This window comes from Aquidulcibacter paucihalophilus, assembly GCA_030285985.1.
In the GTDB taxonomy this organism is placed as follows: Bacteria; Pseudomonadota; Alphaproteobacteria; order Caulobacterales; family Caulobacteraceae; genus Brevundimonas.
Window position 1 is genome coordinate 1,380,905 of the sequence record CP127384.1, and the last position, 57,671, is coordinate 1,438,575.

Annotated in this window: 48 protein-coding genes (2 of these 48 running past the window's edge); 37 read left to right on the forward strand and 11 right to left on the reverse strand. The window is 68.1% G+C overall.

The annotated features are described in order from the left end of the window. From KB221_06815 to KB221_06920, 22 genes are all read left to right on the forward strand, one after another. Positions 1–369, forward strand: partial view of an NADH-quinone oxidoreductase subunit J gene (locus KB221_06815; GenBank protein WIY70724.1) — the 3' portion only. Its footprint begins 258 nt before the window's first position; only the last 369 of its 627 coding nucleotides appear in the window; the start codon falls outside the window, past its left edge; its stop codon occupies positions 367–369. Then, positions 369–677 (forward strand): NADH-quinone oxidoreductase subunit NuoK, encoded by a 309-nt coding sequence (nuoK, locus tag KB221_06820; protein ID WIY70725.1) that lies wholly within the window; start codon positions 369–371, stop codon positions 675–677. The genes KB221_06815 and nuoK overlap by 1 nt, the downstream gene beginning before the upstream one ends. Positions 678–679: 2 nt before the next feature. Then, positions 680–2,761: an NADH-quinone oxidoreductase subunit L gene (gene nuoL / locus KB221_06825; protein WIY70726.1), complete on the forward strand. Its 2,082-nt coding sequence runs from the start codon at positions 680–682 to the stop codon at positions 2,759–2,761. Positions 2,762–2,772: 11 nt separating this feature from the next. After that, entirely contained in the window at positions 2,773–4,251 is a 1,479-nt protein-coding gene (locus KB221_06830) for an NADH-quinone oxidoreductase subunit M (protein ID WIY70882.1), read from the forward strand. Positions 4,252–4,258: 7 nt separating this feature from the next. Beyond that, positions 4,259–5,704 carry an NADH-quinone oxidoreductase subunit NuoN gene (gene nuoN / locus KB221_06835; protein ID WIY70727.1) on the forward strand — a complete coding sequence of 482 codons (1,446 nt, stop codon included), beginning with the start codon at positions 4,259–4,261 and terminating at the stop codon, positions 5,702–5,704. A 6-nt stretch (positions 5,705–5,710) separates the two neighbouring features. After that, positions 5,711–6,460, forward strand: a complete 750-nt coding sequence (locus KB221_06840; GenBank protein ID WIY70728.1) for a biotin--[acetyl-CoA-carboxylase] ligase — start codon at positions 5,711–5,713, stop codon at positions 6,458–6,460. Further along, positions 6,457–7,239 carry a type III pantothenate kinase gene (locus KB221_06845; GenBank protein ID WIY70729.1) on the forward strand — a complete coding sequence of 261 codons (783 nt, stop codon included), beginning with the start codon at positions 6,457–6,459 and terminating at the stop codon, positions 7,237–7,239. The genes KB221_06840 and KB221_06845 overlap by 4 nt, the downstream gene beginning before the upstream one ends. Then, a complete protein-coding gene (locus KB221_06850; protein WIY70730.1) occupies positions 7,236–8,909 on the forward strand; it encodes a ribonuclease J in 1,674 nt (557 codons plus the stop codon). Before KB221_06845 ends, KB221_06850 begins: the two co-directional genes overlap by 4 nt. A 74-nt stretch (positions 8,910–8,983) precedes the next feature. After that, positions 8,984–9,724: a UMP kinase gene (pyrH, locus tag KB221_06855; GenBank protein WIY70731.1), complete on the forward strand. Its 741-nt coding sequence runs from the start codon at positions 8,984–8,986 to the stop codon at positions 9,722–9,724. 35 nt (positions 9,725–9,759) lie between these two features. Continuing rightward, positions 9,760–10,317, forward strand: a complete 558-nt coding sequence (gene frr / locus KB221_06860; protein ID WIY70732.1) for a ribosome recycling factor — start codon at positions 9,760–9,762, stop codon at positions 10,315–10,317. Between the two features lie 30 nt (positions 10,318–10,347). Continuing rightward, positions 10,348–11,115, forward strand: coding sequence for a polyprenyl diphosphate synthase (gene uppS / locus KB221_06865; GenBank protein ID WIY70733.1), 768 nt, complete (start codon positions 10,348–10,350; stop codon positions 11,113–11,115). Further along, the gene (locus KB221_06870; GenBank protein WIY70734.1) at positions 11,115–11,930 is read left to right on the forward strand and encodes a phosphatidate cytidylyltransferase; all 816 of its coding nucleotides are present in this window, start codon (positions 11,115–11,117) and stop codon (positions 11,928–11,930) included. The genes uppS and KB221_06870 overlap by 1 nt, the downstream gene beginning before the upstream one ends. Further along, the gene (gene dxr, locus KB221_06875; protein WIY70735.1) at positions 11,927–13,123 is read left to right on the forward strand and encodes a 1-deoxy-D-xylulose-5-phosphate reductoisomerase; all 1,197 of its coding nucleotides are present in this window, start codon (positions 11,927–11,929) and stop codon (positions 13,121–13,123) included. Before KB221_06870 ends, dxr begins: the two co-directional genes overlap by 4 nt. A 23-nt stretch (positions 13,124–13,146) precedes the next feature. After that, the gene (locus KB221_06880; GenBank protein ID WIY70736.1) at positions 13,147–14,361 is read left to right on the forward strand and encodes a M50 family metallopeptidase; all 1,215 of its coding nucleotides are present in this window, start codon (positions 13,147–13,149) and stop codon (positions 14,359–14,361) included. A 32-nt stretch (positions 14,362–14,393) separates the two neighbouring features. Further along, the gene (bamA, locus tag KB221_06885) at positions 14,394–16,844 is read left to right on the forward strand and encodes an outer membrane protein assembly factor BamA (protein WIY70737.1); all 2,451 of its coding nucleotides are present in this window, start codon (positions 14,394–14,396) and stop codon (positions 16,842–16,844) included. A 33-nt stretch (positions 16,845–16,877) separates the two neighbouring features. Continuing rightward, the gene (locus KB221_06890) at positions 16,878–17,456 is read left to right on the forward strand and encodes an OmpH family outer membrane protein (protein ID WIY70738.1); all 579 of its coding nucleotides are present in this window, start codon (positions 16,878–16,880) and stop codon (positions 17,454–17,456) included. A 7-nt stretch (positions 17,457–17,463) separates the two neighbouring features. Then, on the forward strand, positions 17,464–18,465 hold the full coding sequence (gene lpxD / locus KB221_06895) for a UDP-3-O-(3-hydroxymyristoyl)glucosamine N-acyltransferase (protein ID WIY70739.1): 1,002 nt from the start codon (positions 17,464–17,466) through the stop codon (positions 18,463–18,465). A gap of 25 nt (positions 18,466–18,490) precedes the next feature. Further along, positions 18,491–18,958: a 3-hydroxyacyl-ACP dehydratase FabZ gene (gene fabZ, locus KB221_06900; protein ID WIY70740.1), complete on the forward strand. Its 468-nt coding sequence runs from the start codon at positions 18,491–18,493 to the stop codon at positions 18,956–18,958. After that, on the forward strand, positions 18,955–19,743 hold the full coding sequence (gene lpxA, locus KB221_06905) for an acyl-ACP--UDP-N-acetylglucosamine O-acyltransferase (GenBank protein ID WIY70741.1): 789 nt from the start codon (positions 18,955–18,957) through the stop codon (positions 19,741–19,743). Before fabZ ends, lpxA begins: the two co-directional genes overlap by 4 nt. A gap of 13 nt (positions 19,744–19,756) precedes the next feature. After that, positions 19,757–20,599: a UDP-2,3-diacylglucosamine diphosphatase LpxI gene (gene lpxI, locus KB221_06910; GenBank protein ID WIY70742.1), complete on the forward strand. Its 843-nt coding sequence runs from the start codon at positions 19,757–19,759 to the stop codon at positions 20,597–20,599. After that, complete coding sequence (lpxB, locus tag KB221_06915; GenBank protein ID WIY70743.1) at positions 20,596–21,768, forward strand: lipid-A-disaccharide synthase; 1,173 nt, start codon at positions 20,596–20,598, stop codon at positions 21,766–21,768. The genes lpxI and lpxB overlap by 4 nt, the downstream gene beginning before the upstream one ends. Positions 21,769–21,817: 49 nt before the next feature. Continuing rightward, the gene (locus tag KB221_06920; GenBank protein ID WIY70744.1) at positions 21,818–23,182 is read left to right on the forward strand and encodes a hypothetical protein; all 1,365 of its coding nucleotides are present in this window, start codon (positions 21,818–21,820) and stop codon (positions 23,180–23,182) included. A 70-nt stretch (positions 23,183–23,252) separates the two neighbouring features. Here the strand turns inward: KB221_06920 and gltA are convergent, their stop codons facing one another. Beyond that, positions 23,253–24,554 (reverse strand): citrate synthase, encoded by a 1,302-nt coding sequence (gene gltA, locus KB221_06925; GenBank protein ID WIY70745.1) that lies wholly within the window; start codon positions 24,552–24,554, stop codon positions 23,253–23,255. Positions 24,555–24,619: 65 nt separating this feature from the next. Further along, positions 24,620–26,038: a glutamate--tRNA ligase gene (gene gltX / locus KB221_06930; GenBank protein WIY70746.1), complete on the reverse strand. Its 1,419-nt coding sequence runs from the start codon at positions 26,036–26,038 to the stop codon at positions 24,620–24,622. Here gltX and KB221_06935 point away from each other — a divergent pair. Next, positions 26,037–28,205, forward strand: coding sequence for a ComEC/Rec2 family competence protein (locus KB221_06935; GenBank protein ID WIY70747.1), 2,169 nt, complete (start codon positions 26,037–26,039; stop codon positions 28,203–28,205). The genes gltX and KB221_06935 overlap by 2 nt on opposite strands. Here the strand turns inward: KB221_06935 and lexA are convergent. Further along, positions 28,186–28,878: a transcriptional repressor LexA gene (lexA, locus tag KB221_06940; GenBank protein WIY70748.1), complete on the reverse strand. Its 693-nt coding sequence runs from the start codon at positions 28,876–28,878 to the stop codon at positions 28,186–28,188. The genes KB221_06935 and lexA overlap by 20 nt on opposite strands. Positions 28,879–29,044: 166 nt before the next feature. On the opposite strand from lexA, the gene KB221_06945 reads away from it, so the two are divergent. Continuing rightward, positions 29,045–29,539 carry a DUF805 domain-containing protein gene (locus tag KB221_06945; protein ID WIY70749.1) on the forward strand — a complete coding sequence of 165 codons (495 nt, stop codon included), beginning with the start codon at positions 29,045–29,047 and terminating at the stop codon, positions 29,537–29,539. Here KB221_06945 and trpC read toward each other — a convergent pair. Genes trpC through KB221_06960 form a run of 3 tightly spaced genes read right to left on the reverse strand, consistent with a single transcriptional unit; the run spans position 29,536 to position 31,950 of the window. Further along, positions 29,536–30,327 (reverse strand): indole-3-glycerol phosphate synthase TrpC, encoded by a 792-nt coding sequence (gene trpC / locus KB221_06950; protein WIY70750.1) that lies wholly within the window; start codon positions 30,325–30,327, stop codon positions 29,536–29,538. The two genes, KB221_06945 and trpC, sit on opposite strands and share 4 nt — an antisense overlap. Beyond that, entirely contained in the window at positions 30,324–31,358 is a 1,035-nt protein-coding gene (gene trpD, locus KB221_06955; protein WIY70751.1) for an anthranilate phosphoribosyltransferase, read from the reverse strand. Before trpD ends, trpC begins: the two co-directional genes overlap by 4 nt. Position 31,359: 1 nt before the next feature. Continuing rightward, positions 31,360–31,950 (reverse strand): aminodeoxychorismate/anthranilate synthase component II, encoded by a 591-nt coding sequence (locus KB221_06960; protein WIY70752.1) that lies wholly within the window; start codon positions 31,948–31,950, stop codon positions 31,360–31,362. A gap of 103 nt (positions 31,951–32,053) precedes the next feature. Between KB221_06960 and KB221_06965 the strand changes: the two genes are divergently transcribed. Then, the gene (locus KB221_06965) at positions 32,054–32,239 is read left to right on the forward strand and encodes a peptidoglycan-binding protein (protein WIY70753.1); all 186 of its coding nucleotides are present in this window, start codon (positions 32,054–32,056) and stop codon (positions 32,237–32,239) included. 9 nt (positions 32,240–32,248) lie between these two features. On the opposite strand, the gene trpE is transcribed toward KB221_06965, so the two are convergent. Together trpE and KB221_06975 are read right to left on the reverse strand one after the other, a co-directional pair. Next, positions 32,249–33,760: an anthranilate synthase component I gene (gene trpE, locus KB221_06970; protein ID WIY70754.1), complete on the reverse strand. Its 1,512-nt coding sequence runs from the start codon at positions 33,758–33,760 to the stop codon at positions 32,249–32,251. Further along, the gene (locus tag KB221_06975; protein ID WIY70755.1) at positions 33,757–35,685 is read right to left on the reverse strand and encodes a peptidylprolyl isomerase; all 1,929 of its coding nucleotides are present in this window, start codon (positions 35,683–35,685) and stop codon (positions 33,757–33,759) included. Before KB221_06975 ends, trpE begins: the two co-directional genes overlap by 4 nt. Before the next feature lie 211 nt (positions 35,686–35,896). On the opposite strand from KB221_06975, the gene tpiA reads away from it, so the two are divergent. The 9 genes from tpiA to KB221_07020 all read left to right on the forward strand — a co-directional run bounded on the left by tpiA (position 35,897) and on the right by KB221_07020 (position 50,103). After that, the gene (gene tpiA, locus KB221_06980; protein ID WIY70756.1) at positions 35,897–36,643 is read left to right on the forward strand and encodes a triose-phosphate isomerase; all 747 of its coding nucleotides are present in this window, start codon (positions 35,897–35,899) and stop codon (positions 36,641–36,643) included. Positions 36,644–36,726: 83 nt separating this feature from the next. Next, the gene (secG, locus tag KB221_06985; GenBank protein WIY70757.1) at positions 36,727–37,143 is read left to right on the forward strand and encodes a preprotein translocase subunit SecG; all 417 of its coding nucleotides are present in this window, start codon (positions 36,727–36,729) and stop codon (positions 37,141–37,143) included. 89 nt (positions 37,144–37,232) lie between these two features. Further along, complete coding sequence (locus KB221_06990) at positions 37,233–38,885, forward strand: CTP synthase (protein WIY70758.1); 1,653 nt, start codon at positions 37,233–37,235, stop codon at positions 38,883–38,885. Positions 38,886–39,270: 385 nt separating this feature from the next. Further along, positions 39,271–39,873, forward strand: coding sequence for a type II secretion system minor pseudopilin GspJ (gene gspJ / locus KB221_06995; protein ID WIY70759.1), 603 nt, complete (start codon positions 39,271–39,273; stop codon positions 39,871–39,873). Beyond that, positions 39,870–40,856 carry a type II secretion system minor pseudopilin GspK gene (gspK, locus tag KB221_07000; GenBank protein ID WIY70760.1) on the forward strand — a complete coding sequence of 329 codons (987 nt, stop codon included), beginning with the start codon at positions 39,870–39,872 and terminating at the stop codon, positions 40,854–40,856. Before gspJ ends, gspK begins: the two co-directional genes overlap by 4 nt. Before the next feature lie 137 nt (positions 40,857–40,993). Continuing rightward, the gene (locus tag KB221_07005; GenBank protein ID WIY70761.1) at positions 40,994–42,370 is read left to right on the forward strand and encodes a multiheme c-type cytochrome; all 1,377 of its coding nucleotides are present in this window, start codon (positions 40,994–40,996) and stop codon (positions 42,368–42,370) included. Beyond that, a complete protein-coding gene (locus KB221_07010) occupies positions 42,367–44,337 on the forward strand; it encodes a heme-binding protein (GenBank protein WIY70762.1) in 1,971 nt (656 codons plus the stop codon). Before KB221_07005 ends, KB221_07010 begins: the two co-directional genes overlap by 4 nt. Continuing rightward, positions 44,334–46,169, forward strand: a complete 1,836-nt coding sequence (locus tag KB221_07015; protein ID WIY70763.1) for a hypothetical protein — start codon at positions 44,334–44,336, stop codon at positions 46,167–46,169. The genes KB221_07010 and KB221_07015 overlap by 4 nt, the downstream gene beginning before the upstream one ends. A 7-nt stretch (positions 46,170–46,176) precedes the next feature. Further along, complete coding sequence (locus tag KB221_07020) at positions 46,177–50,103, forward strand: hypothetical protein (GenBank protein WIY70764.1); 3,927 nt, start codon at positions 46,177–46,179, stop codon at positions 50,101–50,103. A gap of 8 nt (positions 50,104–50,111) precedes the next feature. Here KB221_07020 and KB221_07025 read toward each other — a convergent pair whose 3' ends face one another. Further along, positions 50,112–50,981, reverse strand: a complete 870-nt coding sequence (locus KB221_07025) for a phosphodiesterase (protein WIY70765.1) — start codon at positions 50,979–50,981, stop codon at positions 50,112–50,114. Positions 50,982–51,014: 33 nt separating this feature from the next. Beyond that, positions 51,015–53,300 carry an adenylate/guanylate cyclase domain-containing protein gene (locus KB221_07030; GenBank protein ID WIY70766.1) on the reverse strand — a complete coding sequence of 762 codons (2,286 nt, stop codon included), beginning with the start codon at positions 53,298–53,300 and terminating at the stop codon, positions 51,015–51,017. Positions 53,301–53,476: 176 nt separating this feature from the next. Here KB221_07030 and KB221_07035 point away from each other — a divergent pair, with 176 nt between their 5' ends. The 3 genes from KB221_07035 to gdhA are packed head-to-tail and all read left to right on the forward strand — an operon-like array spanning position 53,477 to position 57,077. Then, entirely contained in the window at positions 53,477–54,769 is a 1,293-nt protein-coding gene (locus KB221_07035; protein WIY70767.1) for a tetratricopeptide repeat protein, read from the forward strand. Between the two features lie 11 nt (positions 54,770–54,780). Next, complete coding sequence (locus KB221_07040; protein WIY70768.1) at positions 54,781–55,698, forward strand: FecR family protein; 918 nt, start codon at positions 54,781–54,783, stop codon at positions 55,696–55,698. Between the two features lie 20 nt (positions 55,699–55,718). Then, positions 55,719–57,077 carry an NADP-specific glutamate dehydrogenase gene (gdhA, locus tag KB221_07045; GenBank protein ID WIY70769.1) on the forward strand — a complete coding sequence of 453 codons (1,359 nt, stop codon included), beginning with the start codon at positions 55,719–55,721 and terminating at the stop codon, positions 57,075–57,077. Here gdhA and KB221_07050 read toward each other — a convergent pair. Further along, positions 57,062–57,671, reverse strand: partial view of a hypothetical protein gene (locus KB221_07050; protein WIY70770.1) — the 3' end only. 1,247 nt of this gene lie beyond the right edge of the window; only the last 610 of its 1,857 coding nucleotides appear in the window; its start codon lies off the right edge, out of view; it ends in the stop codon at positions 57,062–57,064. The genes gdhA and KB221_07050 overlap by 16 nt on opposite strands.

A 57,671-nucleotide genomic window follows, 5' to 3' on the forward strand; every position in this document is an offset into this window, starting at 1 on the left:
TATGCCCGCTATCTGCCGCTGGCGGCCATCGTCGCGGGGATACTGCTGGCCGAGATGATCATGATCTCGCTGGCCGTGGTCAGCGGCGGTGCCGCCGCCGATGCGGCCGGGCCGGTCGCGGCCACGCCGGACATGACCAATGTCGAGGCTATCGGGCGTGTTCTGTACACGGACTATGTCTACATCTTCCAGGCGGCGGGGATCGTGCTGCTGATCGCCATGATCGGCGCCATCGTCCTGACCCTGCGCCACAAGCCCAACATCAAGCGCCAGAACGTCGCCCGCCAGGTCGGCCGTGACGCGAAGACGGCCATGGAGGTCAAGTCCGTGACCACCGGCGCCGGCGTGACTCCCGAGGATCTGGTCTGATGGAAATCACCCTGCAGCACTATCTGGCGGTGGCCGCCATCCTCTTCACCATCGGTGTCTTCGGCATCTTCGTGAACCGCAAGAACGTCATCATCATCCTGATGTCGATCGAGCTGATCCTGCTGGCCGTGAACATCAATTTCGTCGCCTTCTCGGCCTACCTCAACGACGTGCAGGGGCAGATCATGGCCATGTTCGTCCTGACCGTGGCCGCGGCCGAGGCCGCCGTCGGCCTGGCCATTCTGGTGACCTTCTTCCGCAACCGCGGCGACATCGCGGTTGACGACGCCTCCGTGATGAAGGGCTGACCGTGGATCTCGTTCTTCTCGTCACCCTCGGCGTCTTCGCTCCGCTGCTCGGCGCGGCCATCGTCGGCCTGAGCGGCCGGCGGCTTGGCGACCTGGTGTCCAAATCGATCACCACGGGCCTGTTGTTCTTCTCGTGCGCCGTGGCCTGGATCGTGTTCAGCCAATGGACCTGGGGCGGGCTTGAGGCCTTCACGGTCGAGCTGTTCCCCTTCATCAACGTCGGCGATTTCCAGTCGGTCTGGTCAATCCGCATCGACGCCCTTTCGGCGGTCATGCTGGTCGTGGTCACCAGCGTGTCCTCGCTCGTCCACCTCTATTCTTGGGGGTATATGGCCGAGGATCCCGACAAGCCGCGGTTCTTCGCCTACCTCTCCCTGTTCACCTTCGCCATGCTGGCGCTGGTCACCGCCGCCGACTTCATGCAGCTGTTCTTCGGCTGGGAAGGGGTGGGGCTGGCGTCCTATCTGCTGATCGGCTTCTGGTACAAGAAGTCGACCGCCAGCGCCGCCGCCATCAAGGCCTTCGTGGTCAACCGGGTCGGCGACTTCGGCTTCGCCCTGGGCATCCTGACCGTGTTCTGGATGTTCGGCACGATCCAGTTCGCCGAACTGTTCCCGATGATCGCCGCCAAGGCCGGAACGGGCTGGGTCTTCCTCGGCCATAACTGGTCAGCGCTCGACCTCGCGGGTGCCCTGCTGTTCGTCGGTGCCATGGGCAAGTCGGCCCAGTTCTTCCTGCACACCTGGCTGCCCGACGCCATGGAGGGCCCGACCCCGGTGTCGGCCCTGATCCACGCAGCCACCATGGTCACCGCGGGCGTCTACATGGTCTGCCTGCTGTCGCCGATCTATGAGTACGCCCCGGTCGCCTCGGCCATCATCGCCCTGACCGGCGCGGTCACCGCCCTGTTCGCGGCGACGGTCGGTCTGGCCCAGAACGACATCAAGCGGGTCATCGCCTATTCGACCTGTTCGCAGCTCGGCTACATGTTCTTCGCGGCGGGCGTCGGCGCCTATCAGGCGGCCATGTTCCACCTGTTCACCCACGCCTTCTTCAAGGCCCTGCTGTTCCTCGGTGCCGGCTCAGTGATCCACGGCATGCATCACGAGCAGGACATGCGGAAGATGGGCGGGCTGTGGAAGCTGCTGCCGGTCACCTATGCGGTGATGACCATCGGCACCATCGCCATCACCGGCCTGGGCATTCCCGGCGTCGGCGGTCTGGCGGGCTTCTATTCCAAGGACTCCATCATCGAGAGCGCCTTCGCCTCGTTCACCAGCGGCCATTCGGCCATGGGCCTGTTCGCCTTCTTCGTCGGCATTCTCGCGGCCGGCCTGACCGCCTACTACTCCTGGCGTCTGGTGTTCATGACCTTCCACAACACGCCGGTGTGGAAGGACGCGCATCACGATGATCACGCCCACGACGACCACGCCTCGCACGCCCAGCTGGAAACCCATGCCGAGCCGATCGCGGACGATCATGCGCATGACGACCACGCCCACCACGGCCCGCTGAAGCCGCATGAGAGCCCGCTTGTGATGCTGGTTCCGCTGCTGCTGCTCTCGGTCGGTGCCATTGCCGCCGGCTTCGTCTTCGCGCCCTGGTTCATCGGGGATCACGAGCATGGCTTCTGGCGCGGCGCGATCTTCGTGGCCGAGACCAACCACGTCCTGCACGAGAGCCACTCCGTGCCGACCTGGGTGAAGTGGTCGCCGCTGATCCTGACGCTGATCGGGACGTTCGCCGCCTTCTGGCTCTATGTGATGAAGGAAGGCATGGCGCGCCGCATGGCCGACCGGGGCGGCGTCGTGCACGCCTTCCTCTACAACAAATGGTATTTCGACGAGCTGTATGACGTCGTGTTCGTGAAGGGCGCGCGGGCGGTCGGTGACCTGTTCTGGAAGGTCGGCGACGTGAAGATCATCGACGGGGGCGGGCCCAACGGCATGGCCTGGCTGTCGCGGAAATTCGCGGGCGGTCTCGCCCGGTTCCAGTCCGGCTATGTCTATTTCTACGCCTTCGTGATGTTGCTCGGTCTCGCCGGCTTCCTCGCCTTCGCCATCTATACGTGGGGAGCCTGATCTTGCCCCAGATCCCCTATATTCTCAGCGTCGTCACCTTCCTGCCGCTGGTCGGCGCGGGCCTGATCCTGCTGGCGCGGCTGCTCAACAAGTCCGGTGCGGACAGCGCGGCGCGCTGGATCGCCCTGGCGACCACGCTCGTTACCCTGGGCGTCTCGGCCGTGCTCGTCGCGACCTTCGATCCGTCCAGCGCCGCCTATCAGTTCGTCGAGCGGTTCGTCTGGTTCGTGGGCGCCGAATACCACATGGGCGTGGACGGGATTTCGATCCTGTTCGTCCTGCTCACGGCCTTCCTGATGCCGATCTGCATCCTCGCCAGCTGGAACACGATCAAGGACCGGGTGGTCGACTACATGATCGCCTTCCTGGTGCTGGAGACGCTGGTCATCGGGGTGTTCACCTCGCTGGACCTGTTCCTGTTCTACATCTTCTTCGAAGGCACCCTGGTGCCGATGTTCATCATCATCGGCGTGTGGGGCGGGGCGAACCGGATCTACGCCTCGTACAAATTCTTCCTCTACACACTGCTGGGGTCGGTGCTGATGCTGCTGGCCATGCTGTGGATGGCGGCCGAGACCGGCACCACCAGCATTCCGGCGCTCAAGGAATACGCCTTCTCCGCCGAGGCGCAGCCGCTGCTCTGGCTGGCCTTCTTCGCCTCGTTCGCGGTCAAGATGCCGATGTGGCCCGTGCACACCTGGTTGCCCGACGCCCACGTTCAGGCACCGACGGCGGGCTCGGTCATACTGGCCGGCATCCTGCTGAAGCTGGGCGGCTACGGCTTCCTGCTGTTCAACCTGCCCATGTTCCCGCAGGCGTCGCAGATGTTCGCGCCGCTGGTCTTCACCCTCTCGGTGATCGCCATCGTCTACACCTCGCTGGTCGCCTTCCGTCAGACGGACATGAAGAAGCTGATCGCCTATTCGTCCGTGGCCCACATGGGCTTCGTCACCATGGGCATCTTCGCCGGCAACGATCAGGGCGTGCAGGGCGCGGTCTTCCAGATGCTGAGCCACGGCCTGATCTCGGGCGCGCTCTTCCTCTGCGTCGGCGTGGTCTATGACCGGATGCACACCCGCGAGATCGCCCTGTACGGCGGTCTGACCGCGCGCATGCCCTGGTTCGCGGCGATCTTCATGCTGTTCACCATGGCCAACGTCGGCCTGCCGGGCACCTCGGGTTTCATCGGCGAGATCCTGACCATGGTCGGCATCTATGAGGTCTCGACCTGGACGGCGCTGTTCGCCGCCTCGGGCGTGATCTTCTCGGCGGTCTATGCGCTGACGCTGTACCGGAACGTCATGTTCGGCGAGATCACCAATCCGGCGATGAAGGCCATCACCGACGTCGACAAGCGCGAACTGCTGATCTTCGCCCCGCTGATCATCGGCACCCTGTGGCTGGGCGTTCAGCCCGGTCTGGTGCTGGATTACACCGCCGCCTCGGTCGAGGCCCTGACGACTGCCTATCGCGCCGCGATCGGCGGGTGAGACGATGATGCCTGACCTGATCTCCGCCCTTCACCTCTCGGCCCCGGAAGCGACCCTCGCGGTCGGCGGACTGGTGCTGCTGATGCTCGGCGCCTTCATGGGCGAGAAGAGCGTGCGTCTGATCTCGGCCCTGTCGGTCGGGTTGCTCGTCGCCGCGACGGCCGTGACCGTGACCGGTCCGCTGGGGCAGGCCTTCAACGGTGCCTATGTGGCCGATCCGCTGGCCGTCTACGGCAAGGCCCTGATCTTCCTGTCCAGCGCCGTGGCCATCGTGCTGGGCGACGGCTGGATGCGCCGCGCAAGGATCGCGAAATTCGAATATCCGGTCCTGATCGTGCTGGCCTCGGCCGGCATGGGGATGATGGCCTCGTCCGGGGACCTGATCTCCCTCTATGTCGGGATCGAACTGCATTCGCTGGCCCTCTATGTGCTGGCCGCCTACCACCGCGATGACCTGAAGGCCTCCGAGGCGGGGCTGAAGTATTTCGTGCTGGGTGCCCTGTCGTCCGGCCTGCTGCTGTACGGTGCCAGCCTGATTTACGGCTTCACCGGCTCGATGCGGTTTGACGAGATCGCCGCCTACGCCGCTGCGAACCAATCGACGGGTCTGATCTTCGGCCTGGTCTTCCTGATCTGCGGCCTGGCCTTCAAGGTCTCGGCCGCGCCGTTCCACATGTGGACGCCGGACGTCTACGAGGGCGCGCCGACGCCGGTCGTGGCCCTGTTCGCCACCGCCCCCAAGGTCGCGGCCATGGTGCTGATCGCCCGCACGCTGGAAGGCGCTTTCGCCGGCTCGCACGATCAGTGGGCCCAGGTGCTGATCCTGATCTCGCTGATCTCGTTCGCGGTCGGGGCCTTCGGTGGCCTGGTGCAGAAGGACCTGCAGCGGCTGTTGGCCTATTCGTCGATCGCCAACATCGGCTACGCCCTGCTGGGTATCGCCGCCGGGACCACGGCGGGCGTGCAGGCCATGCTGGTGTTCATGACCCTGTATGTCATCGACCAGTTCGGCTTCTTCGCCATCCTGCTATCGCTGTCGCGGGGCGGGAAGCCGATCCGCAAGATCGCCGATCTGGCGGGCCTGCGGAAGGACAAGCCGGTGACGGCCATCGCCCTGACCGTGCTGTCGCTGTCGGTGCTGGGCATGCCGCCGCTGGCGGGCTTCTGGGCCAAATTCTATGTCTTCGGCGCCGCCGCCGATGCCGGCTACTGGATGGTCGGTGCGGCCGGTCTGGTGGCCTCGGTCGTGGCCGGCTTCTACTATCTGCGCATCATCAAACTGATGTGGTTCGATCCGACGCCCGAGGGCGTGGGGCCGACGGATGCGTCGCCGGTCGAGGCACGGACCATCGCCTGGGCCTCGGCGGCCTTCTCCTTCCCGCTGGTGATCGTGGCCATCGGCTGGATCGACCATTTCGCCGGCATCGCTGCGACCGGTTTCGGAGCCGGGTAGGGGCGGATGCCCGCCGCGCCCATCCTGCTGCTCGACCAGACCGACTCGACCAATGCGGACGCCCGCCGGCGCGCGGACGCCGGCGAGACCGGCCCGTTGTGGATCGTCGCCCGGCGTCAGACCGAGGGCCGGGGACGGCGTGGGCGGCAATGGGAAAGCCAGGACGGCAACCTGTTTTCCACCCTGTTGCAATTGACCCGAAAATCGCCCGCCGAAGCGGCGCAGGTGACGTTCGTGGCCGCCCTGGCGATCGCGGATCTGCTGGATGCGTATGCGCCGCCGTCGCTGGTGACGATCAAATGGCCGAATGACGTGATGCTGGCCGGTCAGAAGGCCTCGGGCGTGCTTGTTGAGTCCGGGGCGCATGAGAGTGGCGGCCTGTGGCTGGCGGTCGGCATCGGCGTGAACCTGGCCCACGCGCCGGAGGGGACAGAGCGGCCGGCGACGGCGCTGGTCCACCATCTCCGTGGAGACGTGACGGCACCGCCGACGGTCGAGGCCGCGGCCGCGATGCTGGCCGGGGCCTTTAATGTCTGGATGACGCGCTGGGAGACGCTGGGGTTCGAGCCGATCCTCGATGCCTGGCGGGCGCGGACGGCCGGGCTGGACGGGCCGGCGGTGGCGCGGCTGGGCCGCGAGACGGTCGAGGGCATCGCCGAGGGCGTGGCGCCCGACGGCGCGCTGAAATTGAGGCTGGCGGACGGGAGCCTGCGGCTGATCTCCGCCGGCGACGTCTTCTTCGGGGAGGCTGCGTGATGCTTCTGGCGATCGAGCAGGGCAATACGAACACACTGTTCGCGGTCCATGACGGCAGCGACTGGATCGCCCAGTGGCGCACGGCCACGGAAAGCAGCCGTACGGCGGACGAGTATGCCGTCTGGCTGAGCCAGCTTCTGGCCATGCACGGGCTGGCGATCAGCCAACTCGATGGCTGCATCATCTCCAGCGTGGTGCCGCAGTCGATCTTCAACCTGCGCAACCTGTCGCGCCGCTATCTGTCGGTCGAGCCGCTGGTCATCGGCGACAATGTCGAGCTGGGCATGACCGCGCGGATCACCAAGCCGAGCGAGGCGGGAGCCGACCGGCTGGTCAACGCCATCGGGGCGCATCTGGTCTATCCGGGCGATCTGATCGTGATCGACAGCGGCACGGCTACGACCTTCGACGTCATCGCCGCCGATGGAGCCTTCGAGGGCGGTGCTATCGCCCCCGGCATCAATCTGAGCCTGCAGGCCCTGCATGAGGCGGCGGCCATGCTGCCGCGCATCGCCATCCAGCGGCCGGAGCAGGTGATCGGCAAGGACACCGTCTCCAATATGCAGTCCGGCGTCTTCTGGGGCTATGTCGCCCTGATCGAGGGCATGGTCGCGCGCATCAAGGCGGAGTGGGGAAAACCCATGACCGTGATTGGAACGGGCGGCGTGGCCAGCCTGTTTGAAGGCGCAACAACATCAATCGACCGGTTCGATCCGGACCTGACTATCCGCGGCCTCCTCGAAATCTGGCGGCGGAACACCCATCTAAAGGACGCATGAAAAAGAAAACCAACGACGAACTCGTCTTCCTGCCGCTGGGCGGCTCGGGCGAGATCGGGATGAATCTGAATCTGTACGGCTATGGCCCCGAAGCGAACCGCGAGTGGCTCGTGGTCGATGTGGGCGTGACCTTCGGCGACCTGTCGACGCCCGGCGTCGATGTGATCGTGCCCGACCCCGCCTTCCTTGAAGGCGAGACCATCCGCGGCATCGTCCTGACCCACGCGCACGAGGACCATATCGGTGCCCTCGGCTGGCTGTGGTCGCGCATGAAGGCCCCGCTGTACGCCACGCCGTTCACCGCCTTCCTGATCCGCGAGAAGCTGCGCGAGGCGGGCATCCTGGACCAGGTCAAGCTGATCGAGGTGCCGCTGGGTGGGACCATCGACCTGGGGCCGTTCCAGGTGACGATGGTGACCATGACCCATTCGATCGCCGAGCCGAACGGTCTGGCGATCAAGACGCCTCTGGGCACGGTGCTGCACACGGGCGACTGGAAGATCGACGACGATCCGATCATCGGCGAGGTCACCGACTCCGCCGCCATCAGCCGCCTCGGCGACGAGGGCGTGCTGGCGATGGTGTGCGACTCCACCAATGTCTTCGTCGAGGGATCGGCGGGGTCAGAGGGCGGGGTCCGCAACGCCCTGATCGAGCTGATCGGCGGGCTGAAGGGCCGGATCGCGGTCGGGTGCTTCGCCTCGAACGTCGCGCGCATGGACAGCGTCATCCGCGCCGCCGAGGCCGCCGGACGACGCGTGTCGCTGGCCGGACGGTCGATGCACCGCATCACCTCCGCAGCCAAACACGTCGGCATGCTGAACGACGTCAAGCCGTTCCTGACCGACGAAGAGGCCCGCGTCTGGCCGGCCGACCAGATCCTGTATCTGTGCACCGGCAGCCAGGGCGAGGCCCGCGCGGCCCTGTCGCGGGTGGCCGAGGGCACCCACCCCTACATCAAGCTCAGCAAGGGCGATCACTGCATCTTCTCGTCGCGGGTCATCCCCGGCAATGAGCTGTCGATCGGCCGGCTGCAGGACAAGCTCGCCGACCGTGGGGTGCGGCTCTACACCGAGCGCGACCACCCCGGCATCCACGTCTCCGGCCACCCGTGCCGTGAGGAACTGCGCCAGATGTACGCCTGGGCGCGGCCGAAGATCGCCGTGCCGACCCACGGCATGCGCCGCCACCTGGCCGAGCACGCGAATCTCGCGAAGGACGTGGGCGTCGCCGAGACGGTAACCCCCCGCAACGGCGACATGGTGCGTCTGGCCCCCGGGCCCGCCGCGATCATCGACGAGGTCCCCAACGGCCGGCTCTATGTCGACGGCGGCCGTCTGGTCACGGAACAGGGCGAGGCCCTGCACGAGCGTCGCCACGCCTCGACCAATGGCGTGCTGATCGTCAGCTTCGCCATGGACAAGCGCGGCAAGATTGTCAGCGACATCGACGTCCGGGCCATCGGCCTGCCGGGCGATGCGGAATCGCCTTTGGGCGACGCGCTGGACGATCTGGCGGAGCGCGCCGAACAGGCGGTGATGAAGCTGAAGGGCGCGGCGCTGGAGGATGAAATGGTCATCGAACAGGCCGTCTCACGCGCGCTGAAGAAGGCCAGCCAGCAGATCTGGGACCGCCGGCCAATCGTCGAGACCATCATTCTGCGGCTGTGACTTAGGCAGTCAGGCCTTTGAACCGAAGGCGGGGCTTCCTATAAGAAGCCGAATCCCCCGCCCAAGGTCCCGCCATGCCCGACGCCCCGCCCGAGTTCCTGTACAAACGCGTCCTGCTGAAGGTGTCGGGCGAGGTGCTGATGGGCGACCAGTCCTATGGCATCGACATGAAGACCGTCGCGGGCGTCGCCCAGGCGGTGGCCGACGTTGCGCGCGAGGGCGTCGAGATCTGCCTGGTTATCGGCGGCGGCAATATCTTCCGCGGGCTGAGCAAGGCCGCGGGCGACATGGAGCGGGCCACGGCCGACTATATGGGCATGCTCGCCACGGTGATGAACGCCCTGGCCATGCAGGCGGCGCTGGAGAAGATCGGCGTCCAGACCCGGGTGCAGAGCGCCCTGACCATGAATGCGGTGGCCGAGCCCTATGTGCGCCGTCGCGCCCTGCGTCATCTCGAAAAGGGTCGGGTGGTGATCTTCGCCGCCGGCGTGGGCGCGCCCTTCTTCACGACCGACTCGGGCGCGGCTCTGCGGGCCGCGGAAATGGGCTGCGACGCGCTGCTGAAGGGCACCAGTGTGGACGGCGTCTATACGGCCGATCCCAAGAAGGATGCGACCGCCACCCGCTACGAGACCCTGACCTATCACGATGTGCTGGCCAAGGACCTGAAGGTCATGGACGCCTCGGCCATCGCCCTGATGCGTGACTCGGGCATTCCGATCGTGGTGTTCTCGATCCGCGAGAACAATTCGCTGCGCCGGACGCTGACGGGGGAGGGGACCTTTACGGTCATCTCTTCCAAGCCAGCCGCCTGAGCCGCCAAAGACAAGAAAACGCGAGAGAAACGACCATGGCCAAGCCCGATCTCAAGACCTACCGCGACCGCATGGACAAGTCCGTGTCCGCCCTGAAAGAAGAGTTCAACGGCCTGCGCACCGGCCGCGCCAACGTCGGCCTGCTGGATCCCGTGCAGGTGCAGGCCTATGGCTCGAACGCGCCCCTGAACTCGGTCGCCGCCATCAGCGTGCCCGAGCCGCGGATGATCTCGGTCAACGTCTGGGACAAGTCGATGGTCGGCCCGGTCGAGAAGGCCATCCGCGCCGCTGGCCTGGGTCTGAACCCGATCGTCGATGGCCAGACCCTGCGCATCCCCGTGCCGCCGCTGACCGAGGAGCGCCGCAAGGACCTCGCCAAGCTGGCCGGCAAATACACCGAGCAGCAGAAGATCGCCGTCCGCAACGTCCGCCGCGACGCCAATGAGGATCTCAAGAAGGCCGAGAAGGCCGGCGAGATCAGCCAGGACGAACAGAAGAAGATGGAGACCGAGGTCCAGAAGGACACGGACGCGGCCATCAAGCGCATCGACGAGGCCTTGAGGGCCAAGGAAGTTGAGATCATGCAGGTTTGACGGCGCGAATTGCCGTAGGATACGCCCCGCATGCTCGCCGAGCCCTTTCATTCCGCGCCGACTGACGGCCCGCGACACGTCGCCCTGATCATGGACGGCAATGGACGCTGGGCCGAGGCGCGTGGACTGCCGCGCGCCATGGGCCACCGCGAGGGCGTGCAGGCGCTGAAGCGCACGGTCGAGGCCGCACCCCGGTTCGGCATCCGCTGCCTGACCGTGTTCGGCTTTTCGACCGAGAACTGGAGCCGGCCGGCGGATGAGGTGTCCGACCTGATGGGCCTTGTCCGATCCTATGTCTCCAGCGACCTGAAACGGCTGGAGCGGGCGGGCGTTCGGGTCCGGGTGCTGGGGCGTCGCGCGGGCCTGCCCGCCGACATCGTCGCCATCATCGAGCGGGCCGAGGCGAGCACGGCGCACAATGAGAAATTCCTGCTCCAGGTCGCCTTCAACTATGGCGGCCGGGCCGACATCGTCGATGCAGCGCGGCGGCATGTCGAGGCCGTGCTGGCCGGACAGGCGACGGGGCCGCTGGACGAGGAGACCCTGGGCCAGGGCCTGTCGACCGCGGGCGCCCCGCCGGTCGATGTCATCGTCCGCACCTCCGGCGAGCAGCGGCTGTCGAACTTCCTCCTGTGGGAGGCCGCCTATGCCGAGCTGGTCTATCAGGACATCCTCTGGCCCGACTACGGAGCCGAGGGTCTGGCGGACGTAACCGAACAATACCGCAATCGGGATCGCCGCTTCGGCGGCCGGACGGCGCCCTCCGAAGCGGCCACGCCCGCCCTCGCGGCCGGCTGATGGCGGTCAGGGTCCGCGACATCGTTCTCAGGGCGGCATCCGCGATCGTGCTGGCACCCGCCGCGGTGCTGGCCATCTGGGCCGGCGGTCTGTGGTTCCTCGCCCTCATGCTGCTGGCCTGCGCCCTGCTGGCCGTCGAATGGGCGATGATGAGCGCGGCCAGGGCCTGGCGGGTGATGGCGGGGGCTGTGGCCTTCGGCCTCGTCGCCGGCGTCGTGGCGGCGCACGCCGGGCAGTTGTCCCTCGCCCTCGTGATGCTGGTCTTCGGTGCTGTGTCGGCGGGCCTGTTCGCGCGCAACCGCGGGCAGGAGGCGCTGGATGCCGCCTACGGGGTTCTGTACCTCGGCTGGCCGGCGGTGCTCCTGATCTGGCTGCGCGACGTCGACACGGCCAGCGGACTGGCCTGGACGGTCTCGGCCTTCCTCATCGCCTGGGCGTCCGACATCATGGCCTATCTGGTCGGCAGCCTGGTCGGCGGGCCCAAGCTGTGGCCGCGCTTTTCGCCCAACAAGACCTGGTCCGGCTTCATCGGGGGCCTTGCCGCAGGAACCGCCGCGGGCGCGGCGCTAGGCGCCTTCCTCGACATGGGCCTCGGCCCGTACTGGGGCGCGGCCCTGGGGCTGGCGGCGGCGCTGGCGACCATGGCCGGCGACCTCTGGGAGTCGGCCTTGAAGCGGCGTTATGGCGTCAAGGACGCCGGCAAGCTGATCCCGGGCCACGGCGGCCTGCTCGACCGGGTGGACGGGCTGATGTTCGCGGTCGTGGTGGTGGCCTGCGGGCGGCTCATCGTCGGCCTGACGGGCGGCACCGCATGATCCGGCGGCGGGTGACGGTGCTGGGCGCGACCGGCTCGGTCGGCTGTTCGACACTGGATCTGATGGATCAGGCCGAGACGGCCGGCACCGGTGCTTTCGAGGTCGAGGCCCTGACCGGCGGTGCCAATATCGCGCGGCTGGCCGAGCAGGCCCGGCGCTGGAAGCCAAAACTGGCGGTCACCGCCGATCCGGCCCGACTGGACGAACTGCGGGCGGCGCTGGCCGGAACGGGCGTGGAGGCCGCCGCCGGTGATCAGGCGGTCATCGACGCCGCGGCCCGGCCCGTCGACTGGATCATGGCCGCCATTGTCGGGGCGGCGGGCCTGCGCTCGGCCTGGGCGGCCGCGGCGACCGGCGCGACCCTGGCCCTGGCCAACAAGGAAAGTCTGGTCTGCTGCGGCCCTGCGCTGATCGAGCGGGTCAAGCGGTCGGGCGGCCGGCTGTTGCCGGTGGATTCCGAACACTCCGCCATTCACCAGGTCTTTCCCCATGAAGCGCCGGACCGTGTCGCGAGGCTGGTCCTGACAGCGTCGGGCGGCCCGTTCCGCAAGACGCCGCTCGAGGCGCTGAAGTCGATCACACCGGAACAGGCCGTCGCCCATCCGAACTGGAGCATGGGGGCCAAGATCTCGGTCGACAGCGCGACCATGGCCAACAAGGGGCTGGAGGCGATCGAGGCGGCCTATCTGTTCGACATGCCGGCCGAGCGTATCGGCGTGGTGGTGCACCCCGAATCCATCATCCACAGCATGGTGGAGTATGTCGACGGCTCGACCCTGGCCCAGATGGGGCCGCCGGATATGAAGACTCCGATCGCCTATGCGCTGGCCTGGCCGGACCGGATCGCCTGGAACGCCCCGCGTCTGGACCTCGCCGCCCTGGGCCAACTGACATTCGAGGCCCCGGACGACGAGCGGTTCCCGGCCCTGAAACTCGCGCGACAGGCGTTACAGGCGGGCGGCGCCGCGCCCATCGTGTTCAATGCGGCGAACGAGGTTGCGGCCCTGGCCTTCCTTGACCGTCGACTGGGCTTTCTCAATATTGCCGCAGTCGTCGCCGACACCTTGTCGCGCGTGACGGCCAAGGGGGTAGATTCCGGTTCCGAAAGCGCCTGCGACGCGGCCCTGGCCGTGGATGCGCAGGCTCGACGGGTGGCGGAATCGATCATCCACGGCATCGCGGCAGCGGCCTGAATGGCGAAGGGACCGATTACGGTATGACGGGCTTCCTCGGTCAGGTGCTGCTCTACAGCGTACCCTTCCTGCTGGTACTGACCTTTATCGTCACCATCCACGAGCTCGGCCATTTTCTGGTGGCCCGCGGCTTCGGCGTGAAGATTGACCGGTTCTCCATCGGCTTCGGCAAGACCATCGTCGCCCGCACCGACATACACGGCACGGAGTGGCGGCTCGCCTGGCTGCCGCTGGGCGGCTACGTCAAATTCTCGGGCGATCTGGACGCCTCCAGCGTGCCGGACCAGGCGGGGCTGGCGGAACTGAAGCAGCGGGTCATCGCCGAGAACGGTCCGGGCGCTGAGCGGGACTATTTCCATTTCAAGCCGATCTGGCAGCGCGCCCTGATCGTTGCGGCGGGGCCGGCGGCCAATTTCATGCTGGCGCTGGTGCTTTTCACCATCCTGTTCAGCGTGATCGGCGAGCGGATCGCGGCGCCGCGGGTGGCGGCCGTCGCGCCCGGCAGCCCGGCTGCCGAGGCGGGCTTCCTGCCCCGTGACAAGATCCTGGCGATCAACGACCGGGCGATCCAGGACCAGTCCGAGGTCACCCAGACGGTGATGATGAGCGCGGGCGATCCCCTGCGCTTCACGATCGATCGCGCCGGCCAGCGGGTCGAACTCGTGGCGACGCCGCGGCGGGTGATCCAGGAAGACGAGCTGTCCGGTCGGGTGCGCGTCGCCCAGGTCGGCCTCGCGCTTCTGCCCTTGCAGGAGGACTACCGGTTCCGCCGTCTGAACCCGTTCGAGGCGACCGGGAAGGGCGCGGAGATGATCGGGACGACGGTCGCGACGACCGGGACCTACATCGGCCGCATCTTCACGGGCAAGGAATCAGGCGATCTGCTGAGCGGACCGATCGGAATCGCGCGGGCCGCCGGCGGGGCCACCCGTCAGGCTGTGACTGCCGATCCGGACCCCGGTTATATCGCCGCGAACCTCGCCCTGATGTTTCTTCAGTTCGCCGCCATAGTTTCGATCGGAATTGGCATTGTAAATCTGTTGCCGATTCCGGTTCTGGATGGGGGACATCTGCTGTTCTACGCTTATGAAGCTGTGGCCCGCAGGCCAGTCCCCGCTCGCGTTCAGGAGGTCGGTTATCGTGTCGGTCTTGCTTTGCTGGTTGGATTGATGTTGTTCGCGACTTGGAACGACCTGCAGAAGCTGAGCCTGTTCAAATTCCTCGGCGGGTTCGCATGACGAGCCGACGCCAGCCCCCGATGGTTTCCCGTATGATCCGACAAGATGCGTCCGCCCTTCGTTTTGCCAGGGCCCTGAGCCCCAGCCTGCTGACCCTTGCGGTCGCTGCGGGGCTGGCCGGTCCCGCCATGGCTCAAAGCCAGGCTCCGGTGGCCCCCGTGGTCCAGCCGGTCCCGGTAGAGGTCGGCCCTCCGGCCCCCGCGCAGGCCGCGCCGGCGCAGGACCAACGGCTCACGATCAACCGCATCCTCGTGCGCGGCAACCAGCGCATCGACCAGACGACGGTCCTGTCCTATCTGCCGATCCAGCCCGGCGATGTGGTCGATCCGGCGGTTCTGGACGTCGCCGTCCGCACCCTGACCCGGACCCAGCTGTTCGCGGACGTTCAACTGGGCGTCCAGCCGAACGGCGACCTCGTGGTCGAGATCGTCGAGAACCCGATCATCAACCAGGTCGTGTTCGAGGGGAATGGCGCGGTCAGCGAGGACAAGCTGCGCGAGGAAGTCACCCTGAAGCCGCGCGGCATCTACACGCGCGCGCGCATCCAGGAAGACGTCGGCAAGATCGTCGAGCTTTACCGTCTGTCGGGCCGTATCTCCGCCACTGTGACGCCGAAGATCGTTCAGCTGGACCAGAACCGCGTCGACGTGGTGTTCGAGATCAACGAAGGTCCTGAGACCGGCGTGCGCGCCATCACCTTCCTCGGCAACAGCGCCTATTCCGACAGCGATCTGCGCGAGGTCATGGTGACGGAACAGTCGGCCTGGTACCGGCTGTTCACGACCAACGACAACTACGACCCGAACCGTCTGGATTACGACCGGGAGCAGCTGCGGAAATTCTACACCAACCGCGGCTATTACGATTTCCGGGTCCTGTCGGCGATTTCGGAGCTGGCACCGGACGACAGCTCGTTCGGCATCACCCTGACGGTGGACGAGGGCGACCGCTATAATTTCGGCACCGTCGACGTGGTCACCGAGAATGACCGGTTGAACCCCGACTTCCTCAAGCTGCTGCTGCCGATCCGCACCGGCGATCTGTACGAGAGCGACAAGATCGAGTCGGCGGTGGACGCCCTGACGTTCGCGGCGGGTTCGGCCGGCTATGCCTTCGTCGAGATCGAGCCGACCTATCGTGCCAATCCCGAGACCGACACCGTCGACGTCACCTTCAACGTCAAGGAAGGCCAGCGGGTTTACGTCGACCGGATCAACGTCATCGGCAACACCCGCACGCTGGACAACGTCATCCGCCGCGAGATGATGCTGACCGAAGGCGACGCCTTCAACCGCACCCTGCTGGAGCGGTCGCGCAACAATCTGCGGGCCCTGGGCTTCTTCAAGGATGTCACCGTCGAGGAGGCCCGCGGCACCGCGGCGGACCGTTCGGTGGTCAATGTCACCGTCACGGAACAACCGACCGGTGAGCTTTCCGTCGGTGCCGGCTTCAGCTCCGTCGACTCCTTCGTCGTCAACCTGGGCATCACCGAGCGCAACTTCCGCGGCCGGGGCCAGAACGTCGTCGCCCGCGTGGAATGGGGCTCGCTGCGTCAGCAGATCGACTTCCGCTTCACCGAGCCCAAATTCCTCGGTCGTGACCTGCGCGCCGGCTTCGACGCCTTCCACTCGCGCTACGACCTCAGCGAATATTCCTCGTACGACTACCGCTCGACCGGTGCCGGTCTGCGCCTGTCGTATCCGCTGAACGGCTACACCCTGCTGAGCACCCGCTACTTCCTGAAGAGCGACGAGATCATCGTTCCGGACGGCTATTGCAGCGGCAGCGGCCGTCAGGGCGCCAGCGCGCTTTGCGACCAGGTCGGTTCGTTCCTGAACTCTTCGGCCGGCTACACCCTGCTGGTCGACCGCCGGAACGATCCGGTCCGCCCGACCCGCGGCTGGACCGGCACCCTGCGCCAGGACTTCGCCGGTGTCGGCGGCGATGTGAACTACATCAAGACCGAGGCGGACGTGTCGGCCTATTGGGGCCTCACCCCGTCGTGGATCGTCACCGCCACGGCGTCGGTCGGCTATATCGCCGGCTGGGGCGGCGATCCGATCCGGATCAACGACCGCTTCTTCAAGGGCGGTAACAGCTTCCGCGGCTTCGAGACCGCCGGCATCGGTCCGCGCGACCTGACCCCCGGCACCAACAACGATGCCCTCGGCGGCAATTTCTACGCCATCGGTACGCTCGAGATGACCGTCCCGAACGGCCTGCCGGAGGAGTACGGCATCCGCACCTCGGTGTTCGCCGACGTTGGCACCCTGGGCGTCCTTGATGACCGCTACACGACCAACAGCAGCGGTCTGCCCAATGCCAATATCGTAGACGAACTGGCCCTCAGGGCCTCCGCCGGCGTCAGCATCCACTGGCGTTCGCCGATGGGCCCGATCCGCTTCGACCTGAGCCAGATCATCGGCCAGGAAGACTACGACAAAACAGAAACGTTCCGCTTCTCGACCTCCACACAGTTCTAGCGCGGGCGATTTTTTCCGCATCAAAGGTTCAAGATGAAACTGTTCGCAATCGGCGCATTCGCTCTCGCGTCCCTGGCTGCCGGCTCCGCCGCCGCCCAGGCCCAGTCTCCGACCAACCCCGGCCCGGTCCTGCCCGGCGTGTGTGTCTTCCACAACGATCGTCTGCTGGCGCAGTCGACGGCTGGTCAGTCCATCCAGACCGGCATGCAGCGTCTGGTGACTGAAGTTCAGGGCGAACTCGCCCCCTACGGTGCCAGCCTGCAGTCCGAGGCCCAGGCCCTGCAGCAGGGCGGCCAGGCGGCCGACCCGGACGGCTCGCGCATGCGCGCCTGGCAGGCCCGCGCCCAGGAGGCCCAGCAGCTGGAGCAGCGCCGTCAGGCGGAGCTGCAGTACACCCAGCAGATGCAGATCCGGGCGATCGCCCAGTCCGCCGACCCGATCCTGGTCGCCGTCTATCAGGAGCGTGGCTGCGGTCTGCTGCTGGACCGTTCGGCGGTCTACATTTTCAACCCGGCGATGGACGTGACCGACGTCGTCATCCAGCGCCTGAACACGGCCCTGCCGTCGGTTTCCTTCAACCGTCTCGAAGTGCCGGCCCAACTGCAGCAGTAGGCCGGCCATGCCTGATCCGCGTTTCTTCGACAGCCTGCCGGCGCTGACCGTCGCAGAGCTGGCCGGGCGGATCGGTGGCGAAGTCATGCGGGGCGGAGACCAGCAGGTCTCCGCCGTCGCGCCCCTCGGGTCTGCCGGGCCCGGCGATGTTGCTTTTATGGCAAGTCGAAAATTCGTCGCCGCGCTCGGCCAGACCGCGGCCGGCTGCGTGATCCTGCCTGCCGCCGCGGTTGAGGTGGCCCCTCCTGGCGCGGCTCTGATCGTCTCTGATGAGCCTCAGGCGGCCTGGGCGCGGGCTTCGATGTCCTTGCACCGTCCCGTCTCCATGTCTGAGGCCGACCGCACCGAGGCGGCCGAGGACGCTACGGTCGTCTTTGGGCCGGGCGTCGTCATCGGCACCGGGGCGCGCATCGGCCGGGGCACGCGCATTGGTGCCAACAGCGTCATAGGGCCCGGCGTCCAGATCGGTCGCGACTGCGTCATCGGCTACAATGTCAGCGTCGGGTTCGCCCTGATCGGCGACTGCGTGAGCCTGATGTCCGGCGTCCGGATCGGCGAGGCGGGGTTCGGCGCGGCGCAGTCAAAGGCCGGGCCGGTCGACGTGCCGCAACTGGGTCGCGTGATCCTGCAGGACGGTGTCACGGTCGGTGCCAATTCCTGCATCGACCGGGGGGCCTATGAGGACACGGTCGTCGGCGAGAACACCAAGATCGATAATCTGGTGATGATCGCCCACAACTGCGTCATCGGCCGCAACTGCCTGCTGGCCGCCCATACGGGGATCTCGGGATCCTGTATCGTGGGCGACAATGTCATCTTCGGCGGCAAGGCCGGCATCGGCGACCACCTGAAGATCGGCGAAGGGGCCCGGGTGGCGGGCGGAGCCGGGGTTCTGGCTGATATACCGCCGGGGGAGACCTGGTCGGGCTATCCCGCCAAACCGATCCGACAGTCCTTGCGCGAAGCGGTCTGGCTCGCCAAACAGGCGTCAGGAAAGGCGCGTTCCTAGCGCCGACGGCGAGGAAGGCCGCAGGATGAGTGACGACGGCAAGATCGACTACGCCGAGGTGATGCGCAGGCTGCCGCACCGCTACCCCTTCCTGCTGGTCGACAAGGCTGAGGACTTCGTCCCCAACACCTCGATCACCGGCATCAAGAACGTCACCCACAACGAGCCCTATTTTCCGGGGCATTTCCCGATTGATCCGGTCATGCCCGGCGTGATGATCATCGAGGCCATGGCCCAGACCGGGGCCCTGCTGATGTCCAAGTCGATGGATGTCCAGGTCGAGGGCAAGGTGATCATGTTCATGTCCATCGACGGCGTCCGCTTCCGCAAGCCGGCCCGGCCGGGTGATCAGCTGCACATGAAGGTCATCGTGACCAAGATCCGCGGCGACATCTTCAAATTCCGCGGCGAGACCTTCATCGACGGCAAGCTGGCGTCCGAGGCGGAGTTCGCGGCGATGATGGTCACCGTCGACAAGGCGGCCGTATCGTGAACCGCATCCATCCGACAGCCCTCGTCGACGCGGGTGCCGTTCTGGCGGACGGGGTCGAGATCGGGCCGTGGTGCGTGGTCGGGCCGGGCGTATCCCTGGCCGAGGACGTGCGCCTGGTCAGCCACGTGGTGGTGCAGCAGGACACGTCCATCGAGGCGCGCACGATCGTCCACCCCTTCTGCGTGATCGGCGGTGACCCGCAACACGGCGGGTACAAGGGCGAGCCGGTGCGCCTCGAGATCGGCAGCGACAACGTGATTCGCGAGCACTGCACCTTCAACCGCGGCACGCCGGGCGACCGCAAGCTGACGACGGTGGGCTCGAACGGTCTGTTCATGACGGGTGCCCATGTCGGCCATGACGTGATCGTGGGAGACCGGGTGACGATGGCCAACCACGCCACCCTCGGGGGCCATTCCCGCGTGGGCGACCGGGTCTTCCTGGGCGGGCTCTGCGCCGTGCACCAGTTTGGTCGCGTGGGGCAGGGCGCGATCGTCGGCGGGTTGGCGGCGGTGACGCGCGACGTCATTCCCTATGGTTCGGCCTGGGGCAATCACGCGCAGCTTCACGGGCTCAATCTGATCGGACTGAAGCGCAAGGGCTACGACAAGACGGCGATCCGTCGCCTGCTGGCGGCCTATCGTGAGCTCTTCGAGGGTGTCGGCACCTTCGCCGACCGGCTCGATGCGGTTGAAACGGCCTATGCCGACCTGCCCGAGATCATGGAGATCACGGCCTTCATCCGCGAAGACGGCAAGCGGCCTCTCTGTCTGCCGGGCGCGTGAGAAGGTTGGCGGAATGAGCAAGCTGGGCCTGATCGCCGGCGGCGGTGCCCTGCCGGTATCGGTGGCGGCGCGGTGCGAGGCGGAAGGGCGGCCGGTGTTTCTGGTGCGGCTGGCCGGGTTCGCCGACGCCCACCTGGCCCGCTATCCGGGCATTGAGGCCGGGATCGCCGAGTTCGGCAAAATCCTGTCTGCCCTGAAGAAGGCGGGCTGCACCGGAGTCTGTTTCGCCGGCACGGTCAGCCGCCCGGACTTCAAGACATTGAAGCCCGATCTGAAGGGGGCGGCCCTGCTGCCCGGCATCATCGCGGCGGCGACCAGGGGCGACGACGCCCTGTTGCGCAAGATTCTCTCGGTGTTCGAGGGCGAGGGCTACGTCATCGAGGGGGCCGACGACATTCTCGGTGGAGAGACACTGCCGGGCGGCGCTCTCGGGACCGTCCAGCCGACCGAGGCGCAGTTGTCGGACCTGCGGAAGGCGCTGCACGTGGCGGAAAAGGCCGGTGAACTGGATATCGGCCAGGGGGCGGTCGTTTGCGACGGCCTGGTGCTGGCGGTCGAGGCCCAGGAGGGCACGGACGCCATGCTGGCACGGGTCGCGGGCCTGCCGGGCGACCTGCGGGGATCGGCGGCGGACCGAAAGGGCGCGTTGGGCAAGGCACCCAAGCCGATCCAGGACCTGCGGGTGGACATGCCCGTGATGGGGGCGCGGACCATCGAGATGGCCGCCGCCGCCGGCCTGGCCGGGGTCGGGGGCGTCGCCGGCAAGCTGATCCTGATCGACAGGGCCGGGCTGATCGAGGCGGCCGACCGGGCAGGCCTGTTCGTCTGGGGCGAGCCGGACGGAAGCGCAGGATGAGCCGTCCCCTGAAGATCATGCTGGTCGCTGCCGAGGCCTCGGGCGATGCACTGGGTGCCGGCCTGGCCGGGGCGCTGAAGACCCGATTGGGGGCGGACGTGACCTTCGTCGGCGTCGGCGGGCCCCGCATGGCGGAGCAGGGGGTTCGGAGCCCGTTCGACATCGCCGAGCTCTCCATCCACGGCTGGCTGGAAGGCATGAAGGCCTACGGGATCGTCAAGCGGCGCGTCGCCGACACGGTGGCGCTGGGCGTGGCGGAAAAGCCGGATGCCGTGGTCCTGATCGACAGCTGGGGCTTCACCATCCGTGTGGCCAAGGCCCTGCGGGCGGTGCTGCCGGGCGTGCCCCTGATCAAATATGTCGGGCCGCAGGTCTGGGCCTCGCGGCCGGGACGGGCGAAGACCCTGGCGGCGGCCGTGGATCACCTGCTGGCTCTCTACGCCTTTGACGCGCCCTGGTTCGAGCGCGAGGGCCTGCCGACGACGGTCGTGGGCTCACAGGCGCTGCATGTGGACATGAGCGGCGCTGATCCGGCCGCCTTCCGCTCGGAGCAGGGCATTGCGGCCGCCGCGCCCTTGCTCGTCGTCCTGCCGGGCAGCCGCCCGTCCGAAATCCGTCTGATGACCCCCGTCTATGAGGCGGCCATCGCCCGGCTGAAGGCCGCCGATCCCGCACTGGAAGTGGCCGTGGTCGCTGCCGGCACGGTCGCCGCCGACGTGACGGCCCGGGTCGCAACCTGGCCTTTCCGCGCCCATGTGGTCGGCGAGAACCGGAAATATGCGGCCATGCGCGCGGCCACGGTCGCCCTCGCCACCAGCGGCACGGTCTCGACCGAACTGGCGCTGGCCGGCGCGCCGACGGTCATCGCCTACCGCTTCCAGCCGCTCAGCTATGCGATCATGAAGCCGTTCTTCACGGGGAAATACGCCACCCTGTTCAACCACGCCGCGGACGAGGAGATCGCCCGCGAACTGATCCAGAACGGTGCCACGCCGGAGAAGGTGGCGGCCGAGGTCGCGCGGCTGCTGGGCGACCCGGAGGCGCGGCGGACCCAGGCCGAACGCCAGACGGCGGCGCTGGATCGGATGGGCCGCGAGGGGCGTGATCCCTCCGAGATCGCGTCAGAGGCCGTTCTCCGGGTGATCGCCTTGAAGGCCGGCGGCGCCTGACGCCCCGCGCGTTCGGGCGTTGAAGGACGGAAGGGCGGTTCAGGAACGCATGGCGAAACGTCCCACGACGGCGAAGAAGTCCGTATCCGCCGCCAACCTGGCTGCGCTCGGGGCGGACCGGCTCGCCGATCTGCTGATGGAGGCGGGTGCCGCCGACCCGGGCCTGAAGCGCCGCCTGCGCATGGAACTCGCCGCCGAGGTCGGAGCGGCCGATCTGGCGCTGGAGATCGACAAGCGTCTGTTGGCCGTCGGCGGCAGTCGGGCCCGGGTGTCCTGGCGCAAACGGCCGGCGCTGCTGAGCGAGCTCCGCTCGCTGCTGCGGATGATCGCCGACCGACTGGCCTCTCTGGATGCCCGCCTGGCGCTTGACCGTCTGGTGGCGTGGTTCGACCTGTATCCCGGCCTCGTCGCCCGGGTCAGCGACGCCAAGGGCGAATTGCCGCTGTTGTTTGACGCAGCGACGGCCGAGCTCGCCCGGGCGGCATCCCTCGCCGGGCCGGATGTCGCCGGACCGGTGCTGGGCGAGGCGCTCGGGACGCGTCTCGATCCCTGGGCCTCCTGGATCGGGCGGGGCGCTCCGGGTCTTGATCCCGTCCTCGCCCGCCGCTTGCTGTCCGGCCTGACCCATGGACCCCGGCCGACCGGACGCCTCGCCCTGGTGGTTCGCAAACTCGCGGACCGAGCCGGCGATCTCGACGCCTGGGTCTGGTCGATCACGGATGTGGACGCCCGCAAGCCCGAGATCGGTGCCGCAATCGCCCATCGCCTGGCGCTCGCCGGTCGCGCAGAGGACGCCCGGGCGGCGCTGGAGGGCGCGCGGATGGAGCCTGTTCCGGCCTCCCGCTGGAGCCGGACCGGCGCGGCCGAGGCACCGTCGGACGCCTGGACGGCCGCCGAGATCGTTGTCCTCGAGGCCGAAGGCAGGCGGGCGGAGGCGGTCGAGGCCCGCTGGCACCGGTTCGAGCGCGCTCTTTCGGCCGAGGATCTGCGCGCCCTCCTCGCCGGGCTGGCGGATTTCGAGGACGTCGTGGCGCTGGATCGCGCGTTCGAAATCGCTTCCGCACACCCCGACCCCGTGCGCGGCCTCGCCTTTCTCATGGACTGGCCCGCCCTGCGCGAGGCCTCGGGCCTGATCCTGTCGCGGTCCGGAGAGATCCGGGGCGGTCACGAGGCCATTCCCCTGTGGGCCTCGCGCCTGTCGGGCCGCTATCCCGCCGCGGCCGCTCTTCTGCTCAGGGCCCGGGCGCGGTCCCTGGTCACGCTCGGATCGGACGGTGCCGAAGAGGTCCAGGGCTTGATCGCCGAGGCAGAAGCCCTCGTGGCCATGGCCGGGGATGATGCGTCTATCCCGGACCATGCCGCCTTCCTGGCCGAGATCGAGGGGCTGGCGGCCCCCCGCCGCCGGCGGTGGTAGGCCGAAACGAAACGACCCCGAAGCCTGGGCTCCGGGGTCGCGAGTCGTTCCAGTACCCTGTCGGGCGGCCCTAGCCGCGCGACTGGATCGGTACGTAGTCCCGCTCGGTCGGGCCGGTGTAGAGCTGGCGCGGGCGGCCGATCTTCTGGGTCGGGTCGCCGATCATTTCCTGCCACTGGGCGATCCAGCCGACGGTGCGGGCCAGCGAGAACAGCACGGTGAACATCGAGGTCGGGAAGCCCATCGCCGACAGGGTGATGCCCGAATAGAAGTCGACGTTCGGGAACAGCTTGCGCTCGATGAAATATTCGTCCGACAGCGCGATCCGCTCCAGTTCCTTGGCGACCTGGAACAGCGGGTCGTTGGGATCGCCGACGGCGGCCAGCACCTCGTCGGCGCTCTCCTTCATCACCTTGGCGCGCGGGTCGTAGTTTTTGTACACGCGGTGGCCGAAGCCCATCAGCTTGTATTTCTTGGCCTTCACGCCCTCAATGAACTCCGGGATCTTGTCCGGGGTGCCGATCTCCTTGAGCATGTTGAGCGCCTCTTCATTGGCACCCCCATGGCTCGGGCCCCACAGGCAGGCGATGCCGGCGGCGATACAGGCGAACGGGTTGGCACCCGACGAGCCGGCGAGGCGGACGGTCGAGGTCGAGGCGTTCTGCTCGTGGTCGGCGTGCAGGATGAAGATGCGGTCCATGGCACGGGCCAGCACGGGATTGACGACATAGTCCTCGGCCGGGACGGCGAAGCACATGCGCAGGAAATTCTCGGCGTAGCTCAGGTCGTTGCGCGGCGAAACGAAGGGCTGGCCCACGTGATATTTGAAGGCGCGCGCCGCGATCGTCGGCATCTTGGCGACCAGCCGGATGGCCGAGATGTTGCGCTGGACCGGATCATGGATGTCCAGGCTGTCGTGATAGAAGGCCGACAGCGCCCCGACCGTGCCGACCATGATGGCCATCGGGTGGGCGTCGCGGCGGAAGCCCTCGAAGAAGCGGTCGAACTGGGCGTGCAGCATGGTGTGGGTGGTGATGCTGCGTTCGAAGGCCTCGTATTCCGAGGCCGTGGGCAGCTCGCCGTGCAGGAGCAGGTGGCAGACCTCGATGAAGTTGGACTGCGAGGCCAGCTGGTCGATCGGATAGCCGCGGTGCAGCAGGGTGCCGACGTCGCCGTCGATGAAGGTCAGACCGCTCTCGCAGGCCGCCGTCGAGGTGAAGCCGGGGTCGTAGGTGAAGGCGTCGGTCGCGCCGTACAGCTTGCGGATGTCGATGACATCGGGGCCGGTCGAGCCCGAAAGCACGGGCAGGTCTACGGACTTGTCGCCGTAGGTCAGGGTCGCCGTCCCGGCGGTTTTGGCTTGTTCGGTCATATCAGCCCCTTGCTTCAGTCGGCGGCCTGACGCGGGGAGGCGACGGCGGCGCGATGTCTGTTACCTCAGATAGTCTGTTGCAGCGCATCATCCAAGCGCCCGAGGCTTTCTTCGCGCCCCAGGGCCGCCAGCGTCTTCGCAATATCGGGTGAAACGCCGTCTCCAGTGAGGGCGGCGCGTACGGCGGGGCCGATCTTGCCGAATCCGACGGCTTCTTCCTCGGCAAAAACCTTGAGTTCGGCCTCGAGGGCGAAGACATCCCAGCTGGCGAACAGTTTGAGGCGGTCGCGCAGGCGGCCGATCCGCTCGCCTGATTCGCCGGTCAGCATCGGCTGGGCCTTCTCGTAGATCGACAGGGGTCGGACCTTGAGAGCGAAGCCGGTCTGGTCGGCCAGTTCCAGCACGGTCTTCGCGCGATCCTTGATGAAGGGCATGGCGCGCAGCAACCGGGCTTCGTCGTCTGGCCCGAGGGCGTGGCCGCGGGCGAGGTGGACGTCCAGCGTCATCTTGGCCAGCCGGTCGTCGTCGGCAAGGCGGATCCAGTGCGCGTTGACGTGGGCCAGCTTGTCGAAGTCCAGCCGGGCCGGGGCCTTGCCCACGCCGGTCAGGTCGAACCAGGCCTGCGCCTGGGCGTCGTTGAACAGTTCGTCGTCGCCATGGGCCCAGCCCAGCCGGGCCAGGTAGTTGCGCATGGCTTCGGGCAGATAGCCCATCTCGGCATACTCATGGACGGCCTGCGCCCCGTGCCGTTTGGACAGTTTGGCCCCGTCGGGGCCGTGGATCAGCGGGATGTGGGCGAAGACCGGGCGGGTCCAGCCCAGCGCGTCATAGATCAGGCTCTGGCGGGCGGCGTTGTTCAGGTGGTCGTCGCCCCGGATGACGTGGGTGACGCCCATGTCGTGGTCGTCGACCACCACGGCGAGATTGTAGGTCGGCGCGCCGTCGCTGCGCAGCAGGACGAGGTCATCGAGGTCGTCATTGGCCCAGCTGACGGTCCCTTGGACCGCATCCTCGACCGTGACCTTGCCGGGCAGGGGGCGGCGGAAGCGGACGACGTGGGGCTGGCCCAGGTCGTCGACGGTGGGTTCGCGGTCTCGCCACGGCGACTCAAAGGTCCGGCGCTCGGCCTTGGCCAGGTCGCGCAGGCGGCCGGTCTCCTCGGCCGAGGTGAAGTCACGATAGGCGCCGCCGCGCTCCAGCAGTTCATTGACCACCTCGCGATGGCGGTCGGCGCGGCTGTACTGGAACACCGGCTCCTCGTCAGCGAACAGCTCCAGCCAGCTCAGCCCGTCGAAAATGGCCTTTACGGCGGCGTCCGTGGACCGTTCCCGATCGGTGTCCTCGACCCGGACAAGAAACTTCCCGTTGTGTCGCCTAGCATACAAATAGTTGAAAAGCGCCGTCCGGGCGCCTCCTATGTGCAGGGAACCCGTCGGCGAGGGGGCGAAGCGCGTGACGACAGCGGAGTCGGATGGGGAGGTCATGGCGGGCGTTATAGCGCCGGCGCCGGTGAATCCCACCCTCGCCGCGCGGAGCCGGGAATTCCTGCGCGCGCAGATCGCTGACCAGACCTTGCGCTGGCGGCTGTGGGCGCCGGTGGCGTTCGGCGGCGGATGCGCGGTCTATTTCGCCCTGAAGACCGAACCGCCGGCCTGGCCGCTGATCCTCTGTGCCGGGCTGGCAGCCGGCCTGTGGCTCGCCGCGCGCCGGAGGGCCCTGGCGCGGGTCTGGACGCTGGGTCTGATGCTCCTCGCCTGCTTCGCCCTCGGGGTCGCGGTGGCCAAGCTGCGGACCAATGCCGTGGCAGCACCGATCGCACTGGCCATGACCCGGCCGACCGTGGTCGAGGGCTGGGTCATCGATGTCGACAGTCCGGGGGCCGCGGGACCGCGGGTGGTGATCGCGCCGGTCCGCGTCGAGGGTCTGGGTCCGGACGAGACGCCGGTCCGACTGCGCGCCACCGTGCGCGGCGCGGCGCCCGAGCCGGGAGAGGCTGTGCGGCTGTTTGCCCTGATCAACCCGCCGCCGGCACCCGCGAGTCCCGGTGCCTATGACTTCGGCCGCAACGCGTATTTCCAGAGCATGGGCGGGGTGGCCTTCTCGCTGGGCGAGACGCGGCCGGCCTATCTGTCGCCGCCGCCGTGGAAGGTACGGGCGGCGATGGCGGTCAACGGCCTGCGCTATGACTTGGCCAGGCGGATCGTCGCGCGGCTCGGGGAGCGGACGGGCGGGGTGGCGGCGGCCATGACCACGGGCCACGAGGCCTGGCTGAACCCGGCCGAGGTCGATGTGATGCGGGATTCCGGCCTGGCCCACATCCTGTCGATCTCGGGCCTGCATATGGCGGTGGTCGGCGGCTTCAGCTTCTTTCTGGTGCGGCTGCTGATCTCGGCCTGGCCGTGGCTGGCGCTGCGGGTCTCCGGCAAGAAGGTCGCGGCCTGGGCGGGGTTGGTGGCGGTCGGGACCTATCTGGTCATCTCCGGCTCGCCCGCCCCGGCCGAGCGAGCCGCGATCACGGCCTCGATCGCCTTCCTGGCCATCCTGCTGGATCGGGAGGCGATCACCATGCATGCGCTGGCGGTCGCGGCCTTTGTGGTCCTGCTGCTGCAGCCCGAAGCCATCGTCACTCCCGGCTTCCAGATGTCATTCGCGGCGACGGCGGCGCTGGTGGCCCTGGTCGAGGCCTGGCCGGTGCGGCCGCGCGAGATATCCGCGCCGTGGCCGATCCTGCTGGTTCAGCGGGTCGGCGCCTGGCTGGGGATCGCCATCATGGCCAGTCTGGTGGCGGGGGCGGCGACGGGGCCATTCGCCCTGCAGCATTTCAACCGGACGGCCATGTACGGACTGGGTGCCAATCTGGCGACGGCGCCGTTGTCGGACTTCGTGATCATGCCGGCGCTTGCGCTGGGTGCCCTGCTGGAGCCGACAGGTCTGGGCGCGCCCTTCCTGTGGCTGGCGGGGCAGGGGATCGGGGTGATGCTGGCGATCGGCGAGTGGACAGCGGGTCTGCCCGGCGCGGTCCGCACGGTGGCCAGCGCACCGGACTTCGTCCTGCCGATCGCCTTCCTCGGCGTGTTGGTCTGCTGCCTGTGGCGGGGACCGCTGCGCTGGCTGGGCCTGCCGTTTGCGGCGGCGGTGATGCTGTGGCCGAGGGACCCCACGCCGGACCTGTGGATCGGCGACGGCGGGACGAATGCCGCCTTTGTCGAGGATGGTCAGGCCGTGGTGGTGCGGTCGGGCGTGCGGCAGTTCGCGGTCGATGTCTGGACCCGGCGGCGGGGGGTGGAGCCGGCGGAACGGCCGGCAGAGGGCTGGGTTTGCACGCGGTTCTCCTGCGCGCCGATGGAGCCGGGCGCGGGGCCACTGGCGATGTGGTGGGGGCGACGGGCGCCCTCGCCGGAAGAAGTCGATGCCCTGTGCCGGTCTGCGCCCGTGGTCAGCGTCAGGGCGACCTTGGCAACCTTGCCGGCCTCATGCGCGGGGCGGCTGGTGCTGGATGGCGACGACTACGCGCGCGGCGGGGCGGTGGAGTTGTGGCGGGACGGGCCGGCCTCAGCCAACCGCTGGCGCGCCGTCTGGGCGGCCACGGTCCGTGGCGACCGGCCCTGGAGCGCGCCCGGCGAGCCTGAGGTCAGTGATAGCGGCGGATGAGACCGACCAGCTTGCCCTGGACCTCGACCTGGTCGGGGCCGAAGATGCGGGTCTCATAGTTGCGGTTGGCCGGCTCGAGCGCGATCGAGGCACCCTTCTTGCGCAGGCGTTTGAGGGTGGCTTCCTCGCCCTCGACGAGGGCGACGACGATCTCGCCCGAGGTGGCGGTGTCGGTCGATTTGATGATCACCAGATCGCCGTTGAGGATGCCGGCCTCGATCATGGAGTCGCCCTCGATCTCGAGCAGATAGTGCTCGCCGGCACCGAGCATGGCCTCGGGCACCGGGTAACGGGCCGTTTCGTGCTCGATGGCGGCGATGGGGGTGCCGGCGGCGATCTTGCCCATCAGGGACAGTTCGCGCGTGTCATTGGCCGGTTCGGCAGCCATGGGGCGACCGCCGCCCTCGATCACCGAAGGGGCGAAGCCCGCCCGGCCGCGCGGCGCGCCCGCCGTGGCTTGGTCCGGCATCTTGGTCACTTCCAGAGCCCGGGCCCGGTGCGCCAGACGGCGGATGAAGCCGCGTTCCTCCAGCGCCGTGATCAGCCGGTGAATGCCCGATTTGGAGGCCAGATCGAGCGCCTCCTTCATCTCGTCGAACGAGGGGGAGACGCCGGTCTCCTTGATCCGTTCGTGGATGAACATCAGCAGTTCGTGCTGTTTGCGCGTGAGCATGGCGACCTCGAAGACGAATCCCGTTGGAAGAACGCTAGCGGAACAAACCGCAAACGTCCACACCGTGTTCCTGTGCTGTTCCGGTTAAGGTCCGGTTACCGTCGGCTGGCCGCTGTTGCCCGTGCGACGGATCGGCGCGATGCTGAGCACTGGGATGGAGGGCGGCTTGCAAGCGATACTGGACAAGGCTGGACACTTATCAGGCAGGTTCGCCCGTGAGATGGTCGCCTTTCGAGGACGCGCGCGGATCGTCGATCTGGTTTACTTCGGCCTGCTCATCAGCCTCATCGAGTTTCTGCTGAAGCTTCCCCTGCAGGGGCTGCCGTGGGACTCGAGCTGGTTTGCCAATGCCGCCGTCGACATCGTCCTGTTCGTGCCTTGTCTGGCGCTTTTCTGTCGGCGTCTTCACGACCAGGGGCTATCGGGTTGGTGGGCCGTCGCGCTGCTCCCGAGCCTGCCCGTAAACCTGTATCAGTCCTATCGGGCGGTCTTTGCGGTAGTGCACCACGCATGGCTCTTCGAGCCTGATCCGCTGGACAGATGGACGCCGCTGTTGATCCCGCTCGGACTTGTCGTCGTCGTTTTGGCTCTGCGTCCCGGAAAGCGTGGCGCGAACAGATACGGTCCAGATCCGCGGGAAACGTCCGTGTTGAGGACCTAGCTGATCAAGGCCCGTGTCGCCGCCTCGACATCCGCCTGACGCATCAGGCTCTCCCCGACCAGAACGGCCTGCGCATGGGCGTCCGACACCCGCTGCACGTCGTCGGGCGTGAAGATGCCGCTCTCGGCCACCAGCAGGGCGCGGACGGGGCTGAGGATGGCGAGGCGTTCGGTGACGGCCAGATCGACCTCAAACGTCCGCAGCGAGCGGTTGTTGATGCCGACCAGATCGCCGCCCAGCGCGCAGGCGCGGGCCATCTCGGCCTCGTCGTGGGTCTCGATGAGGGCGTCCATGCCGAACCGCTCCGCCTCGGCCAGCAACTCCGCGGCGAGGGCGTCGTCGATCATGGCGAGGATGATCAGGATGCAGTCGGCGCCCAGCGCCCGGCTCTCGGCCACCTGCCAGGGATCGACGAGGAAGTCCTTGCGCAGGCAGGGCAGGGCGACGGCGTCGCGGGCGGCGGCGAGGAAGGCGTCATCGCCCTGGAAGCTGGGGCCGTCGGTCAGGACCGACAGGCAGCTTGCGCCGCCGCGCTCATAGGCCCGGGCCAGCGCCGTCGGGTCGAAATCTGCGCGGATCAGGCCCTTGGACGGGCTGGCCTTCTTGATCTCGGCGATCAGGGCCGGGCGGCCGGTGTTTTCGACGTGGCGTTCGAGGGCGGCGCGGAAGCCGCGCGGGGGCGATGCGGCGCGCGCGAGGGATTCGATCGCGTCCTGCGACGTCGCGGCCTTGCGGGCGGCCACGTCGATAAGCTTGTAGGCGGCGATGCCGGCGAGAACGTCGCTCACGCCGGCTCTTCCTCGATAACGGCGTTGGTGGCCTCGACCAGATCCGCGAGGGCCTTCGCCGCCCGTCCGTCGTCGATGACGGCGGCGGCCATGACGGCACCCTCGGCCAGATCGGCGGCACGGTCCGCGACGACGAGGGCGGCGGCGGCGTTGAGCAGGACGATGTCGCGATAGGCACCCTTCGCCCCGTCCAGCAGGGCGCGGAGGGCGGCGGCGTTTTCTTCCGCATCGCCGCCGCGCAGGGCGTCGAGCGAGGCGCGGGGCAGGCCGGCGTCCTCGGGCGTGACGGTGAAGCGGCGGACGGTGCCGTCCTTCCATTCCGCCACCTCGGTCTCGCCTGTAGTGGTCAGTTCGTCGAGGCCCTGTCCGTGGACGGTCCAGGCGCGGGTCGCGCCGAGCCGGCCCAGAACCTCGGCCAGCGGCTCGAGCAGGCGGGGGTCATAGACGCCCATGACCTGACGCTTCGCGCCGGCCGGATTGGACAGCGGGCCCAGCAGGTTGAAGACGGTGCGGAAGCCGATCTCGGCCCGCACCGGCCCGACGTGGCGCATGGCGCCGTGGTAGGCGGGGGCGAACAGGAAGGCGATGCCGGCCTCGTCCAGCGAGCGGCGCTGCTGGGCCGGGCCGGCCTGCAGATTGACGCCCAGCACCGAGAGCACGTCCGAGGAACCGGATTTCGAGCTCATGGCCCGGTTGCCGTGTTTGGCGACCTTCAGCCCCGCACCGGCCAGAACGAGGGCGGCGGCGGTGGAAATGTTGAAGGTGTGCTGGCCGTCGCCGCCGGTGCCGCAGGTGTCGATGGCGTCATAGGGATGGTCGAGCGTGCGGGCGGCCTCGCGCATGGCGGTGGCGAAGGCGGCGATCTCCTCGACCGTCTCGCCGCGGATGCGCAGGGCGGTGACGGCGGCGGCGACCTGGGCCGGGGTCGGCTCGCCGCGCAGGCAGGCGGCGAAGAAGGCGTGGGCCTCGTCCGCCGACAGGATGCGGCCGTCGACGAGTTTGGCCAGCAGGGGTTTGAAACCTTCAGCCATCTCAGACCATCGCCGTGCGTTTGACGTTGGCCAGATCGAGGAAGTTGGCGAGCAGGTCGTGGCCGTGTTCGGTGGCGATGGATTCGGGGTGGAACTGGACGCCGTGGATCGGGCGGGTGCGATGGGCCAGGCCCATGATCTCGCCGTCGGCGGTCCAGGCGGTGACATCGAGCACGTCGGGCAGGGTTTCGCGGCGCACGGCCAGCGAGTGATAGCGGGTGGCGGTGAAGGGCGAGGGCAGGCCCTTGAAGACGCTGCGGCCCTCATGCTCGATCGGCGAGGTCTTGCCGTGCATCAGGGCCTTGGCGCGGATCACCTCGCCGCCGAAGGCCTGGCCCATGGCCTGATGGCCGAGGCACACGCCGAAGATCGGCATGTCCAGCGGGGCGGTGTCGAGGATGGCGAGGCAGATCCCGGCTTCGTTGGGCGTGCAGGGACCCGGCGACAGCAGCACCGCCTCGGGCTTCAGGGCCCAGGCCTCGGCGGCGGTCAGGTCGTCATTGCGCACGACACGCGTCTCCGCGCCCAGCTCCGCGAGGTAGTGGACGAGGTTCCAGGTGAAGCTGTCGTAGTTGTCGACGACGAGGATCATCCTCGGCTTCTAGGGTGTGTGCAGGGCCGCGCCAAGCGGCTGTGACGGTAAGTCTTCGTTAACCGAACCCGACCGAACTGGGGTCTTCAACCGGAGGGGCTCCATGGCACACGCAGGCATCACCAAGGCGCGCACCCTGCTGGCGCCGGCGCAGCCGTCCCGGTCCAATCCCTATGCGACGCTCGGCGCGGCGGCCCTGGCCGCGATGGCGGCGGTCCTGATGGCCGGAGTGATGGTGATCGGGCCGGGCGTGCGGTTCGACGAGCCCGCGATTTCAGCCCAGCCCTAGCGTCCGCCTTCAGCGGTTTCCGAAGGGATAGCGCCAGGCGTCTTCGGCGGCGCGCATGGGGGCGCGGGCCTTGGCGAGGGTTTCGGCATATTCAGCGGCCGGATCGCTGTCAGCCACGACGCCGGCGCCGGCCTGGACGTGGATCTTGCCGTCGGCGAACAGGGCGGTCCTGAGCACGATACAGATGTCGGTCTCGCCGCCCGCCGAGATGTAGCCGACGCCGCCGCCGTAGCCGACGCCGCGCTTCTCGCCTTCCAGCTCGTCGATGATCTCCATGGCCCGCACCTTGGGCGCGCCGGACAGGGTCCCGGCGGGCAGGGCGGCCAGCAGGGTGTCGACGGCGTCGAGGTCCGGATGGGCGTCGCCCTGGACCTCCGAGACGATGTGCATGACCGAGCTGTAGCGTTCGACGCGGAAGCTTTCGATCACCTCGACCGTGCCCGGAGCCGCGACGCGTCCGACGTCATTGCGGCCCAGGTCCAGCAGCATCAGATGCTCGGCCCGCTCCTTGGGGTCGGCCAGCAGTTCGATCTCGAGCGCCCGGTCGGCCTCCGGCGTCTCGCCGCGCGGGCGGGTGCCGGCCAGCGGGCGGATGGTGACGCGGCCATCCTTGAGCCGGACGAGGATTTCCGGACTGGATCCGGCCAGCTGGAAGTCGCCGAAGTCGAGGTAGAACAGATAGGGCGAGGGGTTCCGCCGCCGCAGGGAGCGGTAGAAGGCAAACGGATCACCGGCCCAGGGCGCGGCGAAGCGGTGGCTGAGCACCACCTGGAAGATGTCGCCGGCGGCGATGTAGTCCTTGGCCCGGGCTACCATCGCGGCGAAGTCGGCATCCTCGACCGGCGAGCGGAAGGGCGCGATGTCGGTCTCGACCGGCGCGGGCAGGGCGGGCAGTGGCGTCCTGAGGTCAGCCTCGAACCGGTCGAGCCGCGTCACAGCCGCATCGAAGGCCGTTCGGGCCTCCAGTCCACTGTCGGGATAGGCGGCGGAGACCAGCACGATCTCGTGGCTGACGGAATCGAAGATGGCCACAAGGGCGGGCCGGGTCAGGACCGCGTCGGGCAGGTTCAGCGGATCGGGATTGGGTGCACCCAGCGGCTCGAGCAGCCGGACCATGTCATAGCCGAACACGCCGAAGAGGCCGGCGGCCATGGGGGGCAGGCCGGAGGGCAGATCGAAACGCGACGCCGTCATCAGGGCGCGGAGGGACGTCAGGGCGTCCGCCGCTTCAGGCTTGAAGCGATCGTCGGCAATGTCCGCGCCGCGGGCCAGTTCGGCCGCGCCGCCGCGGCAGCGCCAGACGACGTCCGGCTCGCGGGTAATGATCGAATAGCGGCCGTTGACGGCACCGCCCTCGACCGATTCCAGCAGGAAGGCATGGGTGCGGCCATGTCCGACCTTCAGAAAGGCCGAGACCGGTGTTTCGAGGTCGTCCACCAGCCGTCGGATGACGACCTGCGGCCGGCCTTTCGACCAGCCGCGTTCGAAATCGGCGAAGCCGCCTTCGCCGCTGGCCGTCATTGCGCGGGCGGAGCGCCGGGCGTTGCGGGAGCGGCGGGAGCCTCGGCCGGCAGGCCCAGGGACGTGCGCGCCAGCGACTCGTCGAACTCGGCCTTGCTGCGGGCGGCGGCGGCGGCGATGGCCACCTCGCCCACGGCGTTGACGTGGTCACCGCCCATGCGCTGCCGGAACTGTTCGGCCATCGGAGCGGCCAGGGCCGGAACCGCCGCCGTGATGCGGTCCGTGCGGCCGATGACGAAGGTGTCGACCGTATTCTGCTGCGAGAAGGGCTGGCCGCGGCCGCTGCTGAACACGCCGGCGATGACGCCCTGACCGTTCTGCTCGGCGGACTGACGGTTCAGTCCGGTTCCGGTCTGGAGCTTGGCACCGACCGAGGCGGCGACAGCAGCCAGATCCTCGCCGCCGCGCACGCGGGCCGCCAGGGCGCTGGCCCGGGCGCTGAGCAGGCGGGCGTTTTCGCGCAGCACCCACTGCTGGGCCAGCGGTTCGCGGATGCCGGCCAACGGGGGCAGGGCGGCGGGCAGGATGTCGTCAAGGCGAACCACGAAATACTGGCCCTGGCCCATGTCGACGACTTCGCTCTCGGCACCCTTGCCGAGGCTCCACATCGTCTGGATCAGCTGGGGCGGCAGGGCGGGGTTGATGTCCTGGCCGTTACGGAGCTTGCCGTCCTGACGGATCGGCGGAATCCGGATCACCCGGGCACCGACCTCGCGGACGGCTACGTCCAGCGTCTTGCCGTCCTGGCGGGCCTTCTCATAGGCCTCGACGCGGCGATAGACGGAGGCGCGGGCGTCTTCGGCGCGCAATTCGGCGATCACCTGCTCGCGAACGTCGGCCAGGGTCGCGGAGCGGCCCGGCTGGATGCTCGTCACCTTGGCGACGACGAAGCCCACACCGGCCTGGACCGGGGCGGACACCTGATTGGCGGCCAGGCCGAAGACAGCGGCGGCGACAGCCGGGTCGCCAAGGGCGCTGCGGGGCGTGTCGTTGTATTCGGCGGGCTGGATGCTGTTGGCGCGAGCCACGTCAGCGGGCGACTGGCCGGCGCGCAGGGCGGCGGCGATACGGTCGGCCGCGGCGCGGTTCGGGGCCGTCAGGGTGACGAAGCTGCGCTTCTCGGGGAGCGAGAGGGCGTCGCGGCGGAAGTTGAACCGCTCCTCGATGCGGGCCTCGGTCGGAGCCGCCGCCGGGGCTGCGCCGTCGTCGAACAGCACCACCGAAGCGGTGCGGGATTCCGGCATGCGCAGCTGCTCGGCATTCTGGTTCATCAGGGCGGTCAGCTGGGCGTCGGTCGGAGTGCCGGCCGTGCCGGCCATGGCCTGGGTCACGGTGAACCAGCGCGCGTCGCGGGTCTCCAGCGCCTGGCTGGCGAGGATGGCACCATAGATGCGCGGCAACCGCATGCCGGCACCGAGGGCGGCACCGTAGTGCTGGGTCGAATACTGGTCGCGCAACTGGGCTTCGAACATTTCCGGCGTGGCGTTATTCTCGGCGAGGGCGTTGCGGTACTGCTCCTCGCTGAACTGACCCGTGACACTGTCGAAGAAATTCGGGGCCTGGCGGATCTGGCGCAGGACCAGCTCCTTGCCGGGGCGAATGCCAGCCTTCCAGGCCCAGTTCACGAAGCCGAGCTGCTCGGACTTCTGTTCCAGATACTGGCGCAGGCCGCCTTCACCGATCAGTTCCTCGAACGTCAGGGGACGTCCCGACTGTTGCCGGGCCTGTTCGAGGATACGGTCCAGCTCGCCGCGGAACTCGGCCTGGCCCATGCTGCGGTCGCCTGCGGAGACCACATGTTTGGGACCCAGGTTCGCCAGCACATCCATCTGGGAACCGCCGGTGACCAGCAGGCCGATGGCCAGCAGGACCAGCAGGCCGATGGCCCATTTCGATTTGGCGAAGGTGCGGAAGGCGGTGAGCATGGTCGGTCCTGGCGGATCAGCGGCAAGGGTGCTGCTTGGCCTATAGGGTGTCAGCGCCCCGCACGGCAAGACGAAGGCATACTTGTTGGGCCGCGGCCATCAGCCCTTCGGGGCGTCCCGATCCGATGCAACCTGGAATTCGACACCTCCCCGGGCTCCCGGCCGTCCCGGACGGCTTGGCTTGTCGGAGAGCGCCGCATAGAAAGTGCGGATGATACAGACCGCAAAACTGATCGCCGGAAACTGGAAGATGAACGGCCTGGGCGCGAGCCTGGGCGAGGTTGAGGCGCTGCGCGTCGGCCTGGCGGAGGCGGCACCCGCCTGTCGCGTCGCCCTGTGCCCGCCCGCAACGCTGATCGAGCGGATGGCGCAGGCGGCCGGTGGCGGTATCGAAATCGGCGGCCAGGACTGCCGGGCCGAGACCCACGGAGCCTTCACCGGCGATGTATCGGCGGCCATGCTGAAGGATGCGGGCGCGACGCTGGTGATCCTTGGCCATTCCGAACGCCGTCAGGGCCACGGCGAGACGGACGCCCTGGTGGCGGCCAAGGCCGAGGCAGCGCTTGCCGCGGGCCTGTCGCCGATCATCTGCGTGGGCGAGACCCTGGAGCAGCGCGAGGCCGGCCGGGCCGTCGAGGTGGTGCGCGGGCAGGTCATGGCCTCATTGCCGTTGACCCTGGCGGGTACCGACTTCGCGGTGGCCTATGAGCCGGTCTGGGCCATCGGTACGGGCCTGACGCCCACGCTGGAGCAGATCGAGGAAGTCCACCGCGCCGTTCGCGCAGCGATGATCGAACGTCTGGGCCTGGGTGTCGCCGCGACGCCGATCCTGTATGGCGGCTCGGTCAAGCCGGACAATGCCCGCGAAATCCTCGCCGTCGCCGAAGTCGGCGGCGCCCTTGTGGGTGGGGCGTCATTGAAGGCGGCGGATTTTCTGGGCATTATCCGGGGTGCCTGATCCCGGCGTTTGCTCCCGTCCCGCATCAATGTTAGACGCCGCCGCTTGATCGGCGCCGCCTCGCGCCACACATATCGGCTGCCATGCTCCAGACCATTCTCCTCGTCGCCATGATCCTCATTTCGGTCGCGCTCGCCGGCGTGATCCTGATTCAGCGTTCGGAGGGCGGCGCTCTCGGTATGGGCGGAGGCCCTTCGGGCTTCATGACCGCGCGCGGCGCGGGCAACCTGCTGACCAAGACGACCTGGGTGCTGGCCACGCTGTTCTTCCTGTGCGCCATCGGCCTGACCATTCTGGGCAATGTCGAGCGTTCCAACCGCTCGATCGTCGACGCCGACGCCGTTGGCGAGTTGATGGCTCCGGCCACGACGGACGCGGCACCGGCCGTTGACCCGGCGGCTCCGGCCCAGCCGGCTGCGCCGTCGCTGCAGAACCTGGAATCCAGCCTGTCGGGTGTTTCGGCCGCTCCGGCGCCGGCGCAACCGGCTCCCGCGAACTAGGGATGGGCGGGGACCTTATCCCCGCCTTCCTCTCCCGCCCTCAAAGTCTCCGCATCAAGCCGCTCGAATCAGCGGTAGAGTGATCTCCCATGGCCCGTTACGTGTTCATCACCGGCGGCGTGGTTTCCTCATTGGGAAAAGGCCTCGCATCCGCCGCTCTCGGCGCGCTTCTGCAAGCGCGCGGCTACAAGGTTCGCCTTCGTAAGCTCGACCCCTATCTGAATGTCGATCCGGGCACGATGAGCCCGTATCAGCACGGCGAGGTCTTCGTGACCGACGACGGGGCAGAGACCGATCTCGACCTCGGTCACTACGAGCGTTTCACCGGCGTCTCGGCGGCGAAGTCCGACAACATCACCACGGGACGGATCTATTCGACCATCCTCGAGAAGGAGCGGCGCGGCGACTATCTGGGCGCGACGGTGCAGGTCATTCCGCACGTCACCGACCAGATCAAATCCTTCTGCCTGACGCCCGCCGTGACGGACGAGGGCGAGGATGTCGACTTCGTGCTGGTCGAGATCGGCGGCACGGTGGGCGACATCGAGGGGCTGCCGTTCTTCGAGGCGATCCGCCAGCTGGGCCAGGACCTTCCGCGCGGGCAGTCCTGCTTCGTGCACCTGACGCTGCTGCCGTTCATCAAGACCGCCGGCGAGATGAAGACCAAGCCGACGCAGCACTCCGTCAAAGAGCTGCGCTCCATCGGCATCCAGCCCGATATCCTGCTGTGCCGCTGCGAATTCCCGATCCCGCCCGAGGAAAAACGCAAGATCGGCCTGTTCTGCAATGTCCGCGCAAGCGGCGTCATCCAGGCCATGGATTCCAGCGACATCTATGCGGTGCCGCTGGACTATCACCGGGAAGGTCTGGACGCCGAGGTGCTGGCCCATTTCGGCATCACGGACGCGCCCGCGCCGGACCTGACCATGTGGCAGGAGATCGCCCGGCGTCGCCTGCACCCGGACGGCGAGGTCACCGTGGCCGTGGTTGGCAAGTACACGGTCCTCAAGGACGCCTACAAATCCCTGATTGAGGCCCTCCATCACGGCGGGGTGGCCAACAACGTCAAGGTCAACATCGACTGGGTCGAGGCCGAGACCTTTGAGGGCGATCGCGAGGCCTGCGACGCGCGGCTGCAGGCGGCCCACGCCATCCTGGTGCCCGGCGGCTTCGGCGAGCGCGGCTCCGAAGGCAAGATCGAGGCGGCCCGCTTCGCCCGCGAGCGCAAGATTCCCTATTTCGGCATCTGTTTCGGCATGCAGATGGCGGTGATCGAGGCGGCGCGGAACCTGGCGGGATATCCCAGGGCGTCGTCCACGGAGTTCGGCCCCACGACCGAGCCCGTCGTCGGCCTGATGACGGAATGGACCCAGGGCAACCAGCGCGTCCTGCGCCAGCAGGGCGGCGACATGGGCGGCACCATGCGGCTGGGGGCCTATGACTCGACGCTGAAGGCTGGATCGAAGATCGCGGCCATGTACGGCACGACCACGATCAGCGAGCGGCACCGGCACCGCTACGAGGTCAACATCAACTACCGCGATGCCATCGAGCAGAAGGGTGGGCTGATCTTCGCCGGCCTGTCGCCGGACGGCGTTCTGCCCGAGACGGTCGAGCGGGAGGACCATCCGTGGTTCGTCGGCGTGCAGTACCACCCCGAACTCAAGAGCCGGCCATTCGCGCCGCATCCGCTATTCGCGGGCTTCATCGAAGCAGCGCTGGTGCAGAGCCGGCTGGTCTGACGCCGGCAAGTGTCAGACCGCCAGCGCCCCCGGGCCTGACGGTCAGTCGTCCTTGTCCCTGCCGGCCGTGTCGTCCCCTGTAGAGGGCGGGGCTAGCCCTTCGAACGGTCTGCGGTGCCGGCAACGGACGCAGACCTGCGTTCCGGGCTGACTCCGGCTGTCGATGTAAACATGCCCCTTGAGCAGGCATTTCAAGGACTTGAGCATCGGTTTGCTTTGCATGTGCCTTGGCGGATCGACTTATGTCGAACAATGTTACGTATATTGTTGCAGTGCAAGAGAAATGAAGCCGGTCGAGGCTTTCGTTTCGTCCATACGTCCGGACTTGCATGCTCCGCCGCGCCCGGGTGTAGTCTTCGGCGTGGCATGGCGGGGCGACAGGATCATGATCATCCCGGCAGGGGAGCGGTCCGGCTTTACCCTCGTCGAGGCCCTGGTCGCACTGATGTTGTTCGGCCTGATCGCGGCAGCGGGCACGACCGTGCTCTCCGTCTCGATCGACAACCGTTTTGCGGTTCGCGCCGTCACCGACCGCACCGCCGGATTGCAGCGGACCCGCAGCCTGCTGAAGGCTGATCTCGGCCAGGCCACCGGTCGGCGGACGCGCGACAGGAACGGCGAACCCCAGGCCCTCGCCCTGTCGGGGGCGACGGTTCCGGGCAGCCCTGTCCTGATCCTCACCCGCGCGGGCTGGAGCAATGCCGGAAGGGCGGAGCGGTCGTCCCTTCAACGCGTCGAATACAGTCTCGTCGAAGGCCGGCTGGAACGCCGGGCGTCGCCCTTTCTGGACGGGTCGCGCCCGGGGCCGCCCCAGCAACTTCTGACCGGTGTCACGGATATGTCGGTGACCTTCCTTCAGGACGGCCGCGAAAGCCTGAACCCGGCCCCGGGCCCCTCCGGAAGCGCGCCTGACGCTGTGCGGCTTGACTTCACACTGCGCGGGTACGGACGGGTCTCCCAGCTGTTCCTCGTCGGGGGCGGGCGATGAAGGGCGGACCCGGGCCGACCCGCGAGGGCATGGCGCTGCTGACCGTCTTGCTGCTCGTTGCGGTGATGGCCCTGGTGGCGACCGCCGTGCTGGATGATGTGCGGTTCTCGGTGCGGCGCGCCATCAACACCGAAACCGGCGGCCAGGCCCAATGGTATGCAGATGGCGCGGAGACCCTCGCGCGGCGGCGGATCGCCCGGCTGACCGCCCTCAATCCTGATCGGACACCGCTGCAGCCGGAATGGAACGGCCGGTCCATCACCCTGCCGCTCGACGACGGACGGGTGACCGCGACGGTGCGGGACGGTCAGGCCTGTTTCAACCTGAACAGCGTCGTCACCTGGACCGGCGACAGGTTCACGGTTCGACCCGTCGGCGAGGCCCAGCTGTTGTCGCTGGGCCGTGCCATCGGGGTCGATGCGCTGACGATGCGGACGATTACCGACAGTCTGATTGACTGGATCGACAGTGACACCATCGCACGGCCGCTGGGCGCGGAGGACAGCGCCTATGCCGGCCGGGCCGAGCCCTACCGGACCGGCGGGACGCTTCTGGCCGAAGTATCCGAGCTACGAACGGTTCGCGGCGTGGGCTGGGACAACTATGCCCGGCTTCGTCCGCATCTCTGCGCCCTGCCGACCGACCGGTCGCCCATCAACGTCAACACCTTGACTGCAGCGGACGCGCCCCTGTTGGTCATGCTCACGGGAGGGGCGCTCGGCCTGGCGGACGCCCGCGCCGTGATCGACCGTCGGCCGGAAGGCGGATGGCCCGATCCGGCCGCCTTCTGGCGTCAGCCGGCACTGACCCGGCTGGAGGTCCCGTTGGAGGCCCGTGAACAGGTGGCGGTCCGGACAGACTATTTCGATGTGCGTATCGATGTGGATCATGGCGGTACTCACGCCGTGCGCACGGCCTTGATTGAGTCCCGTCCGGGCGGAACGGCGAGGACGGTCATCCGACGCTGGACGCCTGAGGACTAGGGCTCCCGAGCGCCGGTTCAGGCGATGGGCGAGTCGGCTGACAGGTTGCCAGGATTGGTGCTAACGTTGTTCGGTCGAGCGTTCGCCAGACGGTCGACGGGGGAAGCGGGGGCCTATTGAAAACGACGACGATCAGCGTGGGTCGTATCCGCCCGGTTGCGGTCCGGGCGAGCGTCGCCCTGTTCCTGGCGCTCTGCATCGGGATTTGCGCTGTCCTGCCTTCGCGGGCATCCGCGACCCAGGTGTCATCACCCGGCGTGCATGAGGGCGTGGCCTCCTGCGCTGGCTCGACCTGCCATGGCCGCCAGGCCCCCGACGGGGCCGTCGTGCGCCAGAACGAACTGGTCAGCTGGCAGGACCCCAGCGGTCCGGGCGGATCGCACAGCCGCGCCTGGCGCACCCTGACCTATCCCCGTGCCCAGGCGATCACCCGCCGGCTGGGTCTGGGGCCGGCCCAGAACGCCCCGGCCTGTCTGGGTTGCCATGCCGAGCCGGCTGCCGCGCGGGGGGCCCGGTTCCAGGTTTCCGACGGCGTGGGCTGCGAGAGCTGCCACGGACCGTCGGGCGGCTGGATTGCCAGCCACTATACGGTGGGCGTCAGTCATGCGGCCAATGTGGCGCGGGGCATGACGCCGCTCGAGGATCCGGTCGTCCGGGCCAATGTCTGCCTCGACTGCCACTGGGGCAGCGACAGGCCCAACCAGTTCGTGACCCACGAGATGATGAGCGCCGGCCATCCGCGCCTGTCGTTCGAGCTGGAGCTGTTCACCGCCTTCCAGCAGCATCACGACGTTGACGCCGACTATGTGCAGCGCAAGGCGACGATGGATTCCGCCCGGCTGTGGGCCATCGGCCAAGCCGTGGCGCTGCAGCGGATCCTGACGGTCTATGGCGACTCCGGGCGGGCCGGGAATGGCGTCTTCCCCGAGTTCTATTTCTTCGACTGCCACAGCTGCCACCGCCCGATCTCGGACGAGCCGACCGCGCCGCTGCTGGTGGAGACCAATCCCGGGCGGCCGATTCCGCCGGGCATGCCGCCGTTCAATGACGAGAACATGATCATGCTGGCCGCCGCCGCCCGGACCGCGCCGGCGTCGCTGGCCCAGCGGTTCCAGGCCGACTCGCGCGCCTTCCACCAGGCCCTCGGCTCCGATCGCGCCGGGGCCGTCGAGGCGGCCCGGCGTCTCGCCGGAACGGCCGGCCAGTTGTCGGCCAGTTTCGCCTCCAGCCCGTTCAGCCGCGCCGACACCTTCGCCATCCTCGAGGATGTGCTGGGGGAGGCGCTGGCGCCGCGCTACACGGACTATTCCGGCGGCGCCCAGGCGGTCATGGCGGTCGACACCCTGCTGAACGCCCTCGTCGCCCAGGGGGAGATCGAGGCTGCGGCGGTAAGGGCGATGCGGCCGGATATTGATCGCGCCTATGCCGCTGTCCGCGACCCCAACCGCTACCGGCCGCAGGAATTCCGCCGCGCCATGGGCGGCGTCGCAACCGCCGTGAGGCGCGCACGATGAGCAGGCGGGCGAGGGGTCTGGTTCTGGCGGCTGTGGCCAGCCTGCTGCTGGCCGGCTGCGGCGGCGGCGGATCCTCCACCGGCGGCGGTAGCGGAGGCGGCGGTGGTGGTGGCGGCGGTGGGAGCGGCGCCCTCTATGCCGTGCCTGCGGCCGAGGCCTTGTCGGTGTCGGATGTCGAAGGCGTGCTGGCTCGCGCCGTGGCCGAGGCCCGCGCGCGATCGCGGCCCGCCGTGATCGCTGTCACCGATCGGGTCGGCAATGTGCTGGCGGTCTATTCCATGACCGGCGCGCCGGCGACGATCACCCTGCGCCCCGGCGCGACGGTCGATGTCGACCTGCAGGGCGTGGTCGCACCGGCCGCGGCGGGGGCGATCGCCAAGGCCGTAACCGGGGCCTACCTGTCCTCCGGAGGCAACGCCTTTTCCAGCCGTACCGCCAGTATGATCGTGCAGCAGCATTTTCCGCCCGCCCCTTCGACGGTAGGGCTGGAAAGCGGGCCGCTGTTCGGGGTGCAGTTCAGCCAGCTGCCCTGTTCCGACATTTCCAGCCGGTTCGTCGCGGGCGGCGGACCGTCGGCCCTGATCGGACCGAAGCGGTCGCCGCTGGGTCTCGCGGCCGATCCCGGCGGTTTTCCGCTGTACAAGAACGGGGTGCTGGTCGGCGGGGTCGGGGTTATCGCTGAGGGCGATTACGGCTTTGATGTCAACGTTCTGGACGTCGATGCTGACGTTGAGGAGCATATCGCCCTCGCCGCCGGCACGGGGCTGTCGCCGTCCGTGGACATCGTCGCGGACCGGGTCGCGGTGGACGGAACGACCCTGCGCTACAGCGACGCCACGGCGGCCACGCTGATGAGCACGCCGGCCTCGGCGACGGCCTTCGGGAGCCTGCCGGTGGGGACGGGCGTGTTCACTCCGGTCGCCGGCTACTACGCCGGGCCGGGCGCGATCGCGGGCCAGGCCTATGGGACCGAGGCCTCCGGCGTGCGCAAGGCGACGGCGGGCGAGTTCAACAATGTCGATGCCTTCATCCTGACCGACGGGTCGGGCGGTGCCCGCTATCCGGTGCAGGGCGGTACGGATGTGGGCTCCGTCGGCGCGCCCCTGACTGCCGCCGAGACGCGCGCGGTGCTGGAGGAGGCCTTCACCATCATGAGCCGGGCGCGGGCCCAGATCCGTCGCCCACTGGACAGCCGCGCCCAGGTCTCGATCGCGGTGGTCGACACCCACGGCGTGACCCTCGGACTGGTGCGATCGCCCGACGCCCCGCTGTTCGGGATCGATGTGGCCGTGCAGAAGGCCCGCACCGCCAGCTTCCTGTCGAACCCTGCCGCCGCCGCCGATCTGTCGGGCGACCCGTCGGCGGATGTGAATGCCTTTGTCGGCCAGACCCGGACCTTCCTGTCGATGCCCACGGCCCTGACCGGGCAGACCGCGTTCAGTGTGCGCGCCGTCGGCAATCTGGCACGGCCCTATTTCCCCGACGGCGAGGTCGGTCCGACCAGCGGACCCTTGTCGCGACCGATCGCCATGTGGAGCCCGTTCTCGACGGGCCTGCAGACCGCCCTGATCCTCGCCAACCTCGGCCAGCACGTCGGCTTCGTCAGCGGCCTGGGGCCGGATACGGTGGCGCGTTGCACGGCCCTGCCGGATGCCGCGCCGGGGCGGAACCGGCTGCAAAACGGCCTGCAGATCTTCCCCGGCGGGGTGCCGATCTATCGTGGCACGCGGTTGATCGGAGCGATCGGTGTGTCCGGCGACGGGATCGACCAGGACGACATGATCTCCTTCCTCGGTCTCCAGAACGCCGCGATCCGGGTGGGTGGCATCAGTCAGGCCCCCGCTGCGAACCGGTCAGACCAGATCGTCGTCACCCATCCCGGCGGCTCGACCCGGTTGCGCTACGTCAGCTGTCCGTTCGCGCCCTTCCTGGATTCCTCGCAACAGAACGTCTGCAGTGCGCCGTGATGAAGGTGGCATGGCCCGCCCTGATCGTTGTCGGCCTGGGGTGCCTTTCGGCATCCGACGCCGCTGCGCAAGGCCTGCCTCTGGTCATCCAGCCTGCCACGCCGCAGCCGTCCCGGGACGTTGAACCGCCGCAGCAGGTCGATCCCGATGCGCCGATCCGTCGCCGCCCGGGCCGGGTCGAAAGCTATCCCGAGGCGATCATCCAGGCCAATCCGGGCGCGGTGCGCGCACCGCCGCCCGAGGCCTTTCCAGCCGACCACCTGCCGCTTCCCGACCGCTGGCGGGTGATCGAGGCCGTCGGCGTCAACGAGCGCTGGTTTGACCCCTATAACCAGAACACGCTCAAGGGCGACCGGCCATTGCCGGGCCATGAGAACCTGTTCGTGGTCGTCGCCGGGGTCTCGGACACGGTGATCGAGCCGCGGTCGCTGCCGCTGCCGGTCGGCGTGCAGACGACCCAGGACCCGAACAGCCTGGACGTCTTCGGCCGCTCGGACAGTCTGATCGTGTCGCAAACGCTTGTGGCGTCGGTGGCGCTGATCGAGGGGTCGACGGCGTTCAAGCCACCCGATTTCGAGGCCCGCCTGACCCTCGCCTTCAACTACAGTGATGTCAGCGTGCCGGAGAGGCGCATCCTTTCGGTGCGGCCGTCGAAAGGCCCTGACCGGCAGGATTCCTTCCTCGGCGTGCAGGAAGCCTTCATCGACTATCACCTCCGCAACGTCTCGGAGCGCTACGACTTCGACTCTGTACGGGTCGGAATCCAGCCCTTCACCTCGGATTTCCGGGGCTTCCTGTTCCAGGACAACCAGCTGGGCGTGCGGCTGTTCGGGAACCGCGACAACAACCGCTACCAGTACAATCTGGGTCTCTTCCTGCGACTGGAGAAGGACACCAACTCCGGCCTGAACGACATCACCCAGTCGATCCGCGACGACCAGATCTTCGTCGCCAACCTGTATCGGCAGGACCTGCCGGTGCCCGGCATGACCTCGCAGTGGACGGTGATCTACAACCGCAATCGCGAGAGCGATGACATCCATATCGACGACAACGGCTTCCCGGCCCGCCCGGCGCTGCTGGGGGACCTGCGGGGCAGGGACTATGACGTCGCCTATCTGGGCTACAACGCCGACGGCCGGATCGGCCGGATCAATCTGACGGCCTCGGCCTATGCGGCTGTCGGCGAGGACCGGAACAGCATGTTCACGGGCCAGCCGGCGGACATCCGGGCCTGGTTCCTCGCGGTCGAGCCTTCGATCGATTTCGACTGGATGCGATTCCGCGCCTCGGGCCTCTACGCCTCGGGCGATTCCGATCCCTATGACGACGTCGAGGAGGGGTTCGACGCCATCTTCGAGAACCCGCAGTTCGCCGGGGCCGACACCAGCTACTGGATCCGCCAGTCCATCCCGTTCGCGGGCGGCGGGCGGGCGATCGGCGTCAACGGCCGCAACGCGGTGCTGAACTCGCTGCGCTCCTCGAAGGAGGAGGGGCAGTCCAATTTCAACAACCCCGGCACCATCCTGGTCGGGTTCGGGACCGATCTGGATCTGACGCCCCAGCTTCGGGTCAGCGCCAACGCCAACCATCTGTGGTTCGCGGACACGGCGGTGGTCCAGGCTCTGCGCCAGGAAGGCTCGATCCCGAAGGCGCTGGGCTTTGACGTGTCGGTCTCGGCCATCTGGCGGCCGATGATGACCCAGAACGTCGTCCTGCGCGCTTCGGCAGCGGTATTCGAGCCCGGTGACGGCTTCGGTGACCTGTTCCAGGCGACGAATCGTGACGACCGCTTCTATTCCGTTCTATTGAACGCTGTTCTTAGTTTCTGAGGGGCGCATGGGGACCTGGGGGGGCAAGCGGCTGGTAATCGGGGCGGTATCCGTCCTGATGATCCTCGTCGCCGGGTCTCCGGCCGCTGTGGTCGCTGACGATGACGAGGCTCCCGTCGCACGCGTCTATGTCGCCGCGCCGGCCGCGCCGCCCAGCCAGACCCCTGAACAGGCCGCCGCCAAGAGCGCCGGTTGCGTCAGCTGCCACAGTCCGGTGGACGCCGCGAGCATGCACGCCTCGCCGGCGGTCGTGCTGGGCTGCGTCGACTGTCACGGCGGCGACGCCACGGCCATGGCTCCGGCCGGCGCATCCAGGGATGCTCCTGAATACAGCGCAGTACGCGATAGAGCTCATGTGCTGCCTCGCTATCCCGGGAGCTGGCATTTCCCCAGCTCGGCCAATCCCGAGCGGACCTACACCCTGCTCAACCGCGAGGCTCCCGAGTTCATTCGTTTCGTGAATCCCGGGGACTATCGGGTTGCGCGTCAGTCCTGCGGTAACTGCCACATGGAACTGATTGAAAGAGCAGAGCGATCCCTGATGGCGACGGGGGCGATGTTCTTCGGCGGCGCCTCGTACAACAACGGCATCCTGCCCTATAAAAACTACATCATCGGCGAGGCCTATACGCCCGAAGGCGAGCCGGCGCGGCTGCTTTCCCCCGGCACGCCGCCCGGCACGGTGACGCTGGACGAGCAGCGGCGTGGTGCCCTGCCGGTCCTCTATCCGATCCCGACCTGGCAGGTGACGCCCCCCGGGGACATCTTCCGGGTGTTCGAGCGCGGCGGACGCAACATCGCCACCCAGTTCCCCGAAATCGGCCTGCCCAGCCCGACGGGCCAGATCCAGCGACTTGAGGAACCGGGCCGTCCGGACTTCCGCCAGTCGTCGCGCGGACCGGGCACCGGCCTGCGCATCGCCGTGCCGGTCCTGAACATCCACAAGACCCGCCTGAACGACCCCTACACCTGGTTTATGGGCACCAATGACCAGCCGGGCGACTACCGCTCCTCCGGCTGCACCTCATGCCACGTGGTCTACGCCAACGACCGCGAGCCGCGGCATAGCCTGGGCTATTCCCAGTTCGGGCGGGATGGCCAGACGGCGACCGTGGACCCGACCATCAACCGCGAGGAATCGGGCCATCCGATCCGCCACGCCTTCAGTCGCGCCATCCCCACGTCCCAGTGCATGAACTGCCACATGCACCAGCCGAACATGTTCCTGAACAGCTACCTCGGCTACACGATGTGGGACTATGAGTCCGACGCGCCGACCATGTGGCCGGAGCGGCAGCGCTATCCGACCGCCGAGGAAATCCGCGCGGTTCTGGACCGCAATCCCGAGGGTGCCGCGCCGCGCGGCAACTGGGCCGATCTGGACTTCCTGCGCGCCGTCAACGACCTGAACCCGACCCTGCGCGACACCCAGTTCGCCGACTATCACGGCCACGGCTGGAATTTCCGCGGCGTGTTCAAGCGTGATCGCGAAGGCAACCTGCTGGACGCGGAGGGGGCCATCGTCTCGCCGGACGATCCCGAGCGCTGGCGCCGGGAAGGGGAGGGCCAGTTCGTCCCGCCGGGGACCAATCCGGGCCGCACGGTCCACATGATGGACATCCACGCCGAGAAGGGCCTGCAGTGCGCCGACTGCCATTTCTCGCAGGACAGCCACGGCTCGGGCCTGATCATGGGCGAGGTGGCGGCGGCCGTGGAGATCGGCTGCAAGGACTGCCACGGCACCTCGCGGACCTACCCGACGCTGCGCACCTCCGGCCCGGCGGCGCCGCCCGAGGGGACGGACCTGACCCTGCTGCGCAACTCGGACGGCCAGCGTCGCTTCGAATGGATCGAACGCGACAACCGCCGGGTGCTGATCCAGCGTTCGATCGTCGATCCGACCCTGGAGTGGGAGGTCGATCTGGTGCGCGACGCCGTTGACCGGGACAGCCCCGAGTTCAATCCGGCGGCGGCACGGGCCAAGCTGATGTCGGTTTCGCGGCCCGGCCAGGCCAGCTTCTCCTGGGGTCCGGGTGTCGCGACGACGGACCTGGCCCACGATGACGAGGAGATGGCCTGCTACAGCTGTCACACCTCCTGGACGCCGTCCTGCGGCGGCTGCCACCTGCCGGTCGAGGCCAACTGGCAGGCGACCAGCCACCGCGCCGAGGGCGGCACGACCCGCAACTACGCGACCTACAATCCGCAGGTGGCGCGCGACGACATGTTCCAGCTGGGCCGCCACGGAACCGCGCGTGGCGGGGTGATCGCCCCGGCCCGCTCGTCCTCGGCCCTGGTGCTGTCCTCGACCAATATCAACCGCGAGCGGATCTATGTGCAGCAGCCGCCGATCTCGGCGGTCGGCTTCTCGAGCCAGGCCTTCGCGCCGCATTTCCCGCACACGGTCCGGCGCACCGAGACCAAGACCTGCACCGACTGTCACGTCTCCGAAGCCGAGGACAACAACGCCATCATGGCCCAGCTGCTCATGCTGGGGACCAACTCGGTCAATTTCGTCGGCATGAATGCCTGGGTCGGGCTGGAGTCCGGTATCGAGGCGGTGCGGGTGACCGAGTGGGACGAGCCGCAGGCGGTGTTCGGCTCCTATCTGCAGCGCTACGCCTATCCCGACTTCTTCGCCCAGCACGTCGAGCGCAACGGGCGCGAGCTGATCAACTGGACGCGCGGCGAGGCCTTCGATCCGGAGGCCGGCGGCAGCGGGGATACCCGATCCGTCGAGGAGATCGCCAATACCCTGCAGGGCACCGGGGGCGAGGCGCGCTGCCTGCAGCTGCGCGGGGAGTATATGTTCGTGGCCGAGGGCCGCGGCGGGTTCCGGGTCTATGATGTGGCCGCGATCGGCAACAAGGGCGTCTCGGATCGCATCCTGACCGCGCCCTTCTCGCCGCTCGGCAATGACACCCACGTGGCCTCCGGCAACGCCACCTGCATGGCCCTGCCGACCAACCAGCCGATCGCGCCGACCCGCAACACCGCGGAGATGCGGACCGCCAACCAGGAACAGGCCTTCCACCCGATCTACAGCTACGCCGTCGTCACCGACGCGCGTGAGGGGCTGATCCTGGTGAATGTCGACACCCTGGCCGACGGGGATCCGCGCAACAACAACCTGCGTCGGGCCGCGACCTGGAACCCGGGCGGGGTGCTGGACGGTGCGCGGCACATCACGCTGGCGGGCCATATCGCCTATATCGCCGCCCGCTCGGGTCTGGTGGTGGTCGATCTCGATGATCCGCTGCGGCCACGGCATGTCACCACCGTGCGGCTGGACGACGTCCGGGCCTCGGCGCTGCAGTTCCGCTATCTGTTCGTGACGGACGCGCAGGGGATGCGGGTTCTGGATGTGACGAAACTGGACGCTCCGCGCGCCATCGAGGGTGCCGTCGTGCCGCTGGGCGATGCGCGCCGTCTTTATGTCGCCCGGACCTATGCCTATGTCGCCGCCAAGGGCGAGGGGCTGGTGATCATCAATGTGACCAACCCGCGCCAGCCCCGCCTGCAGCAGCGTGTGACCTTCGACGGGCGGCTGAACGACGCCGAGGACGTGGTCGTGGCCTCCACCAACGCCTCCCTGTTCGCCTATGTCGCAGACGGGCGGAACGGACTGAAGGTGCTGCAGCTGACCAGCCCGGACAGCCAGAGGAATTTCTACGGCTTCTCGCCGGAGCCACGGCCCGAACTGATCGCCTGGGCGCGCACGCCGTCGCCGGCCCTGGCCCTGTCCAAGGGGCTGGACCGTGACCGTGGCGTGGACGAGACGGGGCACCAGATCGCCATCTTCGGCCGGCTCGGCTCCCGGCCGTTCAACAGGACCGAGATGGAGCGGCTGTTCCTCGACTATCGCGGCGAGGTGTACCGGGTCAGTGACCGGCCGTCGCTGGACGGCTGGCTGGCGGCTTCCGGCGGGCGGTAGCCCGCCCGCTAGTGGTGGTGCGGTCCGGCCGTCCCGGCGCGTTCCTGCGCGAGATGCTTCATGAAGGCCTGCATCTTGTGCGTATAGCGGGCGAGGATCTTGTAGCGCTGCACCGCCGTGAAATGGCTGACCAGCTTGCGGCCGTTCCAGCGGTGGATGCCGAACGCCGGCGGCGCCTCGGCGATCATCGGCCGCTTGTCCGGGCGGTCCAGATTCATCGGCTTGAGGTCCAGCACCACCTGCGGGGCGGTTGAGGGACAGACCGTCAGCGTCGTGCCGGCCCATGAGGTGACGATGGTGCGGTGGACGTGGCCGCACAGGGCGCCGACGACCTGACCGTGGCGCGAGACCACGTCGGTGAACCGCTGCACCCAGGGTTCGGCCGGGCCGATCGTCATCCACTCGATGCCGGTGTCGATAGGCGGGTGATGCAGGACCAGCAGGGTCGGCCGGTGCGGCGCCTCGGCGAGGCGGGCCTCCAGCCAGGCCGCCCGCTTCTCGCAGAAGCCGCCGCCATGGCGGCCTTCCTCGAGGGTGTCCACGACCACGATCCGCAGCGGATGGTCGTCGACGACATACTGGATGAAGCCGTCCTCCTGGGCCGTATCGGGGAAGACCTGACTGAAGTTGGCGCGGGTATCATGGTTGCCCATGCACATCAGGATGGGCAGGGAAAGCTGCTGGATTTCCTGACGAAACCATTCGTACGACGCCACGTCGCCCTTGTCGGCGATGTCGCCGGTGATGACGATCAGGTCGGGCTTCGGGTCAAGCTTCGTCACCGCCTGGACCGTCTGGCGGAAGCGCTTCTTGTTCATCTCGAACCGGCTCTTCTGATCGAAGCCGATATGGATGTCGGTGATCTGAACGATCAACATGACGCTGTTCCCCCGTTCAAAGTCATGTCGCTTCTACTTCTCCAGCGCCTGGCTGATCCCGTCCCAGTCGTCGGACGGCGGATTCTGGCGGAAGTCGGCCACCCGCGTGGCGTATACGGCTGTCACACCCTCAAGACCCGGCAGCGTTCCCGCCCCCTTCAGCTTCTTCAGGGCAGCCTCGGCGCCGGTCCAGTCGCGCGACCGATAGGCCTCGAGAACCGCGGCCATCCGGGCACCCGTTTCGATGAAGGCCGGGTCGGACGACATGTCCGGCGGGCCCATCAGGGCGAAGACGCGCTCGGGTGTGTCGCGGCCGACGACGCGGATGAGGTCCAGTTCAATGAGGGCGAAGTCGGGCAGGCGGGCGGCGAGGTCCTCGCCGACGAGGATGTTCACCGCATAGGCCTTGGTCAGGCTCTCCAGCCGCGAGGCCAGGTTCACGGTGTCGCCGATCAGCGAATAGCTCAGGCGCTGGCGCGACCCCATGTTGCCCACGCAGCAGGGGCCTGTGTTCAGGCCGATGCCGATCGCCACCTCACCGGGCCAGGCGGGGTCGCGGGCGCTTTCGGTGTTCAGGCGCTTCAGCGTCACGAGCATTTCCAGCGCCGCAAACGCCGCGTTGCGTTCGTGCTCGGGATCGTCCAGCGGCGCGTTCCAGAAGGCCAGGACGGCGTCGCCGATGTATTTGTCGATCGTCGCCTTGCGGGCCAGAAGTACGTCGGTCATCGGCGTCAGCAGGTTGATCAGGAAACCGATCAGCTCCTGCGGACCGAAGCGCTCGGAAATGCGCGAGAAGCCGCGGACGTCGCTGAACAGCACCGTCATCTGGCGAACCTCGCCGCCGAGCTCCAGCTGGCCCGGGTCGCGAGCGATCCGGTCGACCAGTTCGGGCGACAGATAGCGGTCAAAGGCGTTGTGGATGTGGCTCCGCGCCCGTTCCTCCCGGTAGAAGGAGACGGCGGTGATGGCGATATAGACCGAGACAACGCCCAGCGCCGGGAAGATGGGCTCCAGCAGCAGGCCGCTGTTCCGGAAGGCGAACCACGACCCCGCCAGCACGGCGCCCAGCGCCAGCATGGCCAGCACGCCACCGCGCAGCGCGCCCAGGGCCGGGGCGGAGAGGGCGATCAGCAGGCAGAGCGCGACCATCAGGATACGCTCTGCGCCCGGAGCCCAGTCGGGCCGGGTGAGGAATTTGCCGAGGATCATCTGCTCGGCGGCCTGGGCATGGATGACGACGCCGAGTTCACCGGCCTGGGTCGGGGTCGACCGGATGTCGCGAAGGCCGATCGCGCCCGTGCCGATGAAGACGATCTGACCCTCGAACAGCCGGCGCATCTCCGCTTCGGGCAGGTCGCCCTGAAGGATCCGCCAGGCCGGCACGATCCGCTCCGGGTGAGGCGCCGTGTAGTGCATCCACAGCTCGCCGACGTCTGTGGTCGGGACCTGCAGGTCGCCGGTCTTGACGGCGAGGACGGTTGTGACGGGACCGCCGCCCCATTCGCCGCTGCCGTCGCTGCTGCGGACCAGGACCGCGCCCGCGCCCTGGGCGACCCTGAGGGCTTCAAGGGAGAGCGAGGGAATGATCTGGCCGTCGAGATTGGCGATCAGCGGGACCGCCCGGATGATGTCGTCCCGGCCGGCGTCGAGGCTGACCGACCCCGCGCCGGCCGCGCGATCGCCGATCACCGGCAGGCTGACGATGGCTCCGTTGTACTCCCGCAGGACGCCCAGCGGCGGCGTTCCCGAAACCGCGACCCCCGCGTGCTCGGCCGGCCGCGCGGTGTTCGCCTCCCCGGTAAGGAAATAGCCGGTCACGGTCGGTCCGCGCCCCATGGCCTGGCCCAGCAGTTCATCGTGGTCGGTCATGGCGACGATCTCGGCGTAGTCGCCGCGCGCCTCGGGGTTCTGCCGCAGGATCTCCACGGCGCGGGCCGGCGAGGTCCTGTCCGGCTCGGAGAACACAATGTCGAAGGCGATGGCCGCCGCACCGGCCTCGGTGAGGGCGTCCGTCAGGCGCACGACGTCCGTGCGCGGCCATGGCCACTGGCCGAGACGGCGGATGCTCTCGTCATCGATATCGACGACCCGGACCCCGGCGTCCTCATAGGGGCGCGGATACGCGCGCTGATAGGTGTCGAAGACCAGATTGCTGATGCTGCCGACGAACGGCGGCTGGAAGATGTGCAGGATCAGCAGCAGCAGCGCCATGGCCAGGCCTGGCCCGGCGGTCGCGATATACCGCGTAAGCGAAAGGCTGGAGCGCGCGAGGCGCGACCCAAGTTCCTTCAGTCGCTCGGTCTCAGGCTCCGCCCCCATGCGTCCGCCCCACTCGGAAAAAGCACTGTTCGATTAGCTCATGCGCTTCTCGCGGAACAATGTTAGCCTGATTGCTCCGCAGTTCGGGGATAGACTATCCCGGACATTCTGCAAGCGGTTGGGGGGATTACATGAAGCGTCCAGCGTCTCGTTCGGCCTCGATTTTTCGCGCCGGCTTGTTGGCTTCTGCGGTCATGGGCCTCTCGGTCGCGACCGTCGGGGTCGCGGCGGCCCAGGATTTTGATGCTGTTCTGGCGGCTCCGGACGATATTGAGCTCAACCTCGAATACGCGAGACGGGCGGCAGATGCGGGCGATCTCAATGGGGCAGCCGGTGCCCTTGAGCGTGTGCTGATCGCGGATCCGAACCGTCATGGCACCCGGCTGCTGTACGCCGTTGTCCTGTTCCGCCTGGATGACCTCCAGGGCGCGCGGGACCAACTCGATCTTCTGGAGCCGGTGGCCCTGACGCCCCTGCAGCGGGCCGAGGCGGCGCGTTATCGCGCCCGGATCGAGCGCAGCCGCTCGACGACCCGGTTCAGCGGAAATGCATCGGCCTCCGTCACCTATGAGGACGACGCGGCGGGCGCACTGACGACCCAGTTCGACTCCCTCTTCGCGCCGCCGGTCAGCGAGGAGGGGGGCGCGGCGGTGTTCGCGGCCCGCCTCAATATCGCGCACGACCTCGACGGCGCTGCCGGCTATGCGGCCTTCGGTTCGATCGGTGGTTACGACCGGTCGACCTTTGACGACATTGACGGGAATGTGCGGCGCGGGGACATCGAGGCCGGCCTGTCCTATACCGGGAGGCTGAACTCGTGGAATGTCAGCGCCGTAGCGCGCGCGCTTGATCTGCTTGATGATCCCTACATGCGGGAAGTCGGCCTGAAGGCCCAGGCCCGCTGGCGGACGAGCAACGCCACCACCTTCTCCCTCTCGGGCGAGGCGGTGAGCCAGACCTTTGATGAGCCCGGCGTGGACGCCCTCGCGCTGTTCATTGGCGGCGACCGGGACGGCTGGCGGTATGATGTCAATCTCGGCATGACCCACCGGCTGGACGCCCGCACCAGCTTCGGTGTCTCCGCCGGCTGGCAGGACAAGCAGGCCGACTACGAACCCTTCGGATATTCGGGGCCCGGCATTCAGGTGCGTTACGACACCAGCAGCCGTCGCGGACAGTATCTGGCCATTTCCGGCGGCATGCAGTGGCTGGAGTATGACGCGCCCGATCCCGTCTTCATCGGATTCGGCGCGCCGGCGCGCGAGGATACCCGAAGCTGGGCGCGCGTGGCAGTCGGGGCACCATTCAGCGCCTTTACGGCGGCCGGTGCGACGGGCGACTGGCGGCAGGATGTGGGTGTCGAGGGCGCGCTGACCTACGGTGCCCGGGACTCCCTGGCCCCCCTCGCGGACTATGACAGCTGGGGTGCCGAACTGCGCCTGACGTGGCGCTTCGGCGCGGCCAACTAGGAGAGATGAACATGATCCCGGTTCGCACCTTCGCCGCCGTCGCCGCCCTGGCCTGCGCCCTTGCGGCCCCCGCTGTTGCCCAGGCCCAGGAGGCCGTCGGCGTCAACGCCGCCATCCGCAACAGCGTCCGCACCCAGCCCGTCGGTGAGAGCGCGCTGCGGCCCGCAGCCCTGAGGGGGCAGGTCCGCACGGGCGACGTCTTCGTCAGCGGGGCGCAGAGCCAATTGCAGATCCTGCTTCGTGACCAGTCGATCTTCACGGTCGGCTCCAACGCGCGGGTGACCATTGATCGCTTCGTGATCGATACCGACCGGCGTGCAGGCGGGGCTTCGGCCTCGGTCGCGCGCGGCGCCTTCCGTTTCGTCTCCGGTCGCGGCGGGGCCCGGCCCGGCGCCGTGCGGACTCCTGTCTCGTCCATCGGGGTGCGTGGCACGGTGGTCGAGGCGGTCGTCGGCCCCGATGCCCTGCTGGTTCTTGCCGGACACCCCGGCCTGCCGCCCTTCAGCGGTTCGCCCGATGATGCCACCCTGATCGTTCTGCGCGGACCCGGCCCGCGGGGGGCTGGCTTCGATACGCCCGGCGCGATCGATGTCACCAGCGGCGATGCGACGTTTACGCTCGAACGTCCGGGCCTGGCGGTGTTCGCATGGGCGGGCGGGACCTTCGGGCCGTTTGAACTGTCCGACGAGGCCTCGTCCCGGCTGAGCGCCCTGCTCAGGGCCGGGCCGACGTCGAACAGCGATTCCGGTGCAGGCGATGTCCTGTCCGCGAGCCTCGACGGTGGCGACCTCTTCTTCGCCGACCAGGGGCCTGCCCTTGATCCGATCGAGCCGTCCGTCGGCTGTGAGTCGGGTGGCCCGATTCAAAGCCCCGGCGGCCCCAGTCAGGGTGGTGGCTGTAGCGGCAACGGACCCAATCCCGTTCCCTGACCTGAAAGCGAGGACCGGCCATGGCCGTCTCGGACCACGTCGACCTGCCCCGGTTCATCGAGGGCGTTAAGAGGCGCAATCCCGGCCAGGACGAGTTCGTCCAGGCGGTTCAGGAAGTGGCCGAAGACATCTTCGACTTCATCCAGGACAAGGAGGAGTATCACCACTACCAGATCCTGCGTCGCATCGCGGAGCCGGACCGGGTGATCAGCTTCCGGGTCTGCTGGGAAGACGACAAGGGCAACATCCGCGTCCAGCGCGGCTGGCGGGTGCAGAACAACAACGCCATCGGCCCCTACAAGGGCGGCATCCGCTTCCACCCGAGCGTGACCGAGAGCGTGCTCAAATTCCTCGCCTTTGAGCAGACCTTCAAGAACAGCCTGACGGGCCTGCCCATGGGCGGAGGCAAGGGCGGATCGAACTTCAATCCCAAGGGCAAGTCGGATCACGAGGTGATGCGGTTCTGCCAGTCGTTCATGACCGAGCTCTATCGTCATGTCGGCGCGGACATTGACGTCCCGGCCGGCGACATCGGCGTCGGCGGGCGCGAGATCGGCTATATGTTCGGTCAGTACAAGCGGATCACCAACGAGTTCACCGGCGTGCTCACCGGCAAGGGCCTGTCCTACGGTGGCAGTCTGATCCGCACCGAGGCGACGGGCTATGGTGCCGTCTATTTCCTCAAGGAAATGCTCGGCCATGTCGGCCATGAGGTGGCGGGAAAGACCGCCGTGATCTCCGGCTCGGGCAATGTCGCGACCCATGCGGCCGAGAAGATCGTCCAGCTGGGTGGCAAGGTCCTGACCCTGTCGGACTCACAGGGTTTCATCCACGACCCCGACGGCATCGACCAGGCCAGGATCGACTGGGTCAAGGTGCACAAGACCCGGCGGCGCGGGCGGATCTCGGACTATGTCACCGAGTTCCGCGGCGCGACCTATCATGAGGGCCAGCGGCCGTGGGCGGTGCCCTGCAGCATCGCCCTGCCGTGCGCGACCCAGAACGAGCTGAACGGCGCTGACGCCAGGACCCTGGTGGCCAACGGCTGCATGGCGGTGTCAGAGGGTGCCAATATGCCGACCGATCTGGAGGGCGTGCACGTCTTCAAGGCCGCCGGCATCCTGTACGCGCCCGGCAAGGCCGCCAACGCCGGCGGGGTGGCTGTTTCCGGCCTCGAGATGAGCCAGAACTCCGGCCGCATCGCCTGGAAGGAAGCCGAGCTGCAGCAGCATCTGGTCGACATCATGCGCGGAATCCACCAGCGCTGCGTCGAATACGGCGGCGTGGCCGGAAGTTCTCGTATCGACTATGTGCGCGGCGCCAATATCGCGGGCTTCAAGAAGGTCGCCGAGGCCATGCTGGCCTACGGGGTGGTCTGAACCGCCGCTATCCGTCGGGGCGGCGTGCCGAAGTTCGGACGCGGCGGACGCGGCGTCGGATGCGACGGCGCATGGAAGCTGTGGCAGGTTTCGCAATTCTCCGGTGCCGGCGTAGGCGACTGTGCCGTCGTCTGACCGTGGCATTCCACGCACTCACTCACCGACGGGAGCAGCAGGTCGGTCGCTGAGCCCGATGTTGCCGCGGCATGGCACTGGGTACAGGACGGCTGGCCCTGACGGTCGACGCGGTGCTCGCGGACGCTGTGATCAAACGCCCCGCGGCTGAGGAAGTCGCCGGGCAGGCGGACCGGGGTGAAGCGGATCGTCGGCGTCCGGAAGATGGTGTGGCAGTCGAAACAGGCACCGCGCGGGCCGAAGGCACCGCCCACGGTGTTGACCGCGCTGGCCCCCGAGGGCGAGCCGCCGACGCCGGGGCCGGCTGCGCCTGCCTCGCCAGGCCGTCTCCGGGCGGTGGCACCACCGGCGACAGGGCCGCGGCCCTGCCAGGCCATCAGGGCCGCGACCACCTGGCCCGGCTCGCCGTGCGGCAACTGGCGGACGCCGCCGGGAGTGGCGAACGACAGGGCATGGCAG

What these genes read in the sequence shown, in the direction of transcription:
- nuoK (WIY70725.1), top strand. Translation starts at nt 369, where the DNA reads ATGGAAATCACCCTGCAGCACTATCTGGCGGTGGCCGCCATCCTCTTC.
- nuoN (WIY70727.1), top strand. Translation starts at nt 4,259, where the DNA reads ATGCCTGACCTGATCTCCGCCCTTCACCTCTCGGCCCCGGAAGCGACC.
- KB221_06840 (WIY70728.1), top strand. Translation starts at nt 5,711, where the DNA reads ATGCCCGCCGCGCCCATCCTGCTGCTCGACCAGACCGACTCGACCAAT.
- KB221_06850 (WIY70730.1), top strand. Translation starts at nt 7,236, where the DNA reads ATGAAAAAGAAAACCAACGACGAACTCGTCTTCCTGCCGCTGGGCGGC.
- pyrH (WIY70731.1), top strand. Translation starts at nt 8,984, where the DNA reads ATGCCCGACGCCCCGCCCGAGTTCCTGTACAAACGCGTCCTGCTGAAG.
- frr (WIY70732.1), top strand. Translation starts at nt 9,760, where the DNA reads ATGGCCAAGCCCGATCTCAAGACCTACCGCGACCGCATGGACAAGTCC.
- uppS (WIY70733.1), top strand. Translation starts at nt 10,348, where the DNA reads ATGCTCGCCGAGCCCTTTCATTCCGCGCCGACTGACGGCCCGCGACAC.
- KB221_06870 (WIY70734.1), top strand. Translation starts at nt 11,115, where the DNA reads ATGGCGGTCAGGGTCCGCGACATCGTTCTCAGGGCGGCATCCGCGATC.
- dxr (WIY70735.1), top strand. Translation starts at nt 11,927, where the DNA reads ATGATCCGGCGGCGGGTGACGGTGCTGGGCGCGACCGGCTCGGTCGGC.
- KB221_06880 (WIY70736.1), top strand. Translation starts at nt 13,147, where the DNA reads ATGACGGGCTTCCTCGGTCAGGTGCTGCTCTACAGCGTACCCTTCCTG.
- bamA (WIY70737.1), top strand. Translation starts at nt 14,394, where the DNA reads ATGATCCGACAAGATGCGTCCGCCCTTCGTTTTGCCAGGGCCCTGAGC.
- KB221_06890 (WIY70738.1), top strand. Translation starts at nt 16,878, where the DNA reads ATGAAACTGTTCGCAATCGGCGCATTCGCTCTCGCGTCCCTGGCTGCC.
- lpxD (WIY70739.1), top strand. Translation starts at nt 17,464, where the DNA reads ATGCCTGATCCGCGTTTCTTCGACAGCCTGCCGGCGCTGACCGTCGCA.
- fabZ (WIY70740.1), top strand. Translation starts at nt 18,491, where the DNA reads ATGAGTGACGACGGCAAGATCGACTACGCCGAGGTGATGCGCAGGCTG.
- lpxI (WIY70742.1), top strand. Translation starts at nt 19,757, where the DNA reads ATGAGCAAGCTGGGCCTGATCGCCGGCGGCGGTGCCCTGCCGGTATCG.
- lpxB (WIY70743.1), top strand. Translation starts at nt 20,596, where the DNA reads ATGAGCCGTCCCCTGAAGATCATGCTGGTCGCTGCCGAGGCCTCGGGC.
- KB221_06920 (WIY70744.1), top strand. Translation starts at nt 21,818, where the DNA reads ATGGCGAAACGTCCCACGACGGCGAAGAAGTCCGTATCCGCCGCCAAC.
- gltA (WIY70745.1), bottom strand. Translation starts at nt 24,554, where the DNA reads ATGACCGAACAAGCCAAAACCGCCGGGACGGCGACCCTGACCTACGGC.
- KB221_06935 (WIY70747.1), top strand. Translation starts at nt 26,037, where the DNA reads ATGGCGGGCGTTATAGCGCCGGCGCCGGTGAATCCCACCCTCGCCGCG.
- gltX (WIY70746.1), bottom strand. Translation starts at nt 26,038, where the DNA reads ATGACCTCCCCATCCGACTCCGCTGTCGTCACGCGCTTCGCCCCCTCG.
- lexA (WIY70748.1), bottom strand. Translation starts at nt 28,878, where the DNA reads ATGCTCACGCGCAAACAGCACGAACTGCTGATGTTCATCCACGAACGG.
- trpD (WIY70751.1), bottom strand. Translation starts at nt 31,358, where the DNA reads ATGGCTGAAGGTTTCAAACCCCTGCTGGCCAAACTCGTCGACGGCCGC.
- KB221_06960 (WIY70752.1), bottom strand. Translation starts at nt 31,950, where the DNA reads ATGATCCTCGTCGTCGACAACTACGACAGCTTCACCTGGAACCTCGTC.
- KB221_06965 (WIY70753.1), top strand. Translation starts at nt 32,054, where the DNA reads ATGGCACACGCAGGCATCACCAAGGCGCGCACCCTGCTGGCGCCGGCG.
- trpE (WIY70754.1), bottom strand. Translation starts at nt 33,760, where the DNA reads ATGACGGCCAGCGGCGAAGGCGGCTTCGCCGATTTCGAACGCGGCTGG.
- KB221_06975 (WIY70755.1), bottom strand. Translation starts at nt 35,685, where the DNA reads ATGCTCACCGCCTTCCGCACCTTCGCCAAATCGAAATGGGCCATCGGC.
- tpiA (WIY70756.1), top strand. Translation starts at nt 35,897, where the DNA reads ATGATACAGACCGCAAAACTGATCGCCGGAAACTGGAAGATGAACGGC.
- secG (WIY70757.1), top strand. Translation starts at nt 36,727, where the DNA reads ATGCTCCAGACCATTCTCCTCGTCGCCATGATCCTCATTTCGGTCGCG.
- KB221_06990 (WIY70758.1), top strand. Translation starts at nt 37,233, where the DNA reads ATGGCCCGTTACGTGTTCATCACCGGCGGCGTGGTTTCCTCATTGGGA.
- gspJ (WIY70759.1), top strand. Translation starts at nt 39,271, where the DNA reads ATGATCATCCCGGCAGGGGAGCGGTCCGGCTTTACCCTCGTCGAGGCC.
- gspK (WIY70760.1), top strand. Translation starts at nt 39,870, where the DNA reads ATGAAGGGCGGACCCGGGCCGACCCGCGAGGGCATGGCGCTGCTGACC.
- KB221_07010 (WIY70762.1), top strand. Translation starts at nt 42,367, where the DNA reads ATGAGCAGGCGGGCGAGGGGTCTGGTTCTGGCGGCTGTGGCCAGCCTG.
- KB221_07020 (WIY70764.1), top strand. Translation starts at nt 46,177, where the DNA reads ATGGGGACCTGGGGGGGCAAGCGGCTGGTAATCGGGGCGGTATCCGTC.
- KB221_07025 (WIY70765.1), bottom strand. Translation starts at nt 50,981, where the DNA reads ATGTTGATCGTTCAGATCACCGACATCCATATCGGCTTCGATCAGAAG.
- KB221_07030 (WIY70766.1), bottom strand. Translation starts at nt 53,300, where the DNA reads ATGGGGGCGGAGCCTGAGACCGAGCGACTGAAGGAACTTGGGTCGCGC.
- KB221_07040 (WIY70768.1), top strand. Translation starts at nt 54,781, where the DNA reads ATGATCCCGGTTCGCACCTTCGCCGCCGTCGCCGCCCTGGCCTGCGCC.
- gdhA (WIY70769.1), top strand. Translation starts at nt 55,719, where the DNA reads ATGGCCGTCTCGGACCACGTCGACCTGCCCCGGTTCATCGAGGGCGTT.